General features: G+C 73.3%; 65 protein-coding genes, 1 tRNA gene and 1 pseudogene (1 of these 67 running past the window's edge). 49 read left to right on the top strand and 18 right to left on the bottom strand.

Going from position 1 to position 54,479, the window contains the following annotated elements; all coding sequences use genetic code 11:
- From IF73_RS0121975 to IF73_RS0121745, 44 genes are all read left to right on the top strand, one after another.
- Positions 1 to 46, top strand: the final stretch of a protein-coding gene (locus IF73_RS0121975) for a hypothetical protein (protein WP_107049306.1). Its footprint begins 341 nt before the window's first position; only the last 46 of its 387 coding nucleotides appear in the window; the start codon falls outside the window, past its left edge; the stop codon is at positions 44 to 46.
- Positions 43 to 420 carry a hypothetical protein gene (locus IF73_RS0121970; RefSeq protein ID WP_031010706.1) on the top strand — a complete coding sequence of 126 codons (378 nt, stop codon included), beginning with the start codon at positions 43 to 45 and terminating at the stop codon, positions 418 to 420. The genes IF73_RS0121975 and IF73_RS0121970 overlap by 4 nt, the downstream gene beginning before the upstream one ends.
- Complete coding sequence (locus tag IF73_RS0121965) at positions 417 to 1,466, top strand: ERF family protein (RefSeq protein ID WP_031010703.1); 1,050 nt, start codon at positions 417 to 419, stop codon at positions 1,464 to 1,466. The genes IF73_RS0121970 and IF73_RS0121965 overlap by 4 nt, the downstream gene beginning before the upstream one ends.
- Positions 1,463 to 2,197, top strand: coding sequence for a hypothetical protein (locus IF73_RS38780; RefSeq protein ID WP_158822100.1), 735 nt, complete (start codon positions 1,463 to 1,465; stop codon positions 2,195 to 2,197). The genes IF73_RS0121965 and IF73_RS38780 overlap by 4 nt, the downstream gene beginning before the upstream one ends.
- On the top strand, positions 2,194 to 2,535 hold the full coding sequence (locus tag IF73_RS0121955) for a hypothetical protein (RefSeq protein WP_031010699.1): 342 nt from the start codon (positions 2,194 to 2,196) through the stop codon (positions 2,533 to 2,535). The genes IF73_RS38780 and IF73_RS0121955 overlap by 4 nt, the downstream gene beginning before the upstream one ends.
- 66 nt (positions 2,536 to 2,601) lie before the next feature.
- Entirely contained in the window at positions 2,602 to 2,901 is a 300-nt protein-coding gene (locus tag IF73_RS37905; RefSeq protein ID WP_078868181.1) for a WhiB family transcriptional regulator, read from the top strand.
- Positions 2,902 to 3,077: 176 nt separating this feature from the next.
- Positions 3,078 to 3,698, top strand: a complete 621-nt coding sequence (locus tag IF73_RS0121945; protein ID WP_051717139.1) for a hypothetical protein — start codon at positions 3,078 to 3,080, stop codon at positions 3,696 to 3,698.
- Between the two features lie 204 nt (positions 3,699 to 3,902).
- On the top strand, positions 3,903 to 4,781 hold the full coding sequence (locus tag IF73_RS0121935) for a hypothetical protein (protein WP_031010695.1): 879 nt from the start codon (positions 3,903 to 3,905) through the stop codon (positions 4,779 to 4,781).
- The gene (locus IF73_RS38775) at positions 4,778 to 5,458 is read left to right on the top strand and encodes a hypothetical protein (protein ID WP_051717127.1); all 681 of its coding nucleotides are present in this window, start codon (positions 4,778 to 4,780) and stop codon (positions 5,456 to 5,458) included. Before IF73_RS0121935 ends, IF73_RS38775 begins: the two co-directional genes overlap by 4 nt.
- Positions 5,455 to 5,643 (top strand): hypothetical protein, encoded by a 189-nt coding sequence (locus IF73_RS37900; RefSeq protein ID WP_037880004.1) that lies wholly within the window; start codon positions 5,455 to 5,457, stop codon positions 5,641 to 5,643. Before IF73_RS38775 ends, IF73_RS37900 begins: the two co-directional genes overlap by 4 nt.
- A gap of 132 nt (positions 5,644 to 5,775) precedes the next feature.
- Positions 5,776 to 6,237 carry an HNH endonuclease signature motif containing protein gene (locus IF73_RS0121915; protein WP_031010693.1) on the top strand — a complete coding sequence of 154 codons (462 nt, stop codon included), beginning with the start codon at positions 5,776 to 5,778 and terminating at the stop codon, positions 6,235 to 6,237.
- Positions 6,237 to 6,665: a single-stranded DNA-binding protein gene (ssb, locus tag IF73_RS0121910; protein ID WP_031010691.1), complete on the top strand. Its 429-nt coding sequence runs from the start codon at positions 6,237 to 6,239 to the stop codon at positions 6,663 to 6,665. Before IF73_RS0121915 ends, ssb begins: the two co-directional genes overlap by 1 nt.
- Positions 6,666 to 6,768: 103 nt before the next feature.
- On the top strand, positions 6,769 to 7,146 hold the full coding sequence (locus IF73_RS0121905) for a hypothetical protein (protein WP_199806691.1): 378 nt from the start codon (positions 6,769 to 6,771) through the stop codon (positions 7,144 to 7,146).
- Positions 7,143 to 7,289, top strand: a complete 147-nt coding sequence (locus tag IF73_RS41530; protein WP_199806690.1) for a hypothetical protein — start codon at positions 7,143 to 7,145, stop codon at positions 7,287 to 7,289. Before IF73_RS0121905 ends, IF73_RS41530 begins: the two co-directional genes overlap by 4 nt.
- Positions 7,286 to 8,380 carry a hypothetical protein gene (locus IF73_RS0121895; protein ID WP_031010687.1) on the top strand — a complete coding sequence of 365 codons (1,095 nt, stop codon included), beginning with the start codon at positions 7,286 to 7,288 and terminating at the stop codon, positions 8,378 to 8,380. Before IF73_RS41530 ends, IF73_RS0121895 begins: the two co-directional genes overlap by 4 nt.
- On the top strand, positions 8,377 to 9,213 hold the full coding sequence (locus IF73_RS0121890; RefSeq protein ID WP_037880002.1) for a hypothetical protein: 837 nt from the start codon (positions 8,377 to 8,379) through the stop codon (positions 9,211 to 9,213). Before IF73_RS0121895 ends, IF73_RS0121890 begins: the two co-directional genes overlap by 4 nt.
- Positions 9,214 to 9,371: 158 nt before the next feature.
- A complete protein-coding gene (locus IF73_RS0121885; protein WP_031010684.1) occupies positions 9,372 to 10,451 on the top strand; it encodes a hypothetical protein in 1,080 nt (359 codons plus the stop codon).
- A gap of 54 nt (positions 10,452 to 10,505) precedes the next feature.
- Positions 10,506 to 10,937 carry a hypothetical protein gene (locus tag IF73_RS0121880; RefSeq protein ID WP_031010683.1) on the top strand — a complete coding sequence of 144 codons (432 nt, stop codon included), beginning with the start codon at positions 10,506 to 10,508 and terminating at the stop codon, positions 10,935 to 10,937.
- Positions 10,938 to 11,348: 411 nt separating this feature from the next.
- Positions 11,349 to 11,603 (top strand): hypothetical protein, encoded by a 255-nt coding sequence (locus IF73_RS0121870; protein WP_031010678.1) that lies wholly within the window; start codon positions 11,349 to 11,351, stop codon positions 11,601 to 11,603.
- Between the two features lie 218 nt (positions 11,604 to 11,821).
- Positions 11,822 to 12,220: a hypothetical protein gene (locus IF73_RS0121865; protein WP_031010675.1), complete on the top strand. Its 399-nt coding sequence runs from the start codon at positions 11,822 to 11,824 to the stop codon at positions 12,218 to 12,220.
- Between the two features lie 76 nt (positions 12,221 to 12,296).
- Positions 12,297 to 12,809: a helix-turn-helix domain-containing protein gene (locus IF73_RS0121860; RefSeq protein ID WP_031010673.1), complete on the top strand. Its 513-nt coding sequence runs from the start codon at positions 12,297 to 12,299 to the stop codon at positions 12,807 to 12,809.
- A gap of 19 nt (positions 12,810 to 12,828) precedes the next feature.
- The gene (locus IF73_RS0121855) at positions 12,829 to 14,100 is read left to right on the top strand and encodes a PBSX family phage terminase large subunit (RefSeq protein ID WP_031010671.1); all 1,272 of its coding nucleotides are present in this window, start codon (positions 12,829 to 12,831) and stop codon (positions 14,098 to 14,100) included.
- A 12-nt stretch (positions 14,101 to 14,112) separates the two neighbouring features.
- The gene (locus IF73_RS0121850; protein ID WP_031010668.1) at positions 14,113 to 14,334 is read left to right on the top strand and encodes a hypothetical protein; all 222 of its coding nucleotides are present in this window, start codon (positions 14,113 to 14,115) and stop codon (positions 14,332 to 14,334) included.
- Positions 14,321 to 15,820, top strand: a complete 1,500-nt coding sequence (locus tag IF73_RS0121845; protein WP_031010666.1) for a phage portal protein — start codon at positions 14,321 to 14,323, stop codon at positions 15,818 to 15,820. Before IF73_RS0121850 ends, IF73_RS0121845 begins: the two co-directional genes overlap by 14 nt.
- A 367-nt stretch (positions 15,821 to 16,187) precedes the next feature.
- Complete coding sequence (locus IF73_RS0121840) at positions 16,188 to 18,149, top strand: phage minor capsid protein (protein WP_063833466.1); 1,962 nt, start codon at positions 16,188 to 16,190, stop codon at positions 18,147 to 18,149.
- Positions 18,150 to 18,160: 11 nt separating this feature from the next.
- A complete protein-coding gene (locus tag IF73_RS41525) occupies positions 18,161 to 18,325 on the top strand; it encodes an Rmf/CrpP fold protein (RefSeq protein WP_199806689.1) in 165 nt (54 codons plus the stop codon).
- Positions 18,326 to 18,433: 108 nt separating this feature from the next.
- The gene (locus IF73_RS38770; protein WP_078868186.1) at positions 18,434 to 19,153 is read left to right on the top strand and encodes a hypothetical protein; all 720 of its coding nucleotides are present in this window, start codon (positions 18,434 to 18,436) and stop codon (positions 19,151 to 19,153) included.
- Between the two features lie 39 nt (positions 19,154 to 19,192).
- Positions 19,193 to 20,047, top strand: a complete 855-nt coding sequence (locus tag IF73_RS0121825) for a N4-gp56 family major capsid protein (protein WP_031010661.1) — start codon at positions 19,193 to 19,195, stop codon at positions 20,045 to 20,047.
- A 20-nt stretch (positions 20,048 to 20,067) separates the two neighbouring features.
- Positions 20,068 to 20,298 carry a hypothetical protein gene (locus tag IF73_RS0121820; protein WP_031010659.1) on the top strand — a complete coding sequence of 77 codons (231 nt, stop codon included), beginning with the start codon at positions 20,068 to 20,070 and terminating at the stop codon, positions 20,296 to 20,298.
- Between the two features lie 3 nt (positions 20,299 to 20,301).
- The gene (locus tag IF73_RS0121815; protein ID WP_031010658.1) at positions 20,302 to 20,700 is read left to right on the top strand and encodes a hypothetical protein; all 399 of its coding nucleotides are present in this window, start codon (positions 20,302 to 20,304) and stop codon (positions 20,698 to 20,700) included.
- Positions 20,697 to 21,017, top strand: coding sequence for a hypothetical protein (locus IF73_RS0121810; protein WP_031010655.1), 321 nt, complete (start codon positions 20,697 to 20,699; stop codon positions 21,015 to 21,017). The genes IF73_RS0121815 and IF73_RS0121810 overlap by 4 nt, the downstream gene beginning before the upstream one ends.
- Positions 21,014 to 21,364 (top strand): hypothetical protein, encoded by a 351-nt coding sequence (locus IF73_RS0121805; RefSeq protein ID WP_031010653.1) that lies wholly within the window; start codon positions 21,014 to 21,016, stop codon positions 21,362 to 21,364. The genes IF73_RS0121810 and IF73_RS0121805 overlap by 4 nt, the downstream gene beginning before the upstream one ends.
- Complete coding sequence (locus tag IF73_RS0121800; RefSeq protein WP_031010651.1) at positions 21,357 to 21,770, top strand: minor capsid protein; 414 nt, start codon at positions 21,357 to 21,359, stop codon at positions 21,768 to 21,770. Before IF73_RS0121805 ends, IF73_RS0121800 begins: the two co-directional genes overlap by 8 nt.
- Positions 21,771 to 21,782: 12 nt before the next feature.
- A complete protein-coding gene (locus IF73_RS0121795; protein ID WP_031010648.1) occupies positions 21,783 to 22,253 on the top strand; it encodes a phage tail tube protein in 471 nt (156 codons plus the stop codon).
- Complete coding sequence (locus IF73_RS0121790) at positions 22,250 to 22,705, top strand: hypothetical protein (protein ID WP_031010637.1); 456 nt, start codon at positions 22,250 to 22,252, stop codon at positions 22,703 to 22,705. Before IF73_RS0121795 ends, IF73_RS0121790 begins: the two co-directional genes overlap by 4 nt.
- A 59-nt stretch (positions 22,706 to 22,764) precedes the next feature.
- On the top strand, positions 22,765 to 22,911 hold the full coding sequence (locus tag IF73_RS41120; RefSeq protein WP_158822098.1) for a hypothetical protein: 147 nt from the start codon (positions 22,765 to 22,767) through the stop codon (positions 22,909 to 22,911).
- 51 nt (positions 22,912 to 22,962) lie between these two features.
- Positions 22,963 to 25,380 (top strand): phage tail tape measure protein, encoded by a 2,418-nt coding sequence (locus IF73_RS0121780; RefSeq protein ID WP_031010636.1) that lies wholly within the window; start codon positions 22,963 to 22,965, stop codon positions 25,378 to 25,380.
- A gap of 2 nt (positions 25,381 to 25,382) precedes the next feature.
- The gene (locus IF73_RS0121775; protein WP_031010635.1) at positions 25,383 to 26,279 is read left to right on the top strand and encodes a phage distal tail protein; all 897 of its coding nucleotides are present in this window, start codon (positions 25,383 to 25,385) and stop codon (positions 26,277 to 26,279) included.
- Between the two features lie 13 nt (positions 26,280 to 26,292).
- Positions 26,293 to 27,378, top strand: coding sequence for a hypothetical protein (locus tag IF73_RS0121770; protein ID WP_031010634.1), 1,086 nt, complete (start codon positions 26,293 to 26,295; stop codon positions 27,376 to 27,378).
- Complete coding sequence (locus IF73_RS0121765) at positions 27,375 to 28,505, top strand: hypothetical protein (RefSeq protein WP_031010633.1); 1,131 nt, start codon at positions 27,375 to 27,377, stop codon at positions 28,503 to 28,505. Before IF73_RS0121770 ends, IF73_RS0121765 begins: the two co-directional genes overlap by 4 nt.
- Before the next feature lie 12 nt (positions 28,506 to 28,517).
- Complete coding sequence (locus IF73_RS0121760) at positions 28,518 to 29,240, top strand: hypothetical protein (RefSeq protein WP_031010631.1); 723 nt, start codon at positions 28,518 to 28,520, stop codon at positions 29,238 to 29,240.
- 68 nt (positions 29,241 to 29,308) lie between these two features.
- Entirely contained in the window at positions 29,309 to 30,250 is a 942-nt protein-coding gene (locus IF73_RS0121755) for an N-acetylmuramoyl-L-alanine amidase (RefSeq protein WP_031010630.1), read from the top strand.
- Between the two features lie 37 nt (positions 30,251 to 30,287).
- Positions 30,288 to 30,521 (top strand): hypothetical protein, encoded by a 234-nt coding sequence (locus tag IF73_RS0121750; RefSeq protein ID WP_031010627.1) that lies wholly within the window; start codon positions 30,288 to 30,290, stop codon positions 30,519 to 30,521.
- Positions 30,518 to 30,781: a hypothetical protein gene (locus IF73_RS0121745; RefSeq protein ID WP_031010625.1), complete on the top strand. Its 264-nt coding sequence runs from the start codon at positions 30,518 to 30,520 to the stop codon at positions 30,779 to 30,781. The genes IF73_RS0121750 and IF73_RS0121745 overlap by 4 nt, the downstream gene beginning before the upstream one ends.
- 365 nt (positions 30,782 to 31,146) lie before the next feature.
- Here the strand turns inward: IF73_RS0121745 and IF73_RS0121740 are convergent, their stop codons facing one another.
- The 5 genes from IF73_RS0121740 to IF73_RS0121725 all read right to left on the bottom strand — a co-directional run bounded on the left by IF73_RS0121740 (position 31,147) and on the right by IF73_RS0121725 (position 33,320).
- A complete protein-coding gene (locus tag IF73_RS0121740; RefSeq protein ID WP_051717124.1) occupies positions 31,147 to 32,331 on the bottom strand; it encodes a methyltransferase domain-containing protein in 1,185 nt (394 codons plus the stop codon).
- A gap of 8 nt (positions 32,332 to 32,339) precedes the next feature.
- Positions 32,340 to 32,483, bottom strand: a complete 144-nt coding sequence (locus tag IF73_RS41520) for a hypothetical protein (RefSeq protein WP_199806688.1) — start codon at positions 32,481 to 32,483, stop codon at positions 32,340 to 32,342.
- 59 nt (positions 32,484 to 32,542) lie between these two features.
- A tRNA-Pro gene (locus IF73_RS41115) sits at positions 32,543 to 32,636 on the bottom strand.
- A 187-nt stretch (positions 32,637 to 32,823) separates the two neighbouring features.
- Positions 32,824 to 33,063: a hypothetical protein gene (locus IF73_RS0121730; RefSeq protein ID WP_031010618.1), complete on the bottom strand. Its 240-nt coding sequence runs from the start codon at positions 33,061 to 33,063 to the stop codon at positions 32,824 to 32,826.
- Complete coding sequence (locus tag IF73_RS0121725; protein ID WP_031010616.1) at positions 33,060 to 33,320, bottom strand: hypothetical protein; 261 nt, start codon at positions 33,318 to 33,320, stop codon at positions 33,060 to 33,062. The genes IF73_RS0121730 and IF73_RS0121725 overlap by 4 nt, the downstream gene beginning before the upstream one ends.
- Before the next feature lie 160 nt (positions 33,321 to 33,480).
- On the opposite strand from IF73_RS0121725, the gene IF73_RS0121720 reads away from it, so the two are divergent.
- Positions 33,481 to 34,671, top strand: a complete 1,191-nt coding sequence (locus IF73_RS0121720; RefSeq protein WP_031010614.1) for a helix-turn-helix domain-containing protein — start codon at positions 33,481 to 33,483, stop codon at positions 34,669 to 34,671.
- 90 nt (positions 34,672 to 34,761) lie between these two features.
- Here IF73_RS0121720 and IF73_RS0121715 read toward each other — a convergent pair.
- From IF73_RS0121715 to IF73_RS0121685, 7 genes and pseudogenes are all read right to left on the bottom strand, one after another.
- Positions 34,762 to 35,445, bottom strand: a pseudogene (locus IF73_RS0121715) (AMP-binding protein); the annotation flags it as partial.
- A 180-nt stretch (positions 35,446 to 35,625) separates the two neighbouring features.
- Positions 35,626 to 36,264 (bottom strand): excalibur calcium-binding domain-containing protein, encoded by a 639-nt coding sequence (locus IF73_RS42125; protein WP_051717122.1) that lies wholly within the window; start codon positions 36,262 to 36,264, stop codon positions 35,626 to 35,628.
- Positions 36,265 to 36,364: 100 nt separating this feature from the next.
- Positions 36,365 to 37,498: an acyl-CoA dehydrogenase family protein gene (locus IF73_RS0121705; protein WP_031010608.1), complete on the bottom strand. Its 1,134-nt coding sequence runs from the start codon at positions 37,496 to 37,498 to the stop codon at positions 36,365 to 36,367.
- The gene (locus IF73_RS0121700; RefSeq protein WP_031010607.1) at positions 37,495 to 39,369 is read right to left on the bottom strand and encodes a biotin carboxylase N-terminal domain-containing protein; all 1,875 of its coding nucleotides are present in this window, start codon (positions 39,367 to 39,369) and stop codon (positions 37,495 to 37,497) included. Before IF73_RS0121700 ends, IF73_RS0121705 begins: the two co-directional genes overlap by 4 nt.
- Positions 39,370 to 39,388: 19 nt before the next feature.
- Positions 39,389 to 40,993: an acyl-CoA carboxylase subunit beta gene (locus IF73_RS0121695; protein WP_031010606.1), complete on the bottom strand. Its 1,605-nt coding sequence runs from the start codon at positions 40,991 to 40,993 to the stop codon at positions 39,389 to 39,391.
- Between the two features lie 34 nt (positions 40,994 to 41,027).
- Entirely contained in the window at positions 41,028 to 42,710 is a 1,683-nt protein-coding gene (locus IF73_RS0121690) for an acyclic terpene utilization AtuA family protein (RefSeq protein WP_031010605.1), read from the bottom strand.
- A complete protein-coding gene (locus IF73_RS0121685; RefSeq protein ID WP_031010604.1) occupies positions 42,707 to 43,510 on the bottom strand; it encodes a TIGR03084 family metal-binding protein in 804 nt (267 codons plus the stop codon). The genes IF73_RS0121690 and IF73_RS0121685 overlap by 4 nt, the downstream gene beginning before the upstream one ends.
- Before the next feature lie 209 nt (positions 43,511 to 43,719).
- Between IF73_RS0121685 and IF73_RS0121680 the strand changes: the two genes are divergently transcribed.
- Positions 43,720 to 44,292: a dihydrofolate reductase family protein gene (locus IF73_RS0121680; RefSeq protein ID WP_031010603.1), complete on the top strand. Its 573-nt coding sequence runs from the start codon at positions 43,720 to 43,722 to the stop codon at positions 44,290 to 44,292.
- Positions 44,293 to 44,682: 390 nt separating this feature from the next.
- On the opposite strand, the gene IF73_RS0121675 is transcribed toward IF73_RS0121680, so the two are convergent.
- From IF73_RS0121675 to IF73_RS0121665, 3 genes are all read right to left on the bottom strand, one after another.
- On the bottom strand, positions 44,683 to 45,210 hold the full coding sequence (locus IF73_RS0121675) for a hypothetical protein (protein ID WP_158822096.1): 528 nt from the start codon (positions 45,208 to 45,210) through the stop codon (positions 44,683 to 44,685).
- A gap of 50 nt (positions 45,211 to 45,260) precedes the next feature.
- Positions 45,261 to 45,437 (bottom strand): DUF1272 domain-containing protein, encoded by a 177-nt coding sequence (locus IF73_RS0121670; protein WP_031010600.1) that lies wholly within the window; start codon positions 45,435 to 45,437, stop codon positions 45,261 to 45,263.
- A 267-nt stretch (positions 45,438 to 45,704) separates the two neighbouring features.
- Complete coding sequence (locus tag IF73_RS0121665; RefSeq protein ID WP_031010598.1) at positions 45,705 to 46,664, bottom strand: EamA family transporter; 960 nt, start codon at positions 46,662 to 46,664, stop codon at positions 45,705 to 45,707.
- A gap of 155 nt (positions 46,665 to 46,819) precedes the next feature.
- On the opposite strand from IF73_RS0121665, the gene IF73_RS0121660 reads away from it, so the two are divergent.
- On the top strand, positions 46,820 to 47,719 hold the full coding sequence (locus tag IF73_RS0121660) for a LysR family transcriptional regulator (protein WP_078868180.1): 900 nt from the start codon (positions 46,820 to 46,822) through the stop codon (positions 47,717 to 47,719).
- 798 nt (positions 47,720 to 48,517) lie between these two features.
- Here IF73_RS0121660 and IF73_RS41510 read toward each other — a convergent pair.
- The 3 genes from IF73_RS41510 to IF73_RS38755 form a co-directional block, all read right to left on the bottom strand.
- Positions 48,518 to 49,444: a DUF2199 domain-containing protein gene (locus IF73_RS41510; protein WP_051717120.1), complete on the bottom strand. Its 927-nt coding sequence runs from the start codon at positions 49,442 to 49,444 to the stop codon at positions 48,518 to 48,520.
- 109 nt (positions 49,445 to 49,553) lie between these two features.
- Positions 49,554 to 49,682, bottom strand: coding sequence for a hypothetical protein (locus tag IF73_RS42600; protein WP_267883592.1), 129 nt, complete (start codon positions 49,680 to 49,682; stop codon positions 49,554 to 49,556).
- 379 nt (positions 49,683 to 50,061) lie between these two features.
- Complete coding sequence (locus IF73_RS38755; RefSeq protein WP_158822094.1) at positions 50,062 to 51,816, bottom strand: FG-GAP repeat domain-containing protein; 1,755 nt, start codon at positions 51,814 to 51,816, stop codon at positions 50,062 to 50,064.
- 1,139 nt (positions 51,817 to 52,955) lie between these two features.
- Here IF73_RS38755 and IF73_RS0121640 point away from each other — a divergent pair.
- Together IF73_RS0121640 and IF73_RS0121635 are read left to right on the top strand one after the other, a co-directional pair.
- Positions 52,956 to 53,408 (top strand): SMI1/KNR4 family protein, encoded by a 453-nt coding sequence (locus IF73_RS0121640; protein ID WP_051717117.1) that lies wholly within the window; start codon positions 52,956 to 52,958, stop codon positions 53,406 to 53,408.
- Positions 53,409 to 53,511: 103 nt separating this feature from the next.
- On the top strand, positions 53,512 to 54,138 hold the full coding sequence (locus tag IF73_RS0121635; protein ID WP_031010587.1) for an SCO4225 family membrane protein: 627 nt from the start codon (positions 53,512 to 53,514) through the stop codon (positions 54,136 to 54,138).
- The last annotated feature ends 341 nt before the right edge of the window (positions 54,139 to 54,479 follow it).

Raw genomic sequence — 54,479 nt, 5'->3', positions numbered from 1 at the left:
GACCGCGCCGGCCGCCCTCGGCCTCGACCCGGAGGGAAGCCAGTGATCCGCCCGACCCTCACCGCCGACGGAACCGCCGTCCGCCTCCCGGTCACCCTCGCCGCCTCGCCACTGCTCGACGAGCTTGCCCTCGCATACGCCGAGGACCCCGACCTGTTCGGCCGCCTGCTCACCGTGCACGCCGCCAACGTCGTGTCCCTCGACCACGTGGTCGTGAGCGACGACGCCGCGGACTGGGAGCGCGCCGTGCGGGCCGCCGAGGCGGACGGGTCCCGCGACGCCCTGCTCGACCGGTTGGAGGCCGCCGAGCGCCTCGACGACCTGCTCGACGCCGACGACGCCATCGCCCTCGCCACGTCGCTCACGAAGCAGGCCGCCGCCATCCGCCACCGCACCCCCGCACAGGAGAACCGCTCGTGACCGTCACCACCCTGCCCACCGCCCACACCGCGCCGCCGGTCGTCGAGCCCGCCGTCGACCACCGCGTGACCACCGCGTACACCCCGGCCCCGGCCGGGACGAGCGCCGACCTCCCCCGCGTGTTCGCCGTCATCCACGGCGTCATGCGGGACGTCATGCCCGTGAGCAAGGACAAGCAGAACCAGCAGCAGAACTACAACTTCCGGGGCGTCGACGACGCGATGTCCGCCATGGCCGGCCCCATGCGGAATCACGGGTGCTTCATCGCCCCCGAGGTCGTCGAGCACAAGCAGCGCCCGCGCGGCGAGAAGGGCACGCACACCGTGCTCCGGATGCTGTACCGCATCTACGGCCCGGCCGGTGACTGCCTCGCCGTCACCATCCCGGGCGAGGCCATGGACACGGCCGACAAGAGCACCAACAAGGCGATGTCGGCCGCGCTCAAGTACATGCTCTTTCAGGTGTTCATGATCCCCGTGGACGCCCGAAGCATCGACGACGGCGACCGCGACCACCCGGTCATGAGCAACACCCCGCAGCAGCGCCAGCAGCCGCCGCAGCAGCAGCAACGCCGCCCGCAGCAGCAGCGGGGGCAGCGCAGCCAGCAGCGGCGCCCGCAGCAGGAACAGGGGCAGGGGCAGCAGCGCCAGCGCCGGGACTACGCCGGCGAGGCCCGGCAGGCGACGAGTGAGGAGCAGTTCGCCGCGATCCGGAAGGCCGCCGAGGAGGCCGGGGCGCCGCCGGAGTACATCACCCAACTCGACGCCATCGCCGCCCAGAAGCGCGCCGCGAGCACCGCGCCGAAGCAGCCCGCCGCCGGGCCGCAGCAGCAGACGCCAGCCACCTCGGCCCCGGCCGTCCGCACCGCGCCGCCCGCCGCGAACACGACGGCCGCCGCCGAGGAGGCCCTCAGGCTCGCCGCGTCCCGCGCCGGCTACCAGTCCCTTGACGACGACTTCCAGCGTGCCTACGGCCGGCCGATCGCCGAGGCCGACGTCGCCACCCTGAACGCCTACCGCTCGATGATCGAGAGGGCCGCCCAGTGACCATGCAGACCGAGCCCCCGCTCTCCGAGGTCGAGCAGCACCACTACGACACGCTCATCGAGCGCATGGGCGTCAACCGGCTGATCGCCGAGGAGCAGGCCGCGGGCGGCGAGGCGCCCCTCGACATCGAGCCGGCCCCCGTGCCCGACGTCAGCGCGGGCACCGAGACGCGAGACGCCATCATGCGCCTTGCCGTCCTCGGCGCCCTGCTCGACGAGGTCAAGCAGGCCCACAAGGCCGCCCGTGCCGAGGCCGAAGCGCTCTTGGAGCAGCAGTACAAGGCGACCGGCACGTCGAAGACCGATGCGTTGCTCCCGGACGGAACCAAGGTCGGGTCGATCTCCCGGCGGGGCGGCGAGCGGGCCGCCACGGTCACCGACGACGACACGTTTGCCGCATGGGTCCGCGACACGTTCCCGAGCGAGTTCGAGATCGAGATGATCCCGATGCGGCTGGAGACCCGCGTACGCCCGGGGTTCGCCGCCAAGGTGCTCGCCGAGGCGACCGCCGCGGGGACGGCCCGGTACGTCGACGAGCAGACCGGCGAGGTACACGACGTGCCCGGCGTCGAAATCCGCCCGTCCCGCGCCGCCTCGCACCAGATGACCTACACCCGGACGTCGAAGGCGCAGGCCCTCACCGGCCGCGAGTTGGTCGCCCGCGCGTGGCGGCGGGGCGCCCTCGCCCCGGACGTGCTGCCCGCCCTCGCCCACGAGGGGGCCGCGGAATGATGCCGCACCTCCCGTACGCAGACGCCGTCCATGCGGCCCTGACCGAGGCCGACCTCGCCCCCGAGACGCTCAGCGCGACCGAGACCGACGACGGACAGTTCGTCGTCCTGATCGAGTGGCCGACCGTGCGCACGTCGCTCCGCTGGCACTCCGGGACCGGGTGGCGGCACAGCGCGCCGCACTGCGGCGGCCCCATGTTCGTCGACCACCTCGCCGACCCGGCCGCTATCGCCGAGGCCGCCGGCCTGCTCCTCGACGGGTTCCCGCCGCACACAACCCGGGCCCGCTGGACCGGCGCCCCGACCCTCGACCGCGCCCTCGCCGCCCGCGGCATTTGACCGCCCACACTCCGGCCCGCCCCGACCCCCGAACGGGGCGGGCCCCCTCGACCAGGAGCACCACCCATGAACTCCCACATCCTCAGCCCCAGTTGGCACCGGGGAGCCGCGTGCGCCGACGTTGACGTCGATGTGTTCTTCCCTGCCGCGACCAACGCCGCCGACCGCCGCGAGGCCCTCGCGATCTGCCGCCCGTGCCCGGTCCGCGAGGAGTGCCTCGCCGAGGCCATGACCGAGGAAGGCGGACGCGGGAAGACGAGCCGGTTCGGCATCCGCGGCGGCAAAACCCCCAGCGCCCGTTTCCATTTCCACAAGGCCACCGTCAAGGCGCAGCGCGACCGCCTCGCCGTCGAGGCCGCCGCATGACCGGCACCGCGCGCCTCGACCGCGCCCGCCGCCTGCTCGACACCGCGCCGCCGTCGCCGGTCCCCGGTCAGCTCGACGCCTCGCAGGCCGTAAGCCGTAGCGGGTGGCCGCTCCCGGCCCGCCCGTGGAACGGCCTTACCGTCCTCGACGCCTGTTGCTGCGCCGGCGGCGCCGCGATGGGTTGGTACCTCGCCGGATGGGACGTGGTCGGCGTCGACATCGACGACCAGCCCAACTACCCCTTCCCGTTCATCCGGGGCGACGCCGTCGAGTACATCCGGGCCCACGGCCACGGGTACGACATGGTGCACGCGTCGTGGCCGTGCCAGTACGGCGCCGCGATCACCAAGGGCACGAATCGGCACCTGCGCAAGACGTACCCGGACCTGATCGGCCCCGGGCGCGAGGCGATGCTCGCCGCCGGCCGGCCGTACGTGATCGAGAACCCCGACGCGCGGCCCGACGTCACCCTGTGCGGGACGATGTTCGGTCTGCCGATCCTGCGGCACCGGAAGTTCGAGGCGCACGGATGGTTCCCCCTCGCGCTCCCGCACACCCGGCACCGGGGCCGCGTCCGGGGTCACCGCCACGGCAAGCACTACGACGGCCCGTACGTCGCCGCGTACGGGCGCGGCGGCGGGAAAGCCACCGTGCCGGAGATGCAGGCCGCCATGGGCATCACGTGGACGGACGTGCGCCACGAACTCACCGAGGCGATCCCGCCCGCGTACACGCGGTTCCTCGCCGAGCAGGCCGCCGAACAGATCCTCGCCGAGCGCATGGCGGTCGCCGCGTGACCCGCCCCGCCCGCGACCGGCCGGCGCCCGAGTGCGAGACGCCGAAGTGCGGCGCACCGGCCCGCCTGTACCCGTGCGGGTGGCGGTGCGACACCCACCGCCCCCTGCCGCGCACCCGCCCGCAGTAGCCCCCCGATTCGCCCCGGGGCGAGGCCGGACCCGTTCCCCTCGCCCCGGGCGCACCACCTCGACAGGACCCTCGCCATGGCCCGTATCCGCACGATCAAGCCCGACTTTTTCACCTCCCTGACGATCGCCGACCTCACCATCGAGCAGCGCTTGACGTTCATCGGTCTGTGGACGCACTGCGACGACCAGGGCCGCGCCGTCGACGACGCCCGGCTCATCAAGGCCGCGTTGTGGCCGCTCGACGACCGGACGGCCGCGGACGTCGAGACGGACCTCGCCGCACTCAGTGAGTCCTCACTGATCGTTCGTTACGTCGTCACCGGCAAGCGCTACTTGGCCGTGTCCGGGTGGAAGGAGCACCAGCGGATCAACCGCCCGTCCGCCTCCCGCCTCCCGGCTCCCGACCAGGGAGAATCCGCCCCGGAACCGCCCCTGACCAGCGGTGATGAGGAATCCGAGCAGGCTCACGCACACCTCAGTGAGGACTCACCCCAGGAAAGGAACAGGGAACAGGGAAGGGAACAAGGAACAGGGAACAGGGAGCCGTCGGCCCTCGCTCCGCGAGACCCCGACCCGGCGCCGGTCCGCGAAGACGTCGAGCGGCTGTGTGAGCACCTCGCCGACCGAATCGTGCAGAACGGCAGCAAGCGCCCCAGCATCACGAAGGGGTGGCGGGACGCGGCCCGGCTCATGCTCGACAAGGACGGCCGCACCGAAGAGGCCGTGCACCGCGCTATCGACTGGTGCCAGGACTCCGACTTCTGGCGCTCGAACGTCATGTCGATGCCGAAGCTCCGCGACAAGTACGACACCCTCCGGCTCCAGGCCAGCCGCCCGGCCGCCGGCGGGAACGTCGTCCCCATCGGCTCCGCCCGCCCCTCGACGACCGATCAGCGGGTCGCCGAGGGTCTCGACCTCGCCGCCCGACTCCGCGCCCAGGAGGCCGCCCAGTGACCCCCGCCGACGCCGCCGAGCTGCTCACCCTCGCCGCCGCGTTCGACCGCCGCACCGTCGGCGAGGCCGACGCCCGCGCATGGGCCGCCGCCCTGCACTCGATGCCCCTCGACGACGACGCCCGCGCCGCCGTCGCCCGCCACTACGGCGAGACCGACCGATGGCTGACCCCCGCGCACGTCCGCCAGCAGCGCGCCCGGATCCGCGCCGAGCGGGTCAACGCCGCGACGATCGTCTACGACGGGGTCCCGGGCGAGACCGGCGCCGAGTCCATCGCCCGCCGCCGGGCCCTGCTCGCCGCCGTCGCCGACGGCCGGGTCGCGGGCCCGTCCATGCGGGGCGCCCTCGGGTTCTCCGATGACCGGCCGGTGCTCGCCCTCCCGGCCGGCGCCACCCGCGAGGAGCGCGACCAGTTCGCCGCCGAACGCCTCGCCGCCCTCGGCGCCTACGTGCCCCCGGACATCGAGGAGGCCCTCGCCGACCACCGGCCGCGCCGCCGCGCCCTCGCCGAGGAGAACCGGCCCGACCCCCTCGGCGTCCCGTGCCCGTACGAGCACTGCCGCGCCGACGTCCGCACGCCGTGCAAGCGGGGTGACCGCCGGCGAACCGAACGCGCCCCGCACCCCTCCCGCGTCGAGGCCGCCCTCGCCGCCCACCACCAGGGGGCCGCGGCATGACCGCGCCCGCACCGATCCCGGCCGCCGCCGTTGCCGTCATCCGGGCCGCCATCGAGGACGCGACCGTGCGCGAGTTGCTGCACCGACCCGGGGCGACCGCCGCACGGGCCGCCAGGGCTCTTGAACGGGCCGGATGGGACCTGCGGGTGATCCCGCCCGCGATCACCCCGGAGACGGACAACTAGAGCCGCGGGGGGCGGTTCTGGAGGACATCCACGCCGCCCCCTCCGTGATACGTTCCACTCGTGAGTGATTGAAACCACTCACGCTTGAACCGTGAGCGCACGCTCAGCACGTAGAGCAGGAGGACCGACCCCGTGAACACCGCCCAGCGCTTCGCCGCCAAGGTCGATCCGGCCGGCCCCCTCAGCTTCCACCGCGGCGCCCCCGGCCCCTGCCACCTGTGGACCGGCGGAGCCCGCAGCAAGCGCCCCCACGACGCCGGCGAACACGGCGAGTTCTACGGAGCTTTCAAGGCCGACGGCCGCACCATCCGCGCCCACCAGTACGCCTACGAGCAGGCCCGCGGCCCCATCCCCGCCGGCGCCGAGGTCGACCACCGGTGCCGCCGCCGTAACTGCGTCAACCCCGAACACCTCGAACTCACCGACCACCGCACCAACACCCTCCGCAGCAACGGCCCCACCGCGCTCAACGCCCGGAAGAAGGCGTGCCACCGCGGACACCCCTTCGACGCCGCCAACACCTACGTACGCCCCAACGGCGCCCGCGCCTGCCGCGCCTGCCGCCGCCCCAACACCGAAAGGACCGCCGCCTAATGGCCGGAGAGACCACCCTCACCATCACCGGGAACCTCGTCGAGGACCCCGAACTCAGGCACACCCCCAGCGGGCACGCCGTCGCCAAGTTCCGCATCGCCTCGACCCCCCGCACCTACGACAAGCAGTCCGGCCAGTGGCAGGACGGCGAGAGCCTGTTCATGACCGTGTCCGCGTGGCGCTCCCTCGGCGAGAACGTCGCCGCGAGCATCCAGCGCGGCACGCGCGTCGTCGTCGTCGGCACCCTCCGCCAGCGCACCTACGAGGACAACCAGGGCGTCAAGCGCACCGTCGTCGAGGTCGAGGCCGAGGAAGTCGCCCCCTCGCTCCGCAACGCCACCGCGCAGGTCACCAAGACCACCGGCCGCCAGAACGGCCAGCAGCAGCCCCAGTACGACCAGTGGAACACCAACGGCCCCGCCTACTGACCCGCGCCGCCGACCGGTCGCCGCGCCGCCCACGCGCGCGCGTGCACTTCCGGGCCCCGGTCAACACCGACACCCGCCTGATAAGCCGAGACGGAGCCACCCCATGAGCACCCCCGCGCCCACCTCGACCGCCCCCGCGTTCGAGGGCGACCTCGACGCCACCGCCGTTCGCGACGCCCTCGCGTTCAACGACGGCGAGCACGACCAGGCCCTCGCCACGCTCCGCGACGTCCTGCTCGACACCTCCCTGTCCCGGACTCCCGAGCAGGCCCTCGCCGCCGCCCGCATCGTCCTCGCCGCCCACGCCCGGCAGGTCGAGGCCCTGATCGAAGCCCACTACCGCGCCCGGCGCACCGAGTGGGGAGTCACCCGTTCGTCCCGGGGCCTGCTCACCGGGTACGACGGTGCCCGGAAGATCGTCGCCGCGTACGCCGCCGGCCTCGACCACGACCAGGCCCTCGCCGAGCAGCGCACCCCGTGAGGCTCGCCCACGCGGCATCCCTCGCCATCGCCGCCGCCCTGCTCGCCGCCGGAACCTACCTGATCACGTGGGCACTGCGCGGCGAGCACGGACGCGCCCACCACACCCACTACCCCAGCCGCCCCAAGGACCCGCGCCGATGACCCGCCGCACCATGGCCGCCCGCAAGCGGCACGCCGAGACCCGCCTCGCCCGCCGCATCAAGTTCGAGATCCTCCTCGACCGCGCCGACCGACTGTCCCCCGCCGAAGCGGACGCACTCCGCGAGTACGCCCTCGCCGAGGCCGCCACGGCGGACCAACTCCGCTCCACCGCCCGCGGGCAGGACCGCACCTTGCAGCGGATGCGCGACCGCCTCGCCGCCGCCGACGCCGCGATCGTCGAGGCCGAGGAGGACCGCGCCCGCGTCGAGGAGCAGCTCGCCGAGGCCCGGCACCGCATCGACCTGTTGCACGCCGTCGACGCCGGCCGCGCCGACGGGGCGCAGCGGATCACGGCCGAGCGCGACCGCGCCGAGGCGTTCCTCGACCGGCTGCACCGCGCCGAGACGTACAGCGACGTCCTCGCGATCCTCGGCGAGCACAAGGGGCTCACCCCCGAAGCGGCCCGCGCCGCCGCCGCGTTCGCCGCCGCCGCGGACAGTCAGGCCGCCGTCCTCGCCGAGCGCGACCGTGAGCACGCCGTCGCCCTCGCCGTCGAGCAGCAGCGCGCCGACCGTGCCGAGGCCCTCCTCGACCGCGTCCGTGCCGCCCGCACGTGGGCCGACCTGTGGGCCCACCTCGGGATGCGGTACGGCTACACCGCCGAGCAGGCCGGCCGGGAAGCCCGCGACCGCCGCACCGCCGCCGAACGCGCCGCCGAGGCCCGCGCCGAGCAGGCCGCCGCCGCGCTCTCTCAGAAGGCCGGCGAGCTGCTCGACGTCCGCCAGCAGCTCACCCAGACCCGGAAGCACGCCAGAGCCCTCACGGTGTCGCTCGCCCGTACGGCCAAGCACGCTCGGAAGAACGAGCAGCGCCTCGACGACGCCCGCCGCCGCCTCGCCGTCGAGTGCGTCACCTGCGGGTGCCCCCGCGAGCAGCACGCCTCACGCCTCTACGCCAACGCCCGCGCCCGCCTCGACGAGCTGCTCGTCGCCGTCGGCCGCGCCGCCAACCAGCTCGGCACCACGCACCCCGCCGACATCGCCGACCGCCTGTACGCCGCGATCGAGCAGGCCCGGAAGGATCCGTCATGACCACCACCCCGACCGCGCTCCCCGAGCACGCCCTCACCACCGCCGCGGACCTGCGGGCCGTCCGCGAGCAGTGGGGCGACCTGCTCGTCGCCATTGAGCAGCGCCCCGCCGACACGTGGCCGCCCCGTGAGACCCGCGGGTTCCTCGACCAGCTCGGCGACGCCCACCAGGACGACGAGCAGCACCCCGGCCGCACCCCGCTCACGCTCCGCCAGCACCCCGCGCCAGCCAACCTCGACGCGCTCGACGCCGCCCTCGCCGTCGAGGCCGCGCTCTTCACCGCGTGCGACAGCATCGCCACCCGCTACCAGCGGCCCGTACGCACCCACCTGCGCAACGGCGGCACGGGCACCACCGGCACCGCCCGCGTCGTCGTCGACGAGGACGACCGTGCCGACCCCCGCCGCTGGACCCCGGCCACCGTCGGTCCGTCCGGCCGGACGACCGCCGCCGGATCCCGGGCGCACGGGCTGCACTGGGCCGCCGTATGGCTGGAGGGACGCGCCCTCGACGAGGACCAGGGTGACGGCATGTTCTACCCCCTCGGCAACGACGTCCTCGCCGACCTCGCCACGGTCGCCCGCCGCGCCCGCCGCCGCGTCGAGGCCGCCCTCGGCCGCGACGGCCGGACGACCACGCTCCCCGGCCCGTGCCCGTGGTGCGGGGGCGAGCTGCTCGCCCGCACAGTGCCCGGCGGGGAGCCGTCCGCGACGTGCCAGACCGGGGAGCAGTGCCCGGCCCCCGCCGACCTCGACCGGGGCCGGCGCACGTGGCGGGGAGCGGACCTCGCCGCACTGTGGGCCGGCCTCGACGACCGCCGCCGCGACGCCTAGCTCAACTCGGCGCCGCTCGAACACAGTTCCTTGTGTAGCCGCTACTGTGACCACTTGTGTAGTCGTCACAGTAGCGGCTACAGTCGTTCTCGTCGGACGCAACCCGACACCCCCGGCCGGACGCAACCCGGCCCCACCAACGACCAGGGAGCACCCCCATGGACGTCACGATCCCCGGCGCCCTCGCCGACCACCTCAGCCGCGCCGACCTCACCACCGGCCCCGCCGCCAAGCATCCCGCCGCCGCCGACCTGCGCATCGCCCTCGACAACGCCCGCCGCGGCCGGGGCCGCACGCTCGTCATCCCCGCGCACGGCACCCGCGTACTCCACCTGATCAGCGCGTTCGCCGAGGCCATCCTCGAAAACCGCAAGCTGCACACCCCCTCCGAGGTCCGCGCCTCCCGCCTGTGGATCCAGCGCGCCGGCCACACCCCCGAGCCCGCGCCCCAGGCCGCCGAGCGCCCCCACCGCGGGAACCTCGCCGACACCGTCGCCTGCCCGGCGTGCCGCGTCGGCGTAGGCGCCCCCTGCATCACCCGCGCCGGGAAGCCCGCGCGGGAGATCCACAACCAGCGCATCGAAACCCTGGAGACCGCCGCCGGCGTCACGCAGTTCCGCGCCGAACAGAAGCGCGCGAACGGGGGCCTCTCCTACGGCATCAACCACGCGGTCGAGTCGGAGTTGTTCGCGGCCTACGCGGCCCGCGTCAACGCCCGCGTCCAGGCGCCCGCCGCCATCCGCGACGAGCCGTCCAACTGGTGGACCATCACCGACCCCGCCAGCGGCGAGGAAGTCGCCCGCGTCTACGGCGAGACCTACCAGGACATGACCCCGCGCGCCGAGGCCCTGCCCGAGGTCCGCGCCGTCATCCGCAAGCACCGCGGTTTCTCCCGCCGCCGCCTGCTCATGTCGGAGCTGACCCCCGCGCAGGTCGAGGAGCAGCGCGCCCAGGAGCAGGCCCCGACGCCCGAGCCCACCCCGGCCGTCGAGTCCGAGAACGCCCAGCACGCCGCCTTCCGCGCCCGCGCCGCCAAGCGGCTCCGCGACGCCCTCGCCGGCTCGCCCGCCGCGTTCGAGCCCGAGACCGTCGAGGACGTCGAGGCCCGCCGCGCCGCCGAGCTGGTCACCGAGGCCGAAGCGGACGCCGGCACGTGGCGAGGCCAGTGGATCGGCGAGCACCCCGACGCCATGTTCCCCGCCCGACCCGACCGCGAACAGGGCTCCCTGTTCGCCTGACCCCGCGGGCCCGCCCCACTCCGGGGCGGGCCCTTCCCCAGAGGAGCAGCCGCCATGAAGTCCGACGACCAGCACGGCACCGACCTGCGCGACCAACTCGACGCCCTGCTCGACGAGCACCCCGACATCACCGGACTCGTGCACGCCCTCGCGCAGGCCGTCGTGAACACCAGGCAGCGCCCGATTTCCTCGGTTGAGATCATCCGACGCGTTCGTCGCGCCGAGGCGAACAGCAGGACCGACGAGCACGAGGAGTCCATCGCCCACAACTTCCAGCCCGAGCAGCGGCCCGCCGTACAGGCCCTCCTCGGCACCGCCGCGGCCCGGAAGAAGGGCGAGCAGGCCGTCGAGAAGACCCCGTTGTTGATCCAGCGCGCCGCCGCCGCCAACATCCCGGTCCCGGACATCGCGGCCCTGCTCGACGTCACCCCCTCCCACGTCTACGCGGTGCTGCGCAAACTCCGGAAGGCCGAAGGCGCCGAGTAGCCCCAACACAAAGCGGGCCCGCACCTGCGACGCAACCGCAGGCCGGGCCCTGACCGCGACAGGAGCAACCCCCGTCATGGCTAACCGCAAGCGTAGTCGGCCCCGTTCCCCCAACCTCACCGTGCGTCTCGACCCCACCCTCGACGCCGACCTCGACACCATCACGAGCACCGGCATCGACCGGTCCGCCGCCGTCCGCCTCGCCGTCGCGTTCCTCGCATTCGGGTACCGCGACCTATGGGCGAACGGCATCTACCCGGAGGGCACCGCGCCGCCCCGGATGCGCTGGACGACACCCCGGCACTACACCCGACAGGCCCCTGACCTGCGGGTAGTGCGCACTACGCCGCCCCGCACTACACCCCGCACTACGCCCGGCACGACACCGCGCACTACGGACAGGACCGCGTCATGACGTACCCCGTCGCCACCCTCGCCCACCTCCAGACCCTCACCGCCGACCCCGCCGCACACCGCGCCGTCCTCTACCTCGACGACGACAACGACCTCGCCGTCGGAGCCGACATCCACGCCGGAGCCGGCCGCGTGCTGCTCACCGCCGAGCAGCTCGGCGACAACGGCGGGCCCATCGACGACGAGACCACCGAGGCCCTCCTCGACGAGATCAACGACGAGATCGAGCGGATCCTCGACGGCCGCGACTGACCGACCGGTCGCGGCCCCGGTCGCGCGCGCTGGACGCCGTTACCGTTCCGTGATCTAATCGGGGGCGTCCCCGGCGTGCCCGGAATCGGACGCCCCCACACCACCCCCCGAACGCCCCGCCACTCACCCCCCAGTGGCGGGGCGTTCCGCGTGCAACCGTTCGGACGTCCCGCGAGTCACACACCGTGACCCGTCCGTACGTCCAGGGGGATCAACCCGTGAACCGCACCGCCGCCACCGTCGCCGCGACCGCCGCCGCCCTGCTCGCCCTCACCGCGTGCAGCAGTACGGACGCCCCGGCCGACACCAAGCCCAGCGCCACCGCGACCGCCACCGCGTCCGTCGACACCCGCCCGGCCGGCATCCCGCCGGAGCCCCAGGGAGCCGAGCGCGAGGCCCTCCTCGGCGCACTGCGCACCATCAACCCCGCGCTCGTCGAGGACCCCGACAAGGCCATCGACCGCGCGCGCAACCAGTGCTCGGCGATCAACGGCGGCGGGGACAACGTCGACTCCCTCGCGCAGCAGCGGTTCAGCACCAGCAGCCACGAGGTAACCGCCGTCGAGGCCAAGGCCATCAACGCCACCCTCGGCGCGACGTTCTGCAAGACCGCCTAACCCCGCCCTCGACGGCCCGGCCCCACACCAGGGAGCCGGGCCGTCGCCATGTCCGCCCTCGGCGAGGAGGTGAGCCGTGGCCGCCCGACCCATCACCGACAACGACCGGGAACAGGTCAAGGCCCTCCACGCCGAGGGCCTGTCCCGCAACGACATCGCCCGCCGCATCAAGCGCAGCCCCTCGACCGTGTCCAAGCTTGCCGCCGAGCAGGGGCTCACGTTCGAGCGCGGCCCCGAGGTCGTCGCCGCTACCGAGGCCCGCCGCATCGACCTCGCCGCCCGCCGCCAGGCCCTCGCCGAGCAGCTCCACCAGGACGCCGAGCGGCTCCGGGCGCAGCTCTGGGAACCGTGCGAGATCGGCGAGTTCGCCGGCCGTGAGGGCGAGTGGCAGACCGCCTACTTGCAGCGCCCCCGGTTCGCCGATCAGCGGCAGATCATGAGCGCCACCGCGACCGCGATTCAGCAGTCGATGCGCCTACAGCCCGCCGAGGGCGGCGCCGACGCCGGACAGGTCCGCTCGATGCTCGGCAGTCTCGGTGAGGCCCTCACAGGGGCGTTCGCGGGCGACCCGGGCGAGGACGGCGGATAGCCCGTCGAGGGGGTGAGCAGTGCTCCCCGACGTCCCCCTCCCCCTGTCCCGCAAGCAGCTCCGCAGCATCGGCCGCGCCACCGCGCGCATCAACCTGTGGCACGGTTCCGTCCGGTCCGGGAAGACCATCGCGTCGTTGCTCGCGTTCGTCATCGCCGTTGCCAGCGCCGGGCCGTCCGGTCTCATCCTGATCGCCGGGAAAACGATCCAGACCATCGAACGCAACGTGCTGGAGCCCCTCCAGGACCCGCTACTGTTCGGCCCCCTCGCCCGGCACGTCGTGCACACCCGTGGCTCGACCACCGCCACCATCCTCGGCCGCACCGTCCACCTGATCGGCGCCAACGACGCCAAGTCCGAGGGCAGGCTCCGAGGACTCACCGCGCAGCTCGCCTACGTCGACGAGGCGACCCTCGTACCCGAAGGGTTCTGGACGCAGCTACTCGCCCGCCTCAGCGCCCCCGGCGCGCGCCTGTTCGCCACCACGAACCCGGACTCGCCGAGGCACTGGCTCAAGACCGGGTATCTCGACCGCGCCAGCGAACTCGACCTCAGGGCATGGCACTTCAAGCTCGCCGACAACCCGTCGTTGTCGCCCGCGTACGTCGCCAACCTCGCCGCCGAGTACGTCGGTCTCTGGCGCCGCCGCATGATCGACGGGGCATGGGTTGTCGCCGAGGGCGCCGTCTACGACATGTGGGACGAGGCCCGGCACGTCGTCGACACCCTGCCGGACATGCGCCGGTACTGGGTCGGCATCGACTACGGCACGACCAACGCTTTCTCGGCCGTCCTGCTCGGTCTCGGCGTCGACGGCCGCCTGTACGCCTGCTCCGAGTACCGGCACGACTCCCGCGCGACCCGCCGACAGCTCACCGACGCCCAGTACAGCGACGCCGTCCGCACGTGGCTCGCCACCTACCGGCCGCCGGGCGCACCCGACACCGCGCCGCGGGGCGTCGTGCCCGAGTGGACGTTCATCGACCCGTCCGCCGCCAGCTTCCACACGCAGATGTGGGCCGACGGACACAGCAGCCCCGCCAAGGCCACCAACACCGTCGGCGACGGCATCCGGTCCGTGTCCAGCCTGCTCGCCGCCGACCGCCTGCTCATCCACTCGTCATGCGCCGGCCTGCTCTCCGAACTCCCCGGCTACTCCTGGGACCCGAAAGCGACCGCGCGCGGCGAGGACGCCCCCATGAAGGTCGACGACCACAGCGTCGACGCGCTCAGGTACGCCGTGCACTCCACCGCGCACGAGTGGCGCCACCTGCTCACCCTCGCCGCGTAAGGAGGCCCGCCCGTGCCCAGCACGCCCGCCCCGCGATACACCCTCGCCCTCCCGGTCACCGTCACCGTCGCCGGCTGCTCCGCCACCGTCGGCACCCTCACCGTCGACGCCGCCGAGCAGATCGGCCCCCAACTTGCCGACTTCCTCGACGCCCTCGCCGCCGCCTACCGAGAGGCCGCGACCCGCCCGCACGACGACGAGCACCAGGAGGTGAGCCCCGATGGCACTTCCTGAGAACGGCTCCGCGTGGCCGCCGCCCGAGTGGGCCCCCGTCTACGCACAGATGCGGGTCGACGACGCTTGGTACTCCGGCGACAAACGCCGGCTCGCCGCCGTCTACGAGCACGCCCCGCAGCCGAACGCCCGCCGAAACGTGTGGGGGCGCCGGACCGTCGACCACGCCGCCCCCGAGCGGGACCGCCGCCTACACGTGCCCCTGCCCGGCGACATCGCCGCCACCTCGGCCGACCTCCTGTTCGCCGACATGCCGGCCATCACCGTCGACAGCACCGAGACCCAAACCCGCCTCGACGAGCTGCTCGACCTCGGCCGCGTGCAACAGGTCCTCCTGTCCGCCGCCGAGCAGGCCGCCGCCATGTCCGGGGTCTATCTCCGCTCGACATGGGACCGGGCCGTAGCCCCGGACCGGCCCCTGCTCACCGTCGTGCAGCCCGACCGCGCCGTGCCGGAGTTCTTCCTCGGCATCCTGCGCGCCGTGACGTTCTGGCGAGAGCTGAGCGGCTCGAACCAGTCCACCGTGTGGCGCCACATGGAGCGCCACGCCCCGGGCGAGGTCGAGCACGCACTCTACGAGGGCACCCCGACCGACGTAGGCCGCCGCGTGCCGCTCACCGAGCACCCGGACACCCGCGCCCTGGTCGAGTCCCTCGACCTCGACGGCGCCGGAGCGAACGGCGCCACCGTGAGCACCGGTATCCAGCAGCTCACCGCGTCATACGTCCCCAACATGCTCCCGAACCGCCTCTACCGAGGATCCCCCCTCGGCCGGTCGGACTACTCGGCCCCGCTGTATGACCAGTTCGCCAGCCTCGATGAAGTTTGGTCGTCATGGATGCGCGACATCCTGCTCGCCCGCGCCCGCCTGATCGTCCCCCGCGGCTACCTGCGCGACGACGGCCCCGGGCGGGGAGCAACGTTCGACCTCGACCGTGAGGTCTACGACGAGCTGAACATGCCCCCGAACGAGGCAGGGAGCGGCATCACCCTGTCGCAGTTCGCCATCCGGGTCGAGGAGCACCAGCGGAGCGCCGAGGCGATCATGCGGCAGGCCGCCCAGTCGGCCGGTTACTCCGCCCAGTCGTTCGGTCTGGACGGCGGAGGGCAGCCGATCACCGCGACCGAGTCCGAGTCACGCGATCAGCGCAGCATGGTCACCCGCCGGAAGAAGGCCGGGTATTTCCGCTACGGCATCCGTGAGCAGGTGACAGCCCTCCTCGCCCTCGACAACGCGCACTTCGGCCGCCGCAACGACGTCGCCCAACCGGTGACTGTCGATTTCGGGGACGGGGTCGCCGAGTCGGAGCAGTCGACCGCCACCACCCTCGACCTCCTCGCCCGCGCCGGAGCCGTCTCGACCAAGACCAAGGTCAAGATCCTGCACCCGGAATGGGACGACACCGCCGTCGAGGCCGAGGTTGCCGCGATCCTCGCTGAGACCGGCGCCGCCGCCCCGGACCCGGTCGGCAACTTCCCGATGTAAACGAACGGCCCGGCTGGATTGCCGGGCCGATCGGTCACTCGTCGTTGCTCACGGCATCGCACAGTCTCTCGACAACCACGATGGCGTGCACCTCCCGTAGGCAGGTCTCATCCGCCTTCATGGTGGCGTTGGCCCCTCCGATGAGGACGCCCGCGATAGTCCATGCAATCGCCGTCTTCTTAAGCCCTCGTAGGCATCTTTTCAGCAGCCCATAGGGCTTGCCTGGTCGTGCTTCCATTCGATCACTTCTTTCACTCTGCCGACGCTCTTCGGACGCCGGTCACAGGAGATCTTCCCCTCTCTGTACCTACCTGCGTGGGTGATGGTTGAAATCCCTAGGGGGTGATCAGTGCCGATCCACCCGGGCATGGTCGAGCCCCTCGCCGAGCGCACCCGCGATCTGTATGCCGCCGCCGAGCTGCGCCTACTGGCCATCGTCGCCAGGCAGCTCGGCGCCGGCCTCGACGCCCCCGGATGGGCCGAGCGGAAGCTCTCCGCCATCCAGGCCGTACGCCGCGCCTCGCAGGCCGTCGTCACCGAGCTTGGCCAGGCCGTGACCCTCGACGTGCACGACGCCATCGCCGAGGCGTACAACGTGGGCAGCCGCGCCGCCGTTGCCGAACTCGGCGCCCTGTCGGACGACGCCGTACGCATGGTCGACGACGTCCTACCACAGGCGCAGGCCGTCGACCGCCTCGCCGCCGAAACCGTGGACCTGCTCACCTCGACCCACCGCAGCATCCTGCGGGCCGTCGATGACCAGTACCGCGCCGTCGTCTCCGACGTCACCGCCACGCCGCTCGTCGGTACCGGCACCCGCCGCCAGGCCACACAGGATGCGATGCGCGCGTTTGCCGACCGGGGCATCACGGGATTCCGCGACCGCTCCGGCCGCCCCTGGTCGCTCACCGCGTACGCGGAGATGGCCGTACGGACGTCCGTGGGCCGGGCCGCGACCGAGGCCCACATGCAGACCCTCGCCACCGCGGGGGTCGACCTCGTGGTCGTCTCCAACTCCCCGCGCGAGTGCCCGCTCTGCCGCCCGTGGGAGAGGCAGGTACTCACCGTGGGCGGCCCGGCCGGCGCCCGCGACGTCGAGGTCGAGCACGCCACCCGCGACGGCGAGACCGTCACGGTACACGTGGCCGGATCCCTCGACGAGGCCCGCCGAGCAGGGTTGCAGCACCCGAACTGTCGGCACTCCGTGAGCGCGTACATGCCGGGCCTCACCCGCGTAGACGATGCCGAGCCTGACCCCGCCGGGTACGAGGCCGGCCAGCGTCAGCGCGAGATTGAGCGGCACATCAGGAAGTACAAGCGCCGCGCCGCCGCCGCCGTCGACGAGCAGGGCCGCAAGGCCGCCGAGGCCAAGGCCCGCCAGTGGCAGGCCGCCATGAGGCAGCACCTCGCCGACCACCCCGACCTACGCCGCAACCGCACCCGCGAGCAGCTCGGCGCCGGCAACCTTCCCGAGCAGCGCGCCACGGTCACGCCCGACCAGCTCGACGCCGCGCGGGTGTGGTCGGGCGACGACCGCACCGTGCGGGAGATGACCGACGAGCAGCTCGCCGCCGCCGTCCGGTCGGGCCCCGTGGACGCGCGCGCCCTCGCCCGCGTCGAGGCCGAAGCGGACCGCCGCGACCTCGACGACCTCGCCGAGCGCGCCGACCGCCTGTTCCCCGGCGGACACCTCGCCGGGGACCTCGTCGACGTCGGCGACGATGACCTCGCATGGGCGATGCAGCACGCCACCGCCGACGAGCTGCTCAGGATCGCCGCGGAGATGGACCGCCGCGACGGCATCGAGCTACCGCCGCCGGCCGCCACGGGCAACGCCGTCGACGACCTGCTCGCCGACCGCGACGCCCTCGCCGAAGCGATGGACCCCGCCCCCGACCCGGCCGGCTGGGGCGCCCTCGCCGACGAGCAGCCGGCCCACGATGAAGCGTTCTGGGAGGCCGTGAAGCAGGCCGCCGCCGCCCGCGCCCGCGGGGAAGACGGCGACCAGGACGAGCGGCACCTCATCACGCGCCGCGAGGCCCGCGAGCTGTATCAGGAGTACGTCTGGCGCCAGTACGCGGACGCCGAGGACGCCTGTAACGGCTACCTCCTGAACCGGAAGGCGAAGGCGGCCGGGGTCGACCCCGGAAGCCTGTTCAGCGGCCCCGCCCGTATCGCGTACGCGCGCGCGTCGGACGAGCTGAAAGAGTGGTGGGCGACACACGGCCGCCTCACACAGGCGGAGTTCATCGAGCAGGTCACCGGCAAGACGCAGCGTTGGGCGTCCGGGGCCCGCGAGAATGAGGCCGACCACCAGAACAAGCGCTAGGAGGCGAGCAGTTGGGCGCCCGCGAGGAGATCACCCGCGCCATTCTGGACGGCGACCGCGCCGCCCGGAACGGCGACCCGCCGTCCGTGTGCCCGCACCCGCGGACGTCCGTTCTGCGGGCCGCATGGATTCGCGGCTACGCCGCCGCCCGCCCGGTCACCGAGCCGGACGAGTAGCAGCACCAGCACCACCCCGAAGGGGCCCCCGCCAGGCGCAGGGGCCCCTTTTGCATGTCCGCGGCCCGCCAGGAGCGGGCCCCCGAGTCACCCCAGGAGGGCGACACCATGAGCACCCCGACCCCCACCTCGACCGCCCCGTCGACCGGCCCGACCGGCGACCCGGGCCAGGGCGGCACCCCCACCGCGCCGCCGACCGGGCAGGACCCGACCACCGCGCCGCAGGGCAACCCGCCGACCCCCGCGCCCACCCCGGACCCGGCCACGCCGAAGCCCGGCGAGGACCCGGCCGCCACGATCGCCCGGTTGCAGAACGAACTCACCCGCGCCCGCGCCGAGGCCGGGAACCAGCGGGTCACCGCCAAGCACCGCGCCGCCGACGAGGCCCGCACCGAACTGGTCAAGCAGCTCATGGCGGTGATCGACCCGGACGCCGCCGACAAGCCCGCCACGGCCGAGCAACTCACACAGCAGCTCACCGCGCAGCAGGCCCGCGCCCGCGCCGCCGAGCTGCGCCTCGCCGTCTACAACCTCGCCCCGGCCGCCGGCGCCGACGCCGCGGCGCTCGCCGACTCCCGGGCGTTCGCCGACGCCACCGCCGACATCGACCCGGCCGACACCGCCGCCATCACGGCCGCGATCACCGCCGCCGTCACGGCCAACCCGCGCCTCGCCGCCCAGCAGGCCGGCCCGGCCCGCGGCGGCGCCGACTTCACCAGCGGCCCCACGGCCGTGACCGCCGAGCAGTTCGCCGCCATGGACTACGCCGCGCGCGCCGAGCTGTACGGCTCCGACCCCGACACCTACCGGCGCCTCGCCGGCGGGTGACCAACCCCCGGCCCCGGCCGGAGAGAGTGAGCACCCCCTATGGCTCAGACCACGTCCGCGAACATGATCGTCCCCGAGGTCTGGGGCGACATGGCGCAGGCCGAGTTCACCGGCAAGGTCCGCGTCGCCGGATCCGCCGCCGTCCTGGAGGACAACACCCTTGAGGGCGTCCCCGGCGACACGATCAACTTCCCCAAGTGGGGCGCGCTCGGCGAGCTGGACGACCTCACCGAGGGCACGCCGATGACCCCGGCCGCCATGTCGACGTCCTCCTCGGAGGCGAAGATCAAGGAGGCCGGTAAGGCCGTCGAGATCACCGACCGGGCCCGACTGGTCGGCATCGGCGACCCCGAGGCGGAGGCCCGCCGGCAGTTCGGCGTCCTCGCGGCCCGCAAGGTCGACGCCGCCCTGATCGCCCAGGCGCAGGCCGACGAGACCTCTCTCGGCGGCGGCAACCCGCTCACGTTCACCGCGCCGGCCGGTACCACCAAGCTCGCGTGGGCGAGCGGCATCGTCCCGGCGATCGCCACGTTCGGCGACGAGTGGGAGCCGTCCGACTTCGCCGGCCTGTGGATCAACTCCGCCCAGCTCTCCGACATCTACACCGACCCGCAGTTCATCGACGCGTCCAAGCTCGGCGGGGACACCCCCGTGCGCACGGGCATGATCGGCACCGTTGCCGGCGTCCCCGTGATCGTCACGAACCGAATCGCGGCGAAGAAGTTCCTTCTCATGAAGCGCGCCGCCCTCGGCCTGCTCTACAAGCGGCGCCCGCTGGTCGAGTCCGACCGCGACATCCTCGCCCGCACCACGGTCGTCACCACGACCCTCCACTACGCCGTGAAGCGCCTGAACGACAAGGGCGTGTGCGTCGGCACCCTCGCCGCCACCTGATCAGGAAGGGAGGCCGCCGCATGATGCTGCGCCGCCACCACGCCCGCCCGGACGCCGACGAGCAGCCGGACGGGACCCCGCCGCCGAGCGGGGACGACAACGGCAACGGGCCGGACGACACCAAGCGTCCGGCCCGTTCCGCGTCCAAGGCCGATTGGGTGGCCTACGCGGTCGCCCTCGGCGCCGAGCAGGCCAACGCCGAGCAGCTCACCCGCGACCAGCTCGCCGAGCAGTACGGCAGCGAGGGGTAGCCGATGGCTCGCCGCGTCTACGCCACCCCCGAGCAGCTCGCGGAGTGGACCGGCAAGCCCCCGCCGCCGGACGCCGTCCGGCTGCTCACCCGCGCGTCCGAGGACGTCGACGACGCCCTGTTGACGGCCGTCTACGCCGTCGACGACGCGGGGATGCCGACCGACCCTGCCGTCGTCCAGGCCCTCACCGACGCCGCCTGTGCGCAGGTGGCCTACCGGGAGGAGACCGGCGACACCGGGACCGGCGCCGCGGGCCGCTGGTCGTCCGTGTCCATCGGCCCCGTGTCCATGTCCGGCCCGCAGCAGCAGGCCGGCGGGACCGGCGCCGGCAACGTCGACCTCGGCCCGCAGGCGTACCGCTACCTCGCGCGCGCCGGCCTGCTCCCGGGGGTGATCTGTTGACCCGCATCCCCCCGTGGCTACTCCCCCACCGCGTCGTGATCGAGCCGTACCTCGGCGACTCCGCGTACGGCCCGAAGTACGGCCCGCCCGTGCCCGGGGTGCGCGCCATGGTCGCCGAGCAGGTGCGCACCGTCCGGGACCGCGAGGGCCGCGAGATCGTCTCCACCGCGCAGGTCATCACCGCGCCGGACACCGACTGTCCGGCCGAGTCCCGCATCACCCTGCCGTCCGGCCGCCGCACGCGCGCCCTGTCGACAGCCCACCACACCGCGCCGGGCCTCCCGGTGCCGGAGTCCCTGGAGGTGATGTGCGAATGAGCCGGGCCCGGATCCGATGGAACGGCGACGCCGTCCTCGCCGCCGAGCGCGCCGGCGCCCTGCTCGGCCTACGGCTCGGCGCCGAGCACCTGCTCGGCGAGTCCCGCCGCGTCGTCCCGATCGAGGAGGCGACCCTCGAACGCTCCGGGGTCGCGTCCGTCGACGAATCGACCCTCACAGCAGGCGTCAGCTACGACACCCCGTACGCCGTCCGCCAGCACGAGGACATGGACCTGCGGCACGACGACGGCCGCACCGCCAAGTACCTCGAAAGGCCGCTCGTCGAGCAGGCCGGACCGATCAACGAGATCATCGCCGCCCAGGTGAGGCGGGCCCTCCGTGGCTGACCTCCTCGACGGCATCGCCCGGTGCCTCACCGCCGCCGGCCTGCTCACCTACGACCCCGACGGCATCACCGGCGACACGTTCGTCGAGACGATGCCGCCCGCCCCGGACGAGGCCGTGTCCCTCGCCCTGTACGACGCCGGCCCGCAGCAGGCCCGCGACGACGACACCGACCAGCGGCTACAGGTCCGCGTCCGCGGCGGCCCGGACCCCCGCGTCTCCCGCGCCCGCGCGCAGGCCATCTACGCCGCACTGCACGGGCTCACCAACACGCAGCTCCCCGACGGCACATGGGCCGTCCTGATCGCCGCACGCGGCATCCCCGCGCCCATGGGCGCCGACTCATCCGGCCGTCACGAGCACGTCACCAACTACGACGTCGCCACGGCCGCCCCCACCACCCCGTAAGGAGGTCCGCACATGGCGGGCAACTCGCGCAGCATCGACGCGCGCGGCTGGCTCTTCGAGGTCGAGGACGCCGACGCCGCTACCGAGACGTGGCTCCCGATCGCCGGTCTCAACTCCTGGTCGTACTCCCCCGGCGAGAACGAGGAGGTAGCCGACACGACGAGCTTCGACAGCGACGGCGCGTACGAGGAGGACGTGATGCAGCGTGGCGCGAGCATCACCCTCGAAGGTCAGTACCGCATCGACAAGACCACGAAGGCCCGCGACGTCGGGCAGGCGTACATCGATGAGGACTGGACGCCGCGGCTCGGCATCGACTCGCACAACCGGATCCGCTACCGGCACGAGACGCAGACCGCATGGGCGATCTGGGACGCCACGATGACCCCCGGCGAGCAGTCCGGCGGCACCAACGAGAAGACCAGTTGGAGCGCCACGTTCCGCCGGTCCGGTCTGCCGACCTCGGCGGCGGTGACCCCGTGACCGACCTCGACCTCGACGACGTCCAGGAGCGCGCGCCCAAGACCGCGGATTTCGATGCGTTCTTCGCCGAGCAGGCCGAGCAGCAGCCCCGCCAGGCCCTCGCCCTGTTCGGCCGCCGCTACGTGCTCCCGGAGTCCCTCCCCATCCTGTTCACGCTCCAGGCCGAGCGGCTCCAGGCGTCCGAGGACCCCGACGACGTCCGCCGGATGCTGACCGCGCTCTACGGCGGCGACGTCCTCGACGAGTGGGCCGAGAAGGGGCTCACCGACAAGCAGCTCGGCGTCCTCCTGATCTGGTCGGCCGCCGCGATTCGGGCCCCGGGCACGGTGTCGATGGAGCGCGCCGCCGAGCTGTACGACAGGCAGGCGGCGGGAAAAGCGCAGGGCCCGAACCGGGCGGCGCGACGGAGCAAGAAGAAGCCGAAGGCCGGGAGTTCTGGGAAGCGATCCTAAGCAACTGGACGGCCGTCGAGGCTGACCTCGCCCGCGAGTACGGCCTCGACGCCCCGGCCGTGGCCGCCCTGTCCACGCGCCGATTCCTGGTCCTGATCGGCGGTCTCTCCCCCGAGTCACGGTTCGCCCGCGCGTGGCAGAAGACACCGCGCCGCGTCACCGACCCCGCCGAAATCGCGGCCCTCACCGGCAACCCCGCCGGCTGAACCACACTCCCCGGCCCCGGCCGGATGACCCCCGATGGGAGGTGATCCGGCGTGGCACTGACCGTGGGCGAGCTGCTCGCCACCATCAGCGTCGACGACTCCGAGGCCCGCGCCGGTATGCAGCGCACCGAGGCCGCCATGGCCCGGACCGGCGACAGCATCGTCGCCGAGGCCGAGCAGGCCGGAGCCGAGGCAGGAGACGCCCTCGCCGAGGGCATCGAAGGCGGCGCCGAGCAGGGAGCCGAGCAGGGGAGCGGCGCCCTCGCCGCTTTCGGATGGGCCGCCGTCGGCGCCGCGGTCGGTGCCGCGCTCATGGTCGGCATCTCCGAGGCCATGCAGCAAGGGCAGATCGAGGCCAACCTCGGCGCCCAGCTCGGCGCGACCCCAGCCGTGGCGAAGCAGTACGGCGACGTCGCCGGCGACTTGTACGCCGACGCGATCGTCGAGTCGGTCGAGCAGGGTGCGGAGATCATCAAGGGCATCGCCCGGGGTGGCCTGCTCCCGCCGGAGGCGACCGAAGAGCAGATGTCCACGCTCGGCCGCCGTGTCGCCGACACCGCCGCCGTCATGGGCGAGGACGTCTCCCGCGTCACCAGGGCCGTCGGCACGATGATGAAGAACGGCCTTGCCGACTCCGCCGAGGAGGCCCTCGACGTCCTCACCCGCGGCGCACAGACCGGCGTCGACGTGGCCGAAGACCTCTTGGACACGTTTTCGGAGTACCCGACCGAGTTCCGTCAGCTCGGCCTCGACGCCGAGACGGCGATGGGCCTGCTCTCCCAGGGGCTCCAGGGCGGCGCCCGCGACGCCGATACCGTCGCCGACTCGCTCAAAGAGTTCACGCTCATGGCCCAGGGCATGAGCGAGGAGACCGCAGAGTCGTTCAAGGCCCTCGGCCTGAACGGCGAGCAGATGCAGCGCGTGTTTCAGGAGGGCGGCCCGAAGGCGGGCGCCGCACTGGATCAGGTGATGGATCGACTCCGGGCGATCAAGGATCCGGCGAAGCAATCCGAGATTGCGCTCGGTCTGTTCGGAACCAAATCCGAGGACATGCAAAAGGCGATCCTCGCGCTTGACCCGTCCAACGCGGTCGACGCGCTCGGCAAGATCGAGGGTTCCACCGACGCCGCCGGCAACATGATGAGGGACACCGCGGCCCACAGGTTCGAGGCGTTCAAGCGCGGGTTGATGCAGGGCGTCGTCGACGTGATCGGCGCGTACGTCATCCCCGCACTCATGGCCGGTGCCGACGCCGCCGTCGCCATCGGCGAAGGGTTCGCCGCGGCCGGGCAGTTCATCGCCGACAACTCCGGCATCTTCCTGAGCATCGCCACGGCCATCACGGTCGTGATCCTGCCCGCCCTGATTCAGTGGGCGATTCAGCAGGGCATCACGGCCACCGCCGTCGTCACCGGGTGGGTCACCACCGCGACCGCGTCCGTGACCTCGGCCGCTACACAGGTGGCGTCGTCTTGGGCGACGATCGGCGGATGGGTGGCGATGGCCGCCCGAGCCGTGTGGGCCGGGGCCGTCGTCGTCGGTCAGTGGGTCCTCATGGCTACGCAATCCCTTCTCCAGGCCGCCCGCATGGCCGCCGCGTGGCTGATCGCCATGGGGCCCATCGGTCTCGTCATCGCCGCCGTCGTCGGTCTGGTCGTCCTGATCGTCAAGTACTGGGACGAGATCACCGCCGCCACCAAGGAGGCGTGGGATTGGCTCGTCGAGACCGTCACCGGCGCGGGTAAGAAGGCCGTTGAGTGGTTCACGTCATGGAAGATCTGGGAGACCATCGCCCAGAAGTGGCAGGCCACGAAGGACGGCACGAAGCGCCTGTGGAACGAGACCACAGAATGGGTTCGTGGGATCCCCGGCCGGATCGTCGGGTACTTCTCCGGCTGGAACATCGCCGGGACAATCTCCGGGCACTGGGAGCGCGCGAAGGCCGGCGCGATCGAGAAGGGCCGCGCCCTGGTCGACTGGGTCCGCGGTCTGCCCGCGTCCATCTCGAACGGCATCGGTGACCTCGGCTCCCTGCTCGTCGAGAAGGGCCGCAACCTCATCCAAGGGTTGTGGAACGGCATCAAGGCCATGGGCGGGTGGCTCAAGGGCCAGTTGATCAGCTTCGCCAAGACGATGATTCCCGGCCCGATCGCCAAGGCCCTCGGCATCGCCTCGCCCTCGCGCGTCATGGCCAAGATCGGCCGATGGATCCCGCCGGGTCTGGTCCGCGGTATCGACCGCACCAAGGGCATGGTTGCCCGCGCCATGGAGACCCTCGTACCGACCCCGAGCCTGCCCCAGTTCGGCGGCATGGGCGCCCCGGCCCTCGCCGGCGCCTCACCGTACGGACCGGCCGGCGGCACCGCGCCGGGCGCCCGCCTCCACATTGAGCACTGGCACGCCGCGGAGAACGGCTCGCCGGACGACAACGCGCGCGCCCTCGAATGGGCGTCGAAGGGGCGGGGGTGATCGTGGGAGCCACCGACCTCGGGAGCCTCATCACCGGCCCCGGGCAGATCCAGTACGGCGACCTCCTGCTCGGCCGAGGCACCCCCTACCGATGGAAGGCGTTGAGCGGGTGGGAGGAACTCCCCTCGCTCGATTCCTCCTCGGCACTCCGCCCGGACGCACACGGCGCCTACCCGGGCGTCCTACTCGCCCAGACCCGCACCATCGGCCTCGACCTCATGGTGCGGGCCCCCCGCGATCAGATCGGCGGCGCCGTCGCCACGCTGAACGCCGGCACGGTGCCGCGCCTCGACGAGATACCGCTCGTCGTGTGGCTGGACGAGCGCGGGCCCCTGCTCGTCAAGGCCCGCGCCGTCCGCCGCAACGTTCCCGTCGCCAACGGCTACACGGTCGGGACGATCCTCGGCGCCGCGATCCAGTGGGAGGCATCCGACCCCCGCCGGTACGGCACCGACGAGCAGCACGTCGAGACCGGCCTACCGGCGCCCGAGCCGGGCCTCGAATGGGCCGGGGGAACCGGCCTCCAGTGGACCGACGGCCTCGACTGGGGCGTCGGCGGCGCCACCGGCAACGTGGGCGTCGTCAACGGCGGCGACGCCGAGACCTCGCCCGTGGTGACCTTCACCGGCCCCGTCACCGCGCCGCGCCTCTCCCAGGAGGACGGCCGGACGCTGGAGTACGACATCACCCTCGCCGCCGGCGATCAGCTCGTCGTCGACACCCGCGCCGGGACCGTCACCCTGAACGGCGCCGCGTCCCGCCTCTACACGGCGACGGCCCGCAGCGTGCCCGAGCAGGCGTTCACCCTCGCCCCCGGCACGACCTCTCTCGCATACCGCGCCGAGACGCACTCGGCCACCGCCCGATGCGCCATCGAGTGGCGCTCCGCCTACTGGTAGGAAGGACTCCCCGATGCCTGTGCGTCCCGCATGGCTGACCAACCGGGGCGATACGGCCGGCGGGCAGACCCGCACCGACACCCGCCTCGCCCCGCTCGGTACCCTCACCCCGACCGGCCGCCTGACGTCCCTCTCCGGCGTCATCCCCGGCACGTCCGGCGGGACCAACCCCCTCGCCGGCCTCGCCGTCACCGGTACCGGCCCCGGCACCATGACCGCGTCCGTGGCCCCCGGCCGCGCGCTCATCCAGTCGACCGAGGCCGCCGGCGCCTACCCGGTCAGCCTCGACACGGCCATGACCATCACGTTCGGCGACGGCAACGCGGCCAACCCGCGCATCGATCTCGTCGTGCTCCGGATCTACGACGCGGCCGTCGACGGCGGCGCCGAGACCAAGGGCGCTATCGAGATCATCCAGGGCGCCGCCGCAGCCACCCCGGTCGTCCCGACCGTGCCGGCCGCCGCCATCCCCCTCGCCCAGGTCCGCGTACCGGCAGGCGCGAGCGCGGGCAGCGGCGGTATCGACTGGGGGACCGCGCTCACCGACCGCCGCACGGGCACCGTGGCCGTCGGCGGCATCCTGGTCGGCGCTCCCACCGCGCCGGGCAGCTACCCGGGCCAGTTCCGCGACGGCGGACGCGGCATCGAGCGATGGAACGGCTCCAGTTGGATGCCGACCGAGGAGCGGCATTACGTCAACGTCACCAAGTCGGGGACGTACGCCCTGTCGGCGAACACGTACACGTCGATCCAGTGGAGCGCAGCGCCGTCCCGGACGGACGCGGTGATGTGGTCGGCCGCGCAGCCGACGCGGTTGGTCGCCCCCGTGACCGGTTTCTACATCGCCTACGCCGCCCAGACGTGGCCCGGCGGCGCGAACAGTTGCCGTACCCGCATCCGGATCAACGGCGACGAGAACAACACGGTGATGATGTCCTACATCGCCGCGTCGACCGGCGGGCAGGGCGACGCGTCCGCGCTCCCGCTCAACATGGCGGCCGGCGACTACATCGAAATGCAGGTGTGGAACTCCAACGCCCTCGCGAGCGTCCCGTCGACGTACAGCCGGGCCGCTCTCGTGTGGCAGGGCCCCGCGTGAGCGGCCTCTACCGCGTCGTCCTGTGCGACCTGCGCTCCGATCAGGTCCTCGACATCCTGCCCACACAGGGGCTCAAGCTCGACGACTACATCGGCAAGACGGGCGGCGCCCAGTTCTCCATCCCGGTCACAGACGCGACCATGGCGCGTCGGGCCCGCGAGGCCGTCATCCCGGCCCGCACGGCCGTGTGGGTCGAGCGCGCCGGCGAAGTGTGGTGGGGCGGGATCGTGTGGACCCGGGAGATCACCCCGCCGTCCCGGGGCCGTCCGGGCGCCCTCGCCGTGCAGGCCGCGACGTTCGACTCGTACCTCGCGCACCGCCTGCTCTCGGCCGGCTGGACGGGGACGGGCGTCGATCAGTTCGACATCGTCCGGCAGATTGTCGACTGGGTCCAGTCGACCGACGGCGGCGACATCGGCATCGAACTGGACTGGTCGCAGACATCCGGCGTGCTGCGCGACCGGACGTACTCCCGCTACGACTTGCCCGTCGTGCGCGACCTGCTCGACCAGCTCGCCAACACCGAGAACGGGTTCGAGTGGCGGATCCGGACGTACCGCGACGCCGACGGCCGCCGCGTCAAGGGGCTCCAACTCGGCTACCCCATCATCCGGTCCAGCCGCACCGAGTTGGTTCTCTCCTCGCCGGGCCCGGTCATCGACTACCGGATGCCCGAGGACGGCACCGCGCGCGCTACGCACTGGCACTCCCGCGGCGCGTCCATCAACCGCAACCAGACCGAGCCGTCATACCCCCTCATGTCCGCGCCCGTGTCCATCGACGGGGCCGTGACGCCGGGCGGGTGGCCTCGCCTCGACGGCACCAGCGACTACACCAGCGTCGAGAAGCAAGCCACGCTCGACGCGCACGCGCGCGCCGACCTCTCCCGCGCGTGGACCACCACGCAGGTCCCCACGGTGTCCGTCCGCCTCGACGGGTCCGGCATCTCCCCGGGCCTGCTCGGCTCGACGATCCGGCTCCGGATCCGAGACGAGTGGCACCCCGAAGGGCTCGACGCCCGGTACCGCCTGATCGGCCTCGCCACCACCCCGGCCGAGCGCGGCCGGCCCGAAACCGCCGATCTACTCCTCGAACCGAACGCCGCCCCGGCGGCCCTCACCGCCTAGGAGGCCCCCCGCATGGCCGCAATCCCCCAAGACCTCCTCGACCGCATTCGGCGCCTGGAGGCCGAGGTACGCGAGCTGCGGGGCCGCTCGCAGATCCGCCCCGCCATGGATCAGATCCTTGCCGGCGACGTCGTTGTCGGCGAGGGGGGCGCCCTGTCCGTCCTCGACCCCGACAACGGACACCAGACCTTCCGCGTCGGCGAGATCTTCCCGACGATCGGCGAGTTCGGAACCATGATCCGGCGCGACGATGGCACCGTCGCCATCAGCGTCTCGCGCGGCCCCCTCGCCGACCCCGCCCAGTCCCAGGCCGTACGCATCATGGACGCGGCCGGGAACGAAATCCTCTCGGGCGAGACCGTCGACCCCGAGGGCGGCCTCGCCCGCCCGTACCTCCCGCTGCCGATCCCACAGGACGAGAGCACCGCCTCATGGCCGGGCAGCGCGTCCACCGCGTGGACCACGATCGGCCGCTCGCGCGGGATCGTCCAGCACCCCAAGGTCTGGATCTACGCCGTCATGGCCCGACCGGTCGGCGTCTCGGCACAGCTTCAACTACTCGTCGACGGCACGGTCGTCGTCACCGGAGCCGTAAACGGGACCCTTGCCAACGGCGGCCCCGTCCCCGGCTACGAGTTCGGCAAGGCCGTCGAGTTTGAGTTGCAAGTCAAGGTCACCGCCGGCACCGGCACCGTCCGGGCGATGACCCGCTACCTGTACGGCATCCAGTCCTAACCCATCCCACCCGAGGGCCGTCCCGCGCACCGCGCCGGGCGGCCCTTCCGCATTCTCGGAGGTACCCCATGGCCGCGCCCGCGACCGCCGCCCGCTTCCTCGCCGCGCTCCGCGCCGAGGGTCTGACCGTCGTCACCTACCCGGGGTGGGAGACCCACAACCGGAACCACAAGGGCCCGTGGGGCCCCGTGCACGGCGTCGTCGTGCACCACACCGTCACCAAGGGCACCGCGAACACCGTGCGCATCTGCCGCGACGGACACAGCACCCTGCCCGGCCCGCTCTGTCACGGCGTCATCGCCAAGGACGGCACCGTGCACCTGATCGGCTACGGCCGCACCAACCACGCTGGCAGCGGCGACCCGGACGTGCTCCGGGCCGTCATCGACGAGCGGCCCGCCCCCGTCGACGACGAGGCGACGACCGACGGCAACCGGCACTTCTACGGGTTCGAGTGCGAGAACCTCGGCGACGGCGAAGACCCGTGGCCAGAGGTCCAGCTCGACGCCATCGCCCGCGCGTCCGCCGCCGTCTGCCGGCTGCACGGATGGGGCGCGCGCTCCGTGATCGGTCACCGCGAGTGGCAGCCGGGCAAGCCGGACCCGGTCGGGTTCACCATGGACTCGATGCGGGACCGGATCGACGCCCGCCTCGACGACAAGCCCAAGCCCCCGGCCCCGAAGCCGACCCCGCCGGCCAAGCCGAAGCCGACCCCGCCGTCGAAGCCGGCCGTCTCCCTCGCCCGCCTGATCGCCGCCGCCCGTCGCGACCCCGCCCAGAAGGGCAACCCCGTCTCGTACGCCGGGGCCCGGATCGTCGAGGAGGCCCTCGCCGCCGAGGGGCTGCTCGACCGCGCCCTGATCGATGGCCACTACGGCACCGCCACCCGCACCGCGTACGCCCGTTGGCAGGCCCGCCAGGGCTACCGCGGCGCCGCCGCCGACGGAATCCCCGGCCGCGCGTCCCTCGCCGCCCTCGCGGCCCGTCACGGCTTCACCGTCACCACCTGAACCGCTCCACTCACCCCCCCCGCAGGAGGAACCCCGCATGTCCACCGCCACCAAGCGCACCATCCGCACCGTGCTCCAGTCCGCCACCGCCCTCGCGGTCGCCGCCCCCGGCATCATCGCCGCGTCCGGCATCCCCGCGGCCCTGCCGTACGTCGCCGGATTCCTCGCCGTCGCCGGCGGCCTCGCCCGCGTCATGGCGCTCCCCTCCGTCGAGGCGTTCCTCGACCGCTTCGGCCTCGGCCTGATCGACAACGACGGCGGCGCCCGGTGACCGCTCCCCCGCCCAACGACCCGGTCGCGGTCGTCCTCGAACTGGAACGGCTCCGCGGCACCCTCGAAGCGGGGTTCGCCCGCGTCGACGGATCGCTCGCCCTGCTCGTCCAGCGCAGCGACCAGACCGACAAGCAGCTCGCCGACCACGAGGCCCGCCTCGACGCCCTCGAACGCGCCCGCTGGCCCCTCGCGTCCATCGCCGCCCTAACCGCCCTCGCCGGCGTCGTAGTGGCCCTATGGCAGCTCGCCACGCGGTAACCCACACGGGCGAATCTCCCCAACCGGACCCCGACCCTCGGCCCCGTGTGCCATAGTCGTCACGTCGCCCCGCAAGGGCGATGGCGACTGGCCTTCCGGGGCTGGTCGAGGATCGCAACACTGCTGCCCGCACAAGCGGGTGTGACCCGCAGCCCGCTCAGACGGCACGGTCATAGTTCCACCCTCCCCGCACACGCGGGGATGACCCTCGATACGAGCATGGGGGTTCATGTCCCCGCACACGCGGGGATGGCCCGTGAGACGTCTCCGTTTAGAGGCTCAAGCGGTTCCCCGCACACGCGGGGATGTGGAAGCGGCCCCGCCCCCTCCCCGGGGGTGGGGCCGCTTTCGTCATGTCCGGGCCCTCACCGGAGCCACTCGGCCCCCGGAACCGGGCACGACTCGTCATCGAGCCACGCCACCGTGCCCCGCGGCCCGACCGTCAGCCCGAACCGCTCGAATCCCGGCCGGCTCCGGCCGTTCCACCACCGGTAGGCGGCCTCAACCTCGTCCCACAGGCGCCGCGGCCCCTCCTGCACGACCTCGAACCTGCTGCGCTCCGGCTCGTAGTCGGCCGACGCCCACGACTTCCCGTCGAGGCTGTACGTCCACAGGGTGTACGCCCCGCCGTCATACCGCTCCGTCCGCCAGAACGCCCCGGGCACCTGCAACCCGATGACGAACTGTTCCGTCCACCCGCCGACGGCCGTGGGGGCCAGCGTGCTCATGCTGCGCTGTCCACCGGCCGGCCACTTCCGGCCCCGGAAGAAGACGGCCGGCTCGGGAAGCTCCGGCCGCTGCTGCCGAATCCGCATGAACGCCGACGAGCGGGTGAAGCGGCCCCGGGCGTGCCCGTCGCCGCCGACGGTGAGGCGCACGATGGCCTCGCCGCCGTACAGCGGCCCCCACGGGGCGACGATCACGCCCCCGGCGACCGTCTGCTCGATCCACGCCGTCGGCACCTCGCCGACCGACGCGGTGGCGATCACCCGGTCGTACGGCGCCCGGTCGGCAAACCCCTCCCGGCCGTCGCCTGTCACGACGAGCGGCGACGGCGGTCCGAACTCGGCAAGGTTCTCCCGGGCCTGCTCGGCGACGGCCGGGTCGTACTCGACGCTGACGACGTTCTCGGCACCGAGCCGGTGCGCGAGGAGGGCCGCGTTCCATCCGGTCCCCGTGCCGATCTCCAACACCCTGTGCCCGTCCTCGACGTCGAGGTCGGCGAGCATCGCGAACACCATCGACGGTAGCGAGTTGCTGCTCGTCGGCGTGGTCCCCTGCTCGTCGCCCTGGTGCTCGCCCTTGTCCCACTGTGTGGTGAGCGGTCGGTCGGAGTAGACCGCCGCGAGCCACTTCCGGGGGTCCGCGTTGCGGTCGACGAGCGCGCCTTGTTCGGTGCCCTCAGGGATACCGGGCCAGACCCGATCCGGAACGAACAGGGCCCGGGGGACGGCGCGGTACGTGGTCAGCCAGTCGGATTGAAGTGCGCCCGATTCGACGAGCGCGGCGGCGAGCCCCTCCGGGCCCGCCGCCTCTACGCGTGTGGTCACGTGCTCCCCTACTTCGCGGGGCCGCTGCCGTCGGAGGAGTTCCCGCCGCTCGTCTCCGAGCCGCCGCCTCCGTGCTGCCGGCCGCTGCTGCTGTCGTCCTGCTGGCTGCCGCCGGATCCGCTGCCCGAACCGCCGCCGTGCTTGCCCGACATGATCGCTCCTTCGGTTGGGTGGTGCTCGGAACGGCCGTCCCCGAAACCGGGGGGCCGAGTCCCCATGCCCGGACTCGAACCGGGGTCGTCGACGACGGGCGACGGGAGACAGGTGGATCCGTCGTCGTGCTCTGCCTGACTGAGCTACTGGGGTGGGTGGAGCCGCCGCCCCGCCGGCGGGGGACACGACGGGGCGGCGGTGCTGCGGTCGGCCCCGGGCTGGGAACGGGTCGCCCGGGGCCGGGCCGGGTGCCTCACCCCGGAAGCTCCGGTCCGGGGCGAGGCGGCTATGCGGCGCGGTACGCCAGTGCGGCAGCGCCGGCGCCGATGGCCACGCAGGTCAGGAACAGCGCGAGGGCGGCTGTACGGGAGGCAGGTGCTCGCCGATCAGCCGGATTGCGCCGCTCGGCCGCAGGGCCTCGCGGTCCTCCGGGCTCGCCGCCCAACAGTCGGTCTTGGTCGCCGTCCACTCCATGCCTCCGGGTCGTGCCAGCGTGAGGAGGTCACCGTTCACGGCGCGCACCTGACCGGCGAGGGCCCGCGCCCCGTCCGTCACGACGTCGCCCTCGCGGAACCTCACGGCTGCCGCCGGGCGGCCCGCAGGATCGCCGTCATCCGCTTCGCCCCGGCAACGGTGACCTCGCCGAGGCCGAAGATGTGCATGGGCCCGTGTTGGGTCGTTCGCTCCTCGCGGTAGAGCCCCTGCGTGGGGAAGCCCGCGGCATCCATCGCGGCCCGGAGTTCGAGGAAGACCTCGCCGGCCTCGACGGTGCTTACGGGGCGGATCTGCGGTGCGATGCTCGGCGCGGTGCGCGGCGCGGTCGTCGGCGTGCTCATCGTGTGCTCACTTCCTGACGGGCTTCCCGGGCTGTTGTGACCAGTCAACTGCGTTCCGTGCACACGAGCTTGCACACGACTTGCACAAAGGGTGTGCGGGTACGCCCGGGGCCTGTGAGCATGGGACGTGACTGGGTCTCGACGGGGTAGGACTGACCGCATGAGCACGACGAGCGAAGTAGCGCCAGGGGCAAACCTCGCCCTGCTCCGGAAGGAACGCGGCCTCTCTCAAGCGCAGCTTGCCCGGACGGCCAACATCTCCGTGTCGCTGTTGTCCAAGATCGAAGTAGGCGACCGGACGCTCACGCCGACCGTGGCCGCGACGATCGGTAAGGCTCTCGGCCTGTCCATGGCCGAGGTACAGGGCAAGACACGTGTCGACGGGGACGACGAGGAACGGCTCACGGCCCTTCGATCGGCCATCCGGGACTATGACCTGCCCGGCCGCGCGCAGGTCGAGGAGACGGCCGTTCTGGCCGCCGTCGAGGCCGTGCGGGACGCCCGGGACGCGGCGCGCGTTCATCACGTCCTTGCCCGGCTTCCGGGCCTGCTGCGGAGCGCCACGACGCACGCCCATACGGCGAACACGGTGGATGCCTGGATGACCTTGGCGGAGGTCTACAGCTCCGTTTACTGGCTCGCCGCCCGGCATCGCTGGATGGACATGGCCGAGCTGGCCGTGACCCGGCAGCGCTGGGCCGTCGAGCAGCAAGCCAACCCGCTGGGGGAGGCCATCGCCGCGCGCGACCGGGCCGGCGCCTATCTGAACGGCGGCGACGCCGAGGGCGGCCTCACGATCGTTGACCGGGCCATCGCGCGGGCCGAGTCGACGCTCTCGGGGGAAGATCGGGCGTTCGCCGTCGGCGTGCTGAACCTGCGGGGGATGACGCTGGCGGGGCGGCTGGACGACAAGTCCGAGGGGGCGCGCGAGGCCGAGCGGCACATCGCCTCCGCCGAACGGGTGGCCGACGAGTGGTTCAGCGGTGGCGACGCGAACCGGCACTCGATGATCTTCGGACCGCAGAACACCGCCACGCACGTCCTCGCGACCCGGCTTGACCTTGGCCGCCCCCGGGAGGCCCTCGCCGTCGCGGAGAACCTCGACACGGTCCTCGACGGCCTGCCGGCCACCCGGGTCGCTCCGTCGCGGCTGAACGTCGCCCGCGCGCACCTCGACGTCGGAGACCGCGAAGCCGCGCTCGCCAACCTGTCCGCAGCGTGGGAGGCGGCGCCGCAGATGGCCCGCATCCATCCGACGGCCCGCGAGGTCTTCCGGGTCCTCGCCTCGCTGCACCGCCGGAGTAACCCGGAGCTGCTCCGCCTCTCGCACATGTCGGGGATGCCGCTGTGAGCACGGCAACGGCCCCGCGTCCCTGGCTGGGAGGCGGGGCCATCGTGTTTCCGCAGGTCAAGCAACCATCTCGTGTCGCTCCCCTTTAGAGCCCCTGTCGTGGAAGAAGGGGAGGACGGCCAGGATCCGGTCGCCCGGGCCCATCGGGATGAACGGCTCCAGCTGCGCCAGGTTGGTCGCGACGGAGGCGTGGGTGAGCATCACGCCCTTGGGGACGCCGGTGGTGCCGGAGGAGTACGGGAGGGCGGCGACGTCCTCGGCGGGGTCGACGGCGACGTCCGGTTCGGGCGCGGTCGAGCCGAGGAACTCCTGAAGCGACCTGGTCCCGTCCGCCGCCGTGTCGCAGACGAAGATCTCCTCGACGCCGCCCGCGAGTTCGGCGGCGGCCCGGGCGGCCGGCAGCAGCGGCGAGACGGTGACGATCCAGCGCGCGGCCGAGTCCCGCAGCTGCTTGGCGAACTCCTCGGGCGTGGCCAGCGGGTGGACCGTGGTGACGGCTGCGCCGGCGCGGGTGGCGGCGTAGAAGGCGACCGGGAAGAGCACGGTGTTGGGGCTGTGCAGCGCGAGCACGTCCCCCTTCCGCACCCCGGCCTCCGCGAGCCCGGCGGCGACCCGCCGGTGGAAGGCGTCCACCTGCGCGTACGTCAGGGACAGTTCCCCGGCCCCGTCGACCAGCGCGGGCGTGTCCCCGAAGGCGGCGGCCCCGCCGAGGACGGCGTCGTGGATGGGGAGGGACAGGGTGGGGACGGGCTCATACTCGCTGTGGAACACCATGCGTGACCTCCTGGAGAGGTGGGAAGGTGGTCGCCAGGATCGCCCGTGCGGGCACCGCTTGGGGAGACCCTGTCAGCCCCCCGTAAAACAATCAAGCACGCCTGCATGGTTTATCGGGGCGAGGGCGGGGCCCGGGCCGGGGGCGGTCGCCCCGGCCCGGCTGTCCGCCGGCCGGACGGCTCACTCGCAGGCGATGCCGTCGCCGTCGCGGTCCAGGTGGCTGCCGTAGCCGGGGTCCCCGATGCGGATCGGGTCGGCGCCGGCGGCGCGGACGGCCGTGCAGTTGGCGTAGTAGACCTCCGGCTCCGGCTCGGCCGTCTCCGGCGGCCGGGTCGTCTGGACCGGCTTCGGGGTGGGCTTCGGGGCCCGCGTGGTGGGCGCCTGGGTCGTCGGCTCGGGGGCCCGCGTGGTGGGCGGCTCGGTCGTGGGCTCCGGCGTCGGCGCCTCGGTCGTCGGGGTCGGGGTCGGCGTGGGCGCCTCGGTCGTCGGCTCCGGCGTCGGCGACTCCGTGGTCGGCTCCACGGTCGGCGTCTGCGTCGGGGTGGCCGTCGCCGACGCCGTCACCACCGGCTTCGGGTCGCCGCCCGGCGTCTTCTTCTCCTGCTCCGGTTCGCTGACCAGGATCAGCAGGAACCAGAGGCCGGAGAGCACCGACGCCACGATCTTCGTCCGGGTCGTCCACCGGCCCAGCCACGCCAGGGCGATGCCCGCCGGCGGGAAGACCACGAGCAGCGTGATGATCAGCGCGGGATGCTGCCACCACCGGCGCGGGGGCTGCCACGCCGGGGCGGGCTGGTACGGGTTGGTCTGCGGGTACACGCGCGACTCCAGGGCCTGAAGGGGACGACGGCACCGAGCGGGGTGCCGTGGCCGTGGATCGTACACAGGACCTTCACAACCGGCGTGCGGAATCCCGGATTCAGTACGACTTGGGCAGCCCCAGGGAGTGGGTCGAGACGAAGTTCAGGACCATCTCCCGGCTCACCGGGGCGATCCGCGCCACCCGGGACGCCGGGATCAGCCGGGCGAGGCCGAACTCCTTGGTGAGGCCGTTCCCGCCGAGGGTGTGCACGGCGGTGTCGACCGCCTTCACGCACGCCTCGCCCGCCGCGTACTTGGCCATGTTGGCCGCCTCGCCCGCGCCGAGGTCGTCGCCCGCGTCGTACAGCTTCGCCGCCTTCTGCATCATCAGGCGGGCGAGTTCGAGCTCGATGTGGGCCTGGGCGAGCGGGTGGGCGATGGCCTGGTGGGCGCCGATCGGCGTCTTCCAGACCTGCCGCTCCCTGGCGTACGCGACCGCCCGCCCGAGGGCGTACCGGCCCATGCCGATGGCGAACGCGGCCGTCATGATCCGCTCGGGGTTGAGACCGGCGAAGAGCTGGAGCAGCCCGGCGTCCTCGTCGCCGACGAGCGCGTCCGCCGGCAGGTGCACGTCGTCGAGGGTCAGCTCGAACTGCTTCTCGTCCGCGTCCAGTTCCATCTCGATGTGGCGGCGGCCGAAGCCGGGGGTGTCGCGCGGGACGATGAACAGGCACGCCTTGAGGCTGCCGGTGCGGGCGTCCGAGGTGCGTCCGACGATCAGGGTCGCGTCGGCGATGTCGACGCCCGAGACGAAGACCTTCCGGCCGTTGAGCACCCAGCCGTCCTCGGTGCGGGTGGCGGTGGTCGTGATCCGGTGGGAGTTGGACCCGGCGTCCGGTTCGGTGATGCCGAAGGCCATCGTCCGCGTGCCGTCGGCGAGACCGGGCAGCCAGGCCGCCTTCTGCCCGTCGGTGCCGAAGCGGGAGATGACCGTGCCGCAGATCGCCGGCGACACCACCATCATCAGCAGCGGCGCGCCGGCCGCGCCCGCCTCCTCCAGGACGATGGACAGCTCGGCCATGCCGCCGCCCCCGCCGCCGTACTCCTCCGGCAGGTTCACGCCCAGGTAGCCGAGCTTCCCGGCCTCGGCCCACAGGGCCGCCCGGTCGAAGCCGGGCCCGTGGCGGCGGCCCAGCGCGGCGACGGCGGCACGGAGCTCGGTGTGCTCGGCCGGTTCGATGTCGGTGCTCATACGGTCTGGTCCTCCTGTGCATCGGTCTGTACGACGGCGAGCAGGGCACCGACCTCGACCTGGCGGCCGGGGGCGGCGTGGAGCGCGGTGAGCGTGCCGGAGGCGGGAGCGGCGACCTTGTGCTCCATCTTCATCGCCTCCAGCCAGAGCAGCGGCTGCCCGGCCGCCACCCGGTCGCCGACGGCGAGCCCGTCGGCGACCCGGACGACGGTGCCGGGCATCGGCGCCAGCAGGGAGCCGGGGAGGGCCTGCTCGCGCGGGTCGGTGAAGCGGGGGCGGGCGGCGAGCCGGTACGGGCCGACGTGGACGATTCCGGAGTCGTACGCGGCGACGTCGAAGTCCCTGACGACCCCGCCGACTTCGAGCCGTACGCGGTCGGGCGCGGCGCGCACGACCCGCACCCCCTCGGGGGCCGTGACCTCGAAGCCGCCGTCCCGGGTGGGCCGGTAGCGGACCTCGTGCTCCCCGTACGTCCTGGTCTGCTCCGCCGAGCGCACGTTCCGCCAACCGCCGCCGAACCGACCGCCGTTGCGGACCGCGTCCGCGACGGCGGCGGCGACGGCCGCGTGCGCCTCGCCGCCGCGCGGGCGGGTCAGCTCGTCGAGGTGCCGGTCGTAGAAGCCGGTGCCGAGCCGGTCGGCGTCCTGGAAGCCGGGGTGCCGCAGGGAGGCGACGAGGAGGTCGCGGTTGGTGACGGGGCCGTGGATCACGGCCCGTTCCAGGGCGTGCGCGAGCCGGCGGACCGCCTCGGCGCGGGTCGGCGCGTGCGCGACGACCTTCGCGAGCATGGCGTCGTAGTGCACCGGCACGGTGTCCCCGGAGGCGTACCCGGTGTCCAGGCGCACACCGGTCACGCCGAGGGCGTGCAGGGCGCCGGTCTGCGGGGCCCAGCCCGCCGCCGGGTCCTCCGCGTACAGCCGGGCCTCGACCGCGTGGCCCCTCGGGGCGGGCGGTTCCGGCGGGAGCGGGGCACCCTCGGCGACGGCGATCTGGAGGGCGACGAGGTCGGTGCCGTACACCTCCTCCGTCACCGGGTGCTCGACCTGGAGGCGGGTGTTCATCTCCAGGAAGTGCGCCCGGCCCCCGGCGACCAGGAACTCCACCGTGCCCGCGCCGACGTACCCGACGGCCTTCGCCGCCGCCGCCGACCGCGCGTACAGCTCCTCGGCGAGCGCGGGCGGCAGGCCGGGCGCCGGAGCCTCCTCGATCACCTTCTGGTGGCGGCGCTGCAGGGAGCAGTCGCGTGTGCCGAGGGTCCAGACCGTGCCGTGGGCGTCGGCGAGGACCTGCACCTCGACGTGGCGCCCGTCCTCCACGTACGGCTCGACGAACACCTCGCCGTCCCCGAAGGCGCTCTCCGCCTCGGCCGACGCCGCCTTCAACGCGGCGTCCAGGTCGGCGAGTTCGCGGACGACCCGCATGCCGCGCCCGCCGCCGCCCGCCGCCGCCTTCACCAGGACGGGCAGGTCGGCCGCCGTGACGTCGGTGAGCGGGGCGACGCCCATCAGCTCCTTCGCCCGGGTCTTCGACGCCATCGCCTCGACGGCCTCCGGCGGCGGCCCGATCCACAGCAGCCCGGCCGCGGTCACGGCCCGGGCGAAGTCCGCGTTCTCGGAGAGGAAGCCGTATCCGGGGTGGACGGCGTCCGCGCCGGCGGCGAGCGCCGCCGCCACGACGAGGTCGCCGCGCAGATACGTCTCCGCGGGCGCGGCCCCCGGCAGCCGTACCGCCGCGTCCGCCTCCCGCACGTGCAGGGCGTCCGCGTCGGCGTCGGAGTACACGGCGACGGTGGAGATGCCCAGCTCGCGGCAGGTGCGGAAGACGCGGCAGGCGATCTCGCCGCGGTTCGCGACGAGGAGAGTGGAAATCACCTGGGGCCTCACATTCGCCTCACATTCGGAAGACGCCGAAGCCGCCTCGCGCGCCCTCGACCGGTGCCGTGTGGATCGCGGACAGGCACAGCCCGAGGACCGTGCGGGTGTCGCGGGGGTCGATGACCCCGTCGTCGTAGAGCAGGCCGGAGAGGAACACCGGCAGCGACTCGGACTCGATCTGCGCCTCGACCAGCGCCCGCAGCCCGGCGTCCGCCTCCTCGTCGTACGGCTGCCCCTTCGCCGCCGCCGACGCCCGCGCCACGATCGACAGCACGCCCGCGAGCTGCTGCGGCCCCATGACGGCGGACTTGGCGCTCGGCCACGCGAAGAGGAACCGGGGGTCGTAGGCCCGGCCGCACATGCCGTAGTGACCGGCGCCGTAGCTCGCCCCCATGAGGACGGAGAGGTGCGGGACCTTCGAGTTCGCCACCGCGTTGATCATCATGGCGCCGTGCTTGATGATGCCGCCCTGCTCGTACTCCCGGCCGACCATGTAGCCCGTGGTGTTGTGGAGGAAGAGCAGCGGGATGTCCCGCTGGTTCGCCAGCTGGATGAACTGCGCGGCCTTCTGCGACTCGGCGGAGAACAGCACGCCCTGCGCGTTGGCGAGGATCCCCACCGGATAGCCGTGCAGGCGCGCCCAGCCGGTCACCAGCGAGGACCCGTACAGCGGCTTGAACTCGTCGAAGTCGGAGCCGTCCACGATCCGGGCGATCACCTCACGCGGGTCGAACGGCGTCTTGAGGTCGCCGGGCACGATCCCCAGCAGCTCCTCCGCGTCGTACTTCGGCGGCTCGACGGTCAGCGGGTCCGGATCCGGTTGCGCCTTGCGGTGGTTGAGGCGGGCGACGATCCGGCGGGCCTGCCGGATCGCGTCCGCCTCGTCGACGGCGTAGTGGTCGGCGAGGCCGGACACGCGCGCGTGCATCGCCGCGCCGCCCAGCGACTCGTCGTCGCTCTCCTCGCCGGTCGCCATCCGCACCAGCGGCGGCCCGCCGAGGAAGACCTTCGACCGCTCCTCGATCATCACCGTGTGGTCCGACATGCCGGGCACGTACGCGCCTCCGGCCGTCGAGTTGCCGAACACGACCGCGACCGTCGGGATGCCGGCGGCGGAGAGCCGGGTCAGGTCCCGGAAGAGCGCCCCGCCCGGGATGAAGATCTCCTTCTGGGAGGGCAGGTCGGCGCCGCCGGACTCGACGAGCGAGATCACCGGGAGCCGGTTGGCGTACGCGATCTCGTTGGCGCGCAGCGCCTTCTTCAGCGTCCACGGGTTGGACGCGCCACCGCGCACGGTCGGGTCGTTGGCGGTGATCAGGCACTCGACGCCCTCGACGACGCCGATGCCCGTGACCAGCGACGCGCCCACCGGGTAGGCGCTGCCCCAGGCGGCGAGCGGGGACAGCTCCAGGAACGGCGAGTCGGGGTCGACGAGCAGCTCGATCCGCTCGCGGGCCAGCAGTTTGCCGCGCTTGCGGTGCCGGGCGGTGTACTTCTCGCCGCCGCCGGCGAGGGCCTTGGCGTGCTCGGCGTCGAGGGCGGCGAGCTTGTCGAGCATGGCGGCGCGGTGCGCCGCGTGGTCGGGGCCGGTGGGGTCGAGGGCGGAGGCGAGGACGGTCACAGCGGTTGCTCCGTGAGGTCGTCGGGGCGGGGGGTCACAGCAGCTCGGCCGGTACGTCGACGTGCCGGGAGCGGAGCCATTCGCCGAGGGCCTTGGCCTGCGGGTCGAAGCGGGCCTGGGAGGCGACGCCCTCGCCGAGCAGCCCGGCGACGGTGAAGTTCAGGGCCCGCAGGTGGGGCAGCACGTGCCGGACGACCTCCAGGTCCGCCGTCTCCGGCAGGAGTTCGCGGAACAGGTCGACGGTGAGGGTGTGGGCGAGCCACCGCCACTCCGCCTCCGTCCGCACCCACACCCCGACGTTCGCGTCCCCGCCCTTGTCGCCGCTGCGGGCCCCCGCGATCCGCCCGAGCGGGGCCCGGACGACGGCCCCCGCCGGCAGCGGCGGCGGCAGCTCCGGCCCGGGTACGGGCTCCAGGGCGCGGGTCCGCGCCGGTGCGGGGACCGCGAGGCGGGTCCCGTCGGGCAGCACGGCCGTGTGCGGGACGTCGGCGGCGGGCACGTACGCGCTCTCGAAGACGCCGTAGGGGGCGCCCTTGCCGGGCGGGGCGGTGACGTGGAAGCCCGGGTAGCTGGCGAGGGCCAGCTCGATCGCCGCGCCCGTCACCGTCCTGCCGACCTTCCCGGCGTCCCGGTCTCGGACGACGAGCCGGAGCAGGGCGCTCGCGGTCTCCTCGGTGTCCGCGTCCTCCCGGTCGGTGCGGGCCAGCTCCCAGCGGACCTCGGCGGGCGGGTCGGCGGCGAGCGCGGCGCCGACCTGCTCGCGGACGAGCGCGGCCTTGGCGTCGACGTCGAGCCCGGTGAGGACGAAGACGACCTCGTTGCGGTGGCCGCCGAGCCGGCAGCGGCCGACCTTGAGGGTGGGCGGCGGCGCCTCGCCCCGCACCCCGTCGATCCGCACCCGGTCGGGCCCGTCCTGGGTGAGCCGGACGGTGTCGAGCCGGGCGGTCGCGTCGGGCCCCGCGTACCGGGCGCCGCCCGTCTCGTACAGCAGCTGGGCGGTGACGGTGCCGACGTCGACGAAGCCGCCGGTGCCGGGGTGCTTGGTGACGACGGCCGACCCGTCCTCGTACAGCTCGGCGAGCGGGAAACCGGGCCGCCCGAGGTCACGGCCGGTGTGCTCCCGGAAGAAGGCGTAGTTTCCGCCGGTGGCCTGCGTGCCGCACTCCAGGACGTGCCCGGCGACGACGGCCCCGGCGAGCCGGTCGTACTCCTCCGGGCCCCAGCCGAAGTGCCACTGCGCGGGCCCCGTGACGAGCGCCGCGTCGGTCACCCGGCCGGTGACGACGACGTCGGCGCCGGCGGCGAGACAGGCGGCGATCCCGGCGCCGCCGAGGTAGGCGTTGGCGGTCAGGACGCCCGGCTCGGGCGGCAGCAGGTCGCCCTCGACGTGCGCGACCCGGGTCGGCAGGCCGAGCTTCGCGGCGAGCTCCCGCAGGGCGTCGGCGAGCCCGGCCGGGTTCAGCCCGCCCGCGTTGGCGACGATCCGGGTGCCGCGCTCGTGGGCGAGCCCGAGCCCGTCCTCCATCTGCCGGAGGAAGGTCTTCGCGTACCCGCCGGAGGGGTCCTTCAGCAGGTCCCGGCCGAGGATCAGCATGGTCAGCTCGGCGAGGTAGTCGCCGGTGAGGACGTCCAGCCGGCCGCCCGTCAGCATCTCTCGGACGGCGTCGAACCGGTCGCCGTAGAAGCCGGACGCGTTCCCGATCCGCAGCGGCGTCACCGGGCACCTCCCCCGGGCGCCCGCCCGGCCCCCGCCGGCCCGGCGAACGCCTGGGCGATGCGGAGCCAGTGCTCGGCGTCGGCGCCCTCCGCCCGCAGACCGGTGTCGTCCCGGTGCACCCGCTGGACGACGAGCAGACAGAAGTCGAGGGCGGTCCCCGTCACCCGCTGGGCGGCGTCCTCGGGGCCGAACGCCCACACCTCGCCGTCCGGCGCGACGAGTTCCACCCGCACCGGCTCGGCGGGCGGCTGCTCGCCCCGCGCCAGATAGGCGTACCCGCGCGCCCGGTGTCCGATCCAGGCGACGTGCCGCAGCCGCGCGGTGGGCGTCCGTACGACCCCGAGCGCGTCGGCCACGTCCTGCGCGTGCGCCCAGGTCTCCATCAGCCGCGCGGTGGCCATCGCCGGCGCGCTCATCGGCGGCCCGTACCAGGGGAACCGCCCGCCCGGCGGCACGCCGAGCAGCGCCTCCCGCAGCCGCTCCCGCCCGTCCCGCCAGCGCGCGAGCAGCTCGGCGGGCGGCAGCGCCGCCCCCTCCTCCGCGCCCTCGTCGACGAACCGGTCGGGCGCGGCGAGCGCCTTCTCGACCTCCACGGCGAACGCGTCGGCGTCGGTGACGGCGAGCAGCGCGGCCCGGTCGGTCCAGGCGAGATGCGCGATCTGATGGGCGACGGTCCAGCCGGCGGCGGGCGTGTCGAGCGACCACCCGCCGTCGTCCAACTCCGCGACGAGCCGGTCGAGTTCCTCGCCTTCGGCGGACAGGTCGGCGATGACCGCGTGAACGGCGCCGGGGTCGGACACGGTGCGCTCCCCTCGGGAGGACGGGCCTGAGGAGTCGGAGCATGGCAGCGATCCGAGAAACAATCAAGCACGCTTGCTTGAAAAAGGTGCCGGGAAAGGCCGATGAGTTTCGGACCCGGCCGCCGTCCTAGACCATGAACACAACGACACAACGACACAACGACGGGCACGGACGACCCACTCCGAGCACAGAGAACAGAGGCACCGACATGCGCACGCTCATCAGCTCCGCCTTCGTCTCCCTCGACGGCGTCGTCGAGGCCCCCGGCGGCGAGCCGGGCTACCGGAACTCCGGCTGGACCTTCAAGGACATCGAGTTCCTGCCGGAGGCGTACGAGCTCAAGGGCCGCGAGCAGCAGGAGGCCACCGCGATGCTGCTCGGCCGCACCAGCTACGAGGCGTTCAGCCCCGTGTGGCCCGGCATGGCGGACTTCGCCGACTACAAGGAGATGCCGAAGTACGTCGTCTCCACCACCCTCACCGACGCCGACCTCGTCTCCGACTGGGGCCCGACGACGATCCTGCGCTCGGTCGACGACGTCGCCGCCCTGAAGGAGACCGAGGGCGGCCCGATCATCATGCACGGCAGCGCGACCCTCAACCGCGCCCTCTCCGACGCCGGCCTGATCGACCGCTACCACCTGCTGGTCTTCCCGCTCCTCCTCGGCGCCGGCAAGCGGCTCTTCAGCACGACGGACAAGGACGCCCAGAAGCTGAGGCTCGTCGAGCACGAGGCGTACGCCAACGGCATCCAGAAGCAGGTCTTCGACGTCGTCCGCTGACCCGCCGGCCCCGGTCCCGCGCGCCGGGGAGTCCGGCTCCGCAGGGGACCGGCCGGGCGGGTCCGTGCGGAACCGGCCGGGCGGGTCGGTGCGGAACCGGCCGGGCAGGTCCGTGCGAAACCGGCCGGGCAGGTCCGCGCGGAACCGGCCGGGCAGGTCCCGTGCGGAACCGGCCGGGCGGGTCCGTGCGGAACCGGCCGGGCAGGTCCGTGCGAAACCGGCCGGGCACGTCCGCGCGGAACCGGCCGGGCACGTCCCGTGCGGAACCGGCCGGGCACGTCCGCGCGGAACCGGCCGGGGCAGGTCCGTGCGGAACCGGCCGGGCAGCTCCCCTGCGGACGCGTTCCCGGCGTCCGGGTCCGCTCTCGTCCGGCGACGGCCGGACATGCCTCAACCGGCGCGCACGTAGACCTCGTTGTCCTCCGGCCGCCCGTCCTCGACGAGCACCAGCCGCTCCTCGCCGTCGTCCTCGCCGAGGCGCAGCGGGGCCGTCCGGGTCCCCGCCCAGCCGCAGTCCGCCTGGATCAGGAAGTAACGCCAGCCCCCGTCGTCCTCCGCCTGGTTCCGCCGCACGGTCCCTTCGCAGGTGTCGTTCCCGTCGCTGGTCCAGAACGCCCCGTCGGCGGAGACCTTGATGGTCCAGGGGTGGTCGTCGTTACCGGACGCCCTCTCCTTCCACTCACCGACGATCGGAGCCAGCTCCGCGTCAGCGGCGCCGTCCGGTGCCCCGCCCTGGGATCCGCCGTTCCGAGCCCCCGTCTCCCCCTGCTCCGCGTCCGGCGCTCCCGCGCCCTGCGACTCCGCCGAGACGTCCCGGGGCTTGGTCGCCGCCCCGCCCTCGTCCGCGTCCGTACACCCCGTCAGGGCGAGCACCGCGCATATGGCGACCCCCGCCGCACCCCGCGTCCATGTGTTCATGGCCGCCACCCTATCCCCGGCAAGTCGGCCGACCGGCGGCCCTCTTGACGTCAGGTGCGGCGCGGCCGGGGGACCAGCTCCCCGCCGCAGTTGGGACAGACGCCGTCCATCGCGTCCGTGCAGGGCACGCAGAAGGTGCATTCGTACGAGCAGATCCGGGCGGGCCCGTCGGCCGGCAGGGCCGTCGTCTCGCAGCGTTCACAGCGGTCGCGCATCTCAAGAGCCATGCGTCCATGATCGCCAGGCGGGAGGGTGGCCGAAACAGGACGGCGGCCAGGGATCGACAGGATCGGGACAGCCGGGCCGGAGGGCCGGGCCCCGGGGGGGGTGGCCCGGAAGGTGGGCCCGGAGGGTGGCCCAGAAGGTGGGCCGCCCGGGAGGTGGCCCGGAAGGTGGGCCGCCCGGGAGGTGGCCCGGAAGGTGGGCCGCCCGGAAGGTGGCCCGGAAGGTGGGCCGCCCGGAAGGTGGCCCGGAAGGTGGGCCGCCCGGGAGGATCAGGTCGCGACCGCCGCCGTCTGCGTACGCACCGCGCCGATGCTCGCCCCGATGACGAGCGCGATGGCGAGGGCGTCGGTGACCGACAGCGCCTGGTGCAGGATGAGGAAGCCGGCGGCCGCCGCGATGGCCGGTTCCAGACTCATCAGGACGGCGAAGGTGGGGGCGGGCAGACGGCGCAGGGCGAGCATTTCGAGGGAGTACGGCAGCACCGAGGAGAGCAGCGCGATGCCGAGGCCCAGGCCGATCGTCGACGGCACGAGCAGCGCGTCGCCCGCCGACGCGACGCCGAACGGCAGGCTGAGGACCGCGCCGAACGCCATCGCGAGCGCCAGACCGTCGGCCTGCGGGAAGCGGCGGCCGGTGCGGGCACTGAAGACGATGTACGCCGCCCACATCGCGCCCGCCGCGAGCGCGAAGCCCGCACCGAGCGGGTCGAGCCGGTCGAAGCCGCCGCCACTGAGCAGGGCGACGCCGCCGAGCGCGAGGCCGGCCCAGAGCAGGTTGACGAGCCGGCGGGAGGCGACGACGGAGAGGATCAGCGGTCCGAGCACCTCCAGGGTGACGGCGGCGCCGAGCGGGATCCGGTCGACCGACTGGTAGAAGAGCATGTTCATGCCCGCGAGGGCGATGCCGAAGCCGACGACCGTCCCCCAGTCGGCGCGGCCGTAGCCGCGCACCTTCGGCCGGCAGACCAGCAGCAGGACCAGCGCGGCGAGCACCAGCCGCAGCGTGACGACCCCGAGCGCGCCGGCCCGGGGCATCAGCAGCACGGCGATGGCCGAACCGAACTGGACGGAGAGCCCACCGGCGACGACGAGCGCGACGGGACCGAAGCGACGGCTGGACGCGGCGCCGCGAGGGGCGGACGCGGCCGTCGCCGGCGCGGACGGGGACGAAACGGCGGCCGGGGCCGGGGCGGGGGCCGGGTGGGCCGCTCCCGTCGTGCTCGCTCCCACCCCTGTTGTCACCTGGCTGTCCACGGCCACACCCACCACCACTCCCGACCCGAAAAGTTCACTCCACTAAACTCTCAGTCCAGAGTAATGCACTCCCCCCACCCTGACGACCGAATTCCACTTCCACGCTACGGAGCCCGGGCGCGGCAGCGGAAATGCCGATCGGCCTGCGGTTATGCTCCAGAGGCATGACCGTCAGGATCGAGCTGCGCCACCTCCGCTGCTTCCTCGCCATCGCCGAGGAGGAGAACCTCACCCGGGCCGCCGCCCGCCTCCACCTCACGCAGCCCGCCGTCTCCCGCACCCTCGCCGCCCTCGAACGGCACCTCGGCGCCCGTCTCGTCGACCGCTCCACCCACCACCTCGCCCTCACCGCCGAGGGCCGCGCCTTCCGCGAACGGGCCGCGGCGGCCCTCGCCGCCTTCGACGCCGCCGTCGACCCGGCCAGGCTGCGCCACCGCCCCCTCCGCCTCGGCCACGCCTGGTCCGCCTACGGCCCGTACACCACGCCGCTGCTGCGCCGCTGGCAGCGCGAGCACCCGGAGACCCCCCTCGAACTCCTCCGCATCGACGACCGCACCGCCGGCCTCGCCCGCGGCCAGGTCGACGCGGCCCTGCTGCGCGGCACCGTCGAGGCCCCCGGCCTGGTCACCGCCGAACTCACCAGGGAACCGAGGGTGGCCGCGCTCCCCGCCGACAGCCCGCTGGCGGACCGCCCGGGCGACCTCACGCTCCTCGACCTGGCGGACGAGACGGTCGTGCTCAACACGGTCTCGGGCACGACCACCCTCACCCTGTGGCCACTGCCCGCCCGCCCCACCAGCACCCTCACGGTCGCCAACACCGACGACTGGCTCACCGCGATCGCCGCCGCCCGGGGCGTAGGCGTCTCCTCCGCCTCCACGGCCGCGCTCCACCCCCACCCGGGCGTCACCTACCGCCCCCTCCAGGGCGCCCCGCCCCTCCCGGTGGTCCTGGCCTGGCGCGACGCCTTCCCGCACCCGGCGACGGAGGCCCTGGTGCGCATGGCCCGCGAGATCGCCCGCGACGCGTAACGCGTCAAGGGCGCCTTCGGCGTCGCTGCGCGATGGGCTTCGCCCACCCTTGACCCGCCACCTCCAGGCGTGCAGGAAATCTCGGAGGGCGGCCCGGGGAAGGGGTCCGCGCAAGCGCCCCGGGGACTGCTGGGGCCAGTGCGCGGCTGCGGGCGGGTGGGCGGACGAGGCCCGGGTATCGCTCCGGCCGGGTGTTGTCCGCGCGTGGGTGGGTGGGGGCTCGGTTTGCGGCGTGCGCGAGTGGGGCCGTGACCGTCGGTGCGGGGTGCGCGGCAGTGAGATGGGGTGCCCATTCCATGCTCAGCGGCTGTACGTCATCCGTCGGCCGGCTTCAGGCCCCGCTGGTCGCGCTGAGTGGGTGGGAGAGTGCACGTAACTTGCGCGGGAGAGGCACCCCGCCCCCTGTAATCGCTAGATAGCGGACATTTCGACCTCTCTGGGGTCGACTTTCGATCTCCGCGTCGAGTTACCTTCGTTCCGCCCCCACCGACAGCGGCCAGCGGGGCCTGAAGCTCGACCGGAAGGCGGCGGGAAGTCGCTCAGCGGGGATTGGGCACCCCATTTCACTGCCGCGCACCCCTCACCCACGGAGACGGGCCCGCCTCGCGCGCCACAAGCCGAGCCCCACCCCACCGGGCCGAACCCGGCAGTCGCACCGGAGCGATACCCGGGCCTCGTCCGCAGCCCATCGCGCAGCGACGCCGAAGGCGCCCTTGACGCGCCGCCGGAAGGCGTGACTCTCGGAGAAGAGGGCGGCCACACCCGAGACCCACGAAGCCGGGCCGCCCCGGAAAGCCCCTACCGACCCCGCCGCAGCGAGCGCCAGACGTGCCGCGCCCAGGCGTGCTGCTCCAGCTCCTCGTACGAACAGTACAGCCCGGCCGCCGAGCCGTCCGGCTCCACCGCGTAGGCCGTGAGCTCGTGGCGCGAGCGGCCGGTGTCCCCGGGCGCGAACCAGAAGGCGTACCGGACACCACCGTCCGGCAGCCGCTCGGTGTGGTCCTGCCCCGCCGGCACCTCGGGGGCGCCCCGGAGGAGCGCGGCGAGGAAGTCCTCGGCGCTCCGCCCCGGCTCGTTGTCCTGGAAGAGCCCGACGGCGACACTGCGGTCCTGCGCCCCGAACTGGTCCGCACCGTTCTCGAACCGCGCCGAGAACCCCGCCGTACGCTCCACCGACCACCCGTCCCCGAGATCGGTCCGCACGGCGACCGGCAGCGGGTGCGGGAAGCGGGCCAGCACGTGGTCCCGGTCCCACACCTCCCCGATCAGCCGTTCCGCCTCCGCCCCGTGCCCCTCCACGAGGTACGGCAACTCCTCGACGTCCCGGATCCGCCCGGTGAACTCCGCCCCGAGCGCCTCTTCGCCCCACGGCTTCACGGCGTTCGCGAGCCGCCCGCGCACGACGAGCTCCGGGTAGCCGACCGGGTCGTCCCACACGTCGGCGGCCCGCCGGAAGGTCTCGGCGTCGACCTCCACCCAGGCCCCGAGCACCAGCTCGGTGTCCCCGCTCAGCCGCACCGGCAACAGGCAGCGCACGAAGAACCCGCCCCCGTCGAGCGCGAGCAGCGCGGACGGCCCCGGCGACCGCCGGGCCTCCTCGGGCAGCTCGAACGCGACGTCCGGCAGCCCGAAGCGGACGTCGATCCGCCGCTCGTCGGCAAGGACGTCACCGCAGCAGGAGCAGGTGGAGGGGGCGGTGGCGGAGGGTGCGGGGTTGTCGCTCATCCCCGCACCTTAGGCCGTGCCGCAGACACCCCCCTGCACGGCGGCCGCGACGAAGACGGCGAAGACGGCGGGGGTGGCGAGGAGGTGGAGACGGGACGGGTCCTCGGAGTCACGGACGGCGATGTGGGGGGGCGAGGTCGGCGAGGAGGCTGAAGCAGTCGACGACGATCCAGTCGCCGGGCAGGTCCAGCAGCTCCTCGACGAGGAGGCCGACGGTCTCGCCGTACAGCCACGACATGGGCCGGAACACCTGCCCGGCGGTACGCCCCCGCGAGCCCTCGTCGGCCCGAGTCGCCCGAGGGCGGCGAGACGCGGATGGCGGCCGGGGTCGCGGCGCCGGAGCCAGTCGTGTTCGGCCCGGTCCCCGTCGTACACGTCGACGCCGTACCGCTGGGCGAGGAGGCGGGCCACGGTCGACTTCTCGGCACCGGTACCCCCGGCGAGCCGCCGCACGTACGGGAGACGAGAGGGAAGCGCCGTGCCGAAAATGCTCCTGTCACGGCAGCGGATATCGCAGTCCCGATCTGCGCCGCCCGACGAACGAACCTGAGGGTGAAGGCCACTTGGACGGGCGCCCGCCCTGCCGCGCGCATCCGCGTCGCGGCAGGGCGGTCCCGTCAGAACAGGCGGTTGTAGGTGCCCCAGCCGGCGCCGACGCGGGTACGGGTGGTGAACGGGGTCGTACCGCTGCCGGTGCCCTTGTACAGCCACAGCACCCCGGCCCGGTCGCGGGCGACGGCGTCGGCGCGGCCGTCGTCGGTGAGGTCTCCGGTGACGACGAGCTGGTCGTAGCCGCCCCAGCCCGCGCCCACCCGGGTCCGGGTGGCGTACGGCGTCGTGCCGCTGCCGGTGCCCTTGTAGAGCCACAGCACCCCGGCCTTGTCCCGGGCCAGGAGGTCCGCGCGGCCGTCGCCGTTCAGGTCGTCGCCGCCGGCGAGCCGGTCGTACGCGCCCCAACCGGCGCCGACCTTCACCCGGGTCTTGAACCGGTTGCCGTCGACGAGCCGGCCCGTGCCCTTGTACAGCCACAGGACGCCGGCCTTGTCGCGGGCGAGGAGGTCGACGTACCCGTCCCGGTCGAGGTCACCGGCGCCGTCGAGGCGGTCGTAGATGTTCCAGCCGGTGCCTACGCGGACGCGGGGTGCGAAGGGGTTGCCTCTGACGAGCTGGCGGTCGTAGTACCAGAGGGTGCCGGACGCGTCGCGGGCGATGACGTCGCCGAGGCCGCGCGTGACGGCGGACGGCTTCTTCTCCGACCAGTAGTAGTTGCCCTGCTTGCCTGGGGAGAGCGAGGTGAGGGCGTTGTAGGTCTGCCAGCCGGGGCCGATCTCATGCCTGGCCCTGAAGGGCGCGATGGCGTTGCGGGTGCCGTTGTATCCCCATACTCGGCCGGTGGTGTCGCGGGCGTGGAGGCCGTGGAAGGGAAGGACCGGGGCGCCCTGGACGGTGAACGGGGCGCTGGTCTGGCGGACGAATGCCTCGGGAGGGGTGACAGCGGTGTAGAGGTCGTAGTGGGTGTAGGCCACGTACTTCTGGGCGTACTGGCCCGGCTCGCTGGTGAGCTGGTAACCGATGACGTGGTCGCCGGGTTCGAGCTTGCAGAGCAGGTTGGCCCCGGGCGACCCCGTGTTGAGCTCGGGCTCGGGCACGGTGCACTCGGCGCCCGCGTCGGGGGTGGGGTTCCCGAGGCGGATCTTCGGCGTGACCCTGGTCAGCTGGCCCTCGGCCTTGGCCAAGCGGAGGGCGAGGGTTCCGGCATCCGCCGCGTGGACGCGGAGCTGGTGTCGGGCGGTGCCGCCGTCCGGAACGGGCGGGGTGTCGAAGGCGACGGTGTTGAGGGCGGCGGATACGGCGGACTTCACCGTGACCTTGGCGGTGCCACGGCTTCCGGCTGCGGGGAGGCTGCCCGCGCTGCGGGCCTCCTTCACGGCAGCTGCGAGGTCGCCGTTGGCGGGCATGTAGGCGAAGCCCCAGTACAGGGTGGTGTCGATGGCGTCGGCGGGGACAACGGCGTCGGGCTCGCCGGCCATCGGCGTTTCACAGACGAAGACGCCCGTGTACCCGGCGGCCTGGGTACAGCTGTTGGCGCGGGCGACGTAGCCATTCGGAAGCCCTGCCCCGGCACCCGCCGGGTCGGTCATCGGCTTCGTGCCGACCGTGACGACGACCTTCCCCCACAAGGTCGTGCCCGACTCGACGATCGGGAAGAAACGGGGCATCGAGCCCGGTCCCGCCACCACGTCATAGCCCGACAGCTTCAGGTCATCCGCTGCGACGGCATTCCCCGCCCCCGCCGTCACCCCGGCCGCGGCCAGCAGCCCGGCCACTCCGGTCATGGCCGCGGCGCGGCGCATGCGCATGCGCTTGCTCAAGACTCGTTCCCCCCGGAACAGAAGAAGAAAGACAGGGACTGACTCGCCCCGTACGCAGGAGGTCGGCGCCGCTCTCACCCGCACGCACCACCACACGCGCGTGCAGGGCGGTCCAACTAGGCGCATCTTCAACTTTCCCCGAGCCCCCGTCAAGATTCGGAATCCTCCGGTCCCGAGTCCGTCACCTGCGGACTTTCCGGTACGGGACGGTGGAGAGGTCCGCGGAACGGGCCGGGCGTGCGAGTGCGGGTTCGGGTGTGGGTGCGGCGCTCAGGGCCCTACACGGCGAACCGGTCCGGCGGCCCAGAGCTCGGCGGGGAGGTGTGTGGGGTGGGCCGGGTGCGTGGGTGCAGGTGCGGCCGCCCTCTTTCCGAGAGTGGCACCTTCCGGCGCCGCGTCAAGGGCGCCTCCGGCGTCGCTGCGCGATGGCCTTCGACCCCCCTTGACCCGACACCTCCAGGCGCCCCGACACTCTCGGAGGGCGGCCGGGGGCGGGGCCACCGGGCAGCGCCGGGAAGTGGCCGGGGCGGTGAGCCGGGTGCGGGCGAGCGGGTGGGGGAGGCGAAGGCGCCCGGGTATCGCTCCGGTGGGAGCGTCGTCCGCCTGTGGGTGGGTGGGGGCTTCGGGTATCGCTCCTGTCGGGTGTCGTCCGCGCGTGCGGGGGTGGGGGGTCGGTTCGTGGCGTGTGCCGGGGGTGAGGTGCGGGCCGGGGCGGCGGAGAGGGCGGGTATCGCTCCGGCGAGAGGGCGAGTCCCGGCCGGTGGGTGGGGGGTCGGTCTGTGGCGGAGGAGAGCGGGACCGATTCCCTGCCCGGGCACGATGCGCGGCCAGACGTACGCAGCCCGGCGGGTCGAGACGACGTTAACTCGCACTCAGATGAGCCACCGGCGACAGCGAGGGCGGAATGTTTCGATATGGGAGCCCGAAGGGGCGCTCCGCGCACGCTCCCACCGCCCACCACAGCCGACGGCCAGCCGGTTTGCGGTCGGGTATCGCTCCGGCGTGAGGGCGGGTCTGGGTTGGCGGGGTACCTTCGGCGGGTGACGGACTGGGATGCGGGGTGGGTTCGGGCGCGGGTTCGGGAGATGGCCGGTGGGGACTCCGGGCTGAGGCGATTCGGGGCGGGTACACATCGGTACGTGCTGGGGCCTCCGCTGCCTGAGGGGGAGATCCGGGCCTTCGAGGCGAGCCACGGCATCCGGCTGCCGGCGGACTACCGGTCCTTCGTCGCCGAGGTCGGCGACGGGCCGGCCGGGCCCGCCCACGGGCTGATGCCGTTGACCGTCCCCCGCACCGACGTCGACGACGACTGGGCCGTGGACGAGGAGTGGCGCGAGGACCGCCGGGCCGGTCGGCTCGCTGAGCGCTTCCCGCTCGCGGGCCCACGGCCCGGTCCGATCGGGGCGCCGACCGAGGGGCTGACGCCGGGCACGCTCATGCTGGCCGAAGGCGGCTGCGCCATGTTCTTCCGCCTCGTCCTGAACGGACCCCACGCCGGCCAGATCTGGCACCTCGACCCGGACTGGGGCGGATTCGTCCCGCACGCCCCCGACTTCCGTACCTGGTACATGGACTGGCTGGCGGCGTCGTAGATGAGGTGTCCGCGTCCGCGCCGGTGAGTACCCGTACTCATCTCCGGGCGCGCCCCGTGGTCCACCGTGGAGATCACCAACGGACCGACCCGAGGAACCACCGATGCCGACCACCTCCCGCCCCCGCAGACTCCTCGCTCTCGTTTCGGGCAACCGGCTCGCCCGGGGCTATCTGGCAGTGTTCGCCACCGCCTTCACGGTGATGTTCCTCTTCCCCGAGAGCCTCTTCGCCACGATCCCGGTGCTGCTGACGGCGCCGCTCTCCTTCCTGGGCGTGTTCCTCCCCCTCGGCACGGGCGCGACGACGGTCGTGGTCTTCGCCGTTTGGCTCCTGCTGTGCGCCCTCGTGAACGCCGCCGTACTCGGCGCGCTCACGACGAGGACCGCGACCGCCACCCCGCAGAAGGTCCGTGCCTTGCTGGCGCCCGCCGTGGACAACTGGCTCGCGCGTGGCTACCTCGTCGTGGTCGCGGTGGCGCTCGGATTCTTCGTGGCCGCCGCGTTCGTGCTGCCGGATCCCGGACTCGCCGGGGTGTGGCCGCTCATGGCCACGGCGCCGTTCGGCATCCTCGCGGTGGCGGTGTCGGCCCCCTTCGAGTACTCCTCGATCGGCTGGCTGAGCCCGCTGGTCTTCTCCGTCGGGGTGGCGCTGTCCGGCCTGTTCAACGCCGTGCTGCTCGGCCGACTCGCCCACAAGCTCCGGGCACGAAACCCGCACCCGGCCATCTGACGCCGTCGGCTGTGGTGGCGGTGGGATCGTGCGCGGAGTGGCCCTGCAAGCTCCCATATCGGAACATTTCACCCCTTCTGCTGCCGGTGGCTCATCTGAGTGCGAGTTAACGTCGTCTCGACCCGCCGGGCGGCGTACGTCTGGCCGCGCGTCACGCCCGGCCAGGGAATCGGTCCCACACTCCTCCGCCACAGACCGACCCCCCCACCCACCGGCCGGGACTCGCCCTCTCGCCGGAGCGATACCCGCCCTCTCCGCCGCCCCCGGCCCGCACCTCACCCCCGGCACACGCCACGAACCGACCCCCCACCCCCGCACGCGCGGACGACACCCGACAGGAG

It is taken from the genome of Streptomyces sp. NRRL F-5727, from assembly GCF_000719555.1.
Lineage (GTDB): Bacteria > Actinomycetota > Actinomycetes > Streptomycetales > Streptomycetaceae > Streptomyces.
The sequence above is the reverse complement of the archived record's forward strand: the minus strand, read 5'-3'. Positions and strand labels throughout refer to the sequence as shown.

What these genes read in the sequence shown, in the direction of transcription:
- IF73_RS0121955 (WP_031010699.1), top strand. Translation starts at nt 2,194, where the DNA reads ATGATGCCGCACCTCCCGTACGCAGACGCCGTCCATGCGGCCCTGACC.
- IF73_RS37905 (WP_078868181.1), top strand. Translation starts at nt 2,602, where the DNA reads ATGAACTCCCACATCCTCAGCCCCAGTTGGCACCGGGGAGCCGCGTGC.
- IF73_RS0121945 (WP_051717139.1), top strand. Translation starts at nt 3,078, where the DNA reads ATGGGTTGGTACCTCGCCGGATGGGACGTGGTCGGCGTCGACATCGAC.
- IF73_RS0121935 (WP_031010695.1), top strand. Translation starts at nt 3,903, where the DNA reads ATGGCCCGTATCCGCACGATCAAGCCCGACTTTTTCACCTCCCTGACG.
- IF73_RS37900 (WP_037880004.1), top strand. Translation starts at nt 5,455, where the DNA reads ATGACCGCGCCCGCACCGATCCCGGCCGCCGCCGTTGCCGTCATCCGG.
- ssb (WP_031010691.1), top strand. Translation starts at nt 6,237, where the DNA reads ATGGCCGGAGAGACCACCCTCACCATCACCGGGAACCTCGTCGAGGAC.
- IF73_RS0121905 (WP_199806691.1), top strand. Translation starts at nt 6,769, where the DNA reads ATGAGCACCCCCGCGCCCACCTCGACCGCCCCCGCGTTCGAGGGCGAC.
- IF73_RS0121895 (WP_031010687.1), top strand. Translation starts at nt 7,286, where the DNA reads ATGACCCGCCGCACCATGGCCGCCCGCAAGCGGCACGCCGAGACCCGC.
- IF73_RS0121890 (WP_037880002.1), top strand. Translation starts at nt 8,377, where the DNA reads ATGACCACCACCCCGACCGCGCTCCCCGAGCACGCCCTCACCACCGCC.
- IF73_RS0121885 (WP_031010684.1), top strand. Translation starts at nt 9,372, where the DNA reads ATGGACGTCACGATCCCCGGCGCCCTCGCCGACCACCTCAGCCGCGCC.
- IF73_RS0121880 (WP_031010683.1), top strand. Translation starts at nt 10,506, where the DNA reads ATGAAGTCCGACGACCAGCACGGCACCGACCTGCGCGACCAACTCGAC.
- IF73_RS0121870 (WP_031010678.1), top strand. Translation starts at nt 11,349, where the DNA reads ATGACGTACCCCGTCGCCACCCTCGCCCACCTCCAGACCCTCACCGCC.
- IF73_RS0121845 (WP_031010666.1), top strand. Translation starts at nt 14,321, where the DNA reads ATGGCACTTCCTGAGAACGGCTCCGCGTGGCCGCCGCCCGAGTGGGCC.
- IF73_RS0121840 (WP_063833466.1), top strand. Translation starts at nt 16,188, where the DNA reads ATGGTCGAGCCCCTCGCCGAGCGCACCCGCGATCTGTATGCCGCCGCC.
- IF73_RS38770 (WP_078868186.1), top strand. Translation starts at nt 18,434, where the DNA reads ATGAGCACCCCGACCCCCACCTCGACCGCCCCGTCGACCGGCCCGACC.
- IF73_RS0121825 (WP_031010661.1), top strand. Translation starts at nt 19,193, where the DNA reads ATGGCTCAGACCACGTCCGCGAACATGATCGTCCCCGAGGTCTGGGGC.
- IF73_RS0121820 (WP_031010659.1), top strand. Translation starts at nt 20,068, where the DNA reads ATGATGCTGCGCCGCCACCACGCCCGCCCGGACGCCGACGAGCAGCCG.
- IF73_RS0121815 (WP_031010658.1), top strand. Translation starts at nt 20,302, where the DNA reads ATGGCTCGCCGCGTCTACGCCACCCCCGAGCAGCTCGCGGAGTGGACC.
- IF73_RS0121805 (WP_031010653.1), top strand. Translation starts at nt 21,014, where the DNA reads ATGAGCCGGGCCCGGATCCGATGGAACGGCGACGCCGTCCTCGCCGCC.
- IF73_RS0121795 (WP_031010648.1), top strand. Translation starts at nt 21,783, where the DNA reads ATGGCGGGCAACTCGCGCAGCATCGACGCGCGCGGCTGGCTCTTCGAG.
- IF73_RS0121770 (WP_031010634.1), top strand. Translation starts at nt 26,293, where the DNA reads ATGCCTGTGCGTCCCGCATGGCTGACCAACCGGGGCGATACGGCCGGC.
- IF73_RS0121760 (WP_031010631.1), top strand. Translation starts at nt 28,518, where the DNA reads ATGGCCGCAATCCCCCAAGACCTCCTCGACCGCATTCGGCGCCTGGAG.
- IF73_RS0121755 (WP_031010630.1), top strand. Translation starts at nt 29,309, where the DNA reads ATGGCCGCGCCCGCGACCGCCGCCCGCTTCCTCGCCGCGCTCCGCGCC.
- IF73_RS0121750 (WP_031010627.1), top strand. Translation starts at nt 30,288, where the DNA reads ATGTCCACCGCCACCAAGCGCACCATCCGCACCGTGCTCCAGTCCGCC.
- IF73_RS41520 (WP_199806688.1), bottom strand. Translation starts at nt 32,483, where the DNA reads ATGTCGGGCAAGCACGGCGGCGGTTCGGGCAGCGGATCCGGCGGCAGC.
- IF73_RS0121725 (WP_031010616.1), bottom strand. Translation starts at nt 33,320, where the DNA reads ATGAGCACGCCGACGACCGCGCCGCGCACCGCGCCGAGCATCGCACCG.
- IF73_RS0121720 (WP_031010614.1), top strand. Translation starts at nt 33,481, where the DNA reads ATGAGCACGACGAGCGAAGTAGCGCCAGGGGCAAACCTCGCCCTGCTC.
- IF73_RS0121705 (WP_031010608.1), bottom strand. Translation starts at nt 37,498, where the DNA reads ATGAGCACCGACATCGAACCGGCCGAGCACACCGAGCTCCGTGCCGCC.
- IF73_RS0121680 (WP_031010603.1), top strand. Translation starts at nt 43,720, where the DNA reads ATGCGCACGCTCATCAGCTCCGCCTTCGTCTCCCTCGACGGCGTCGTC.
- IF73_RS0121675 (WP_158822096.1), bottom strand. Translation starts at nt 45,210, where the DNA reads ATGAACACATGGACGCGGGGTGCGGCGGGGGTCGCCATATGCGCGGTG.
- IF73_RS0121670 (WP_031010600.1), bottom strand. Translation starts at nt 45,437, where the DNA reads ATGGCTCTTGAGATGCGCGACCGCTGTGAACGCTGCGAGACGACGGCC.
- IF73_RS0121660 (WP_078868180.1), top strand. Translation starts at nt 46,820, where the DNA reads ATGCCGATCGGCCTGCGGTTATGCTCCAGAGGCATGACCGTCAGGATC.
- IF73_RS41510 (WP_051717120.1), bottom strand. Translation starts at nt 49,444, where the DNA reads ATGAGCGACAACCCCGCACCCTCCGCCACCGCCCCCTCCACCTGCTCC.
- IF73_RS42600 (WP_267883592.1), bottom strand. Translation starts at nt 49,682, where the DNA reads ATGTCGTGGCTGTACGGCGAGACCGTCGGCCTCCTCGTCGAGGAGCTG.
- IF73_RS0121635 (WP_031010587.1), top strand. Translation starts at nt 53,512, where the DNA reads ATGCCGACCACCTCCCGCCCCCGCAGACTCCTCGCTCTCGTTTCGGGC.